This window comes from Roseovarius confluentis, assembly GCF_002917925.1.
In the GTDB taxonomy this organism is placed as follows: Bacteria; Pseudomonadota; Alphaproteobacteria; order Rhodobacterales; family Rhodobacteraceae; genus Roseovarius; species Roseovarius confluentis.
The window spans coordinates 113728-169197 of the sequence record NZ_PPFE01000002.1; the positions used below are offsets into that span (position 1 = coordinate 113728).

General features: G+C 63.8%; 56 protein-coding genes, 1 tRNA gene and 2 riboswitches (2 of these 59 cut by a window edge). Of the genes, 32 read left to right on the forward strand and 25 right to left on the reverse strand.

Annotated features, from left to right (window positions below):
- Nucleotides 1–270, reverse strand: partial view of a cobalamin biosynthesis protein CobW gene (gene cobW / locus C2I35_RS05380; RefSeq protein ID WP_103762023.1) — the 5' portion only. 783 nt of this gene lie to the left of the window's left edge; only the first 270 of its 1053 coding nucleotides appear in the window; it begins with the start codon at nt 268–270; its stop codon lies beyond the left edge, outside the window.
- The gene (locus C2I35_RS05385; protein ID WP_103762024.1) at nt 267–644 is read right to left on the reverse strand and encodes a DUF1636 family protein; all 378 of its coding nucleotides are present in this window, start codon (nt 642–644) and stop codon (nt 267–269) included. Before C2I35_RS05385 ends, cobW begins: the two co-directional genes overlap by 4 nt.
- 77 nt (nt 645–721) lie before the next feature.
- Nucleotides 722–921: riboswitch (cobalamin riboswitch) on the reverse strand.
- Nucleotides 922–954: 33 nt separating this feature from the next.
- Here C2I35_RS05385 and cobO point away from each other — a divergent pair.
- Nucleotides 955–1578 (forward strand): cob(I)yrinic acid a,c-diamide adenosyltransferase, encoded by a 624-nt coding sequence (gene cobO / locus C2I35_RS05390; protein WP_103762025.1) that lies wholly within the window; start codon nt 955–957, stop codon nt 1576–1578.
- A gap of 64 nt (nt 1579–1642) precedes the next feature.
- The gene (locus tag C2I35_RS05395; RefSeq protein WP_103762026.1) at nt 1643–3088 is read left to right on the forward strand and encodes a cobyric acid synthase; all 1446 of its coding nucleotides are present in this window, start codon (nt 1643–1645) and stop codon (nt 3086–3088) included.
- A 2-nt stretch (nt 3089–3090) separates the two neighbouring features.
- Here C2I35_RS05395 and cobD read toward each other — a convergent pair whose 3' ends face one another.
- From cobD to C2I35_RS05415, 4 genes are read right to left on the reverse strand one after another with little or no spacing between them, the layout of a single operon-like run.
- Nucleotides 3091–4065, reverse strand: coding sequence for a threonine-phosphate decarboxylase CobD (gene cobD, locus C2I35_RS05400; RefSeq protein WP_103762027.1), 975 nt, complete (start codon nt 4063–4065; stop codon nt 3091–3093).
- A gap of 7 nt (nt 4066–4072) precedes the next feature.
- A complete protein-coding gene (gene cbiB, locus C2I35_RS05405; RefSeq protein ID WP_103762028.1) occupies nt 4073–5008 on the reverse strand; it encodes an adenosylcobinamide-phosphate synthase CbiB in 936 nt (311 codons plus the stop codon).
- The gene (locus C2I35_RS05410; protein ID WP_103762029.1) at nt 5005–5778 is read right to left on the reverse strand and encodes a hypothetical protein; all 774 of its coding nucleotides are present in this window, start codon (nt 5776–5778) and stop codon (nt 5005–5007) included. The genes cbiB and C2I35_RS05410 overlap by 4 nt, the downstream gene beginning before the upstream one ends.
- Nucleotides 5775–6353, reverse strand: a complete 579-nt coding sequence (locus C2I35_RS05415) for a histidine phosphatase family protein (RefSeq protein ID WP_103762475.1) — start codon at nt 6351–6353, stop codon at nt 5775–5777. The genes C2I35_RS05410 and C2I35_RS05415 overlap by 4 nt, the downstream gene beginning before the upstream one ends.
- 53 nt (nt 6354–6406) lie before the next feature.
- Between C2I35_RS05415 and cobU the strand changes: the two genes are divergently transcribed.
- Genes cobU through C2I35_RS05430 form a run of 3 tightly spaced genes read left to right on the forward strand, consistent with a single transcriptional unit; the run spans nt 6407 to nt 8659 of the window.
- Nucleotides 6407–6937, forward strand: a complete 531-nt coding sequence (gene cobU / locus C2I35_RS05420) for a bifunctional adenosylcobinamide kinase/adenosylcobinamide-phosphate guanylyltransferase (protein ID WP_103762030.1) — start codon at nt 6407–6409, stop codon at nt 6935–6937.
- Nucleotides 6921–7937, forward strand: coding sequence for a nicotinate-nucleotide--dimethylbenzimidazole phosphoribosyltransferase (gene cobT / locus C2I35_RS05425; RefSeq protein ID WP_103762031.1), 1017 nt, complete (start codon nt 6921–6923; stop codon nt 7935–7937). The genes cobU and cobT overlap by 17 nt, the downstream gene beginning before the upstream one ends.
- Nucleotides 7934–8659, forward strand: coding sequence for an adenosylcobinamide-GDP ribazoletransferase (locus C2I35_RS05430; RefSeq protein ID WP_245890411.1), 726 nt, complete (start codon nt 7934–7936; stop codon nt 8657–8659). The genes cobT and C2I35_RS05430 overlap by 4 nt, the downstream gene beginning before the upstream one ends.
- Nucleotides 8660–8678: 19 nt before the next feature.
- Here C2I35_RS05430 and bluB read toward each other — a convergent pair whose 3' ends face one another.
- Nucleotides 8679–9353: a 5,6-dimethylbenzimidazole synthase gene (bluB, locus tag C2I35_RS05435; protein WP_103762032.1), complete on the reverse strand. Its 675-nt coding sequence runs from the start codon at nt 9351–9353 to the stop codon at nt 8679–8681.
- Nucleotides 9354–9616: 263 nt separating this feature from the next.
- A riboswitch (cobalamin riboswitch) is annotated at nt 9617–9822 on the forward strand.
- 36 nt (nt 9823–9858) lie between these two features.
- Between bluB and C2I35_RS05440 the strand changes: the two genes are divergently transcribed.
- From C2I35_RS05440 to C2I35_RS05450, 3 genes are all read left to right on the forward strand, one after another.
- On the forward strand, nt 9859–10035 hold the full coding sequence (locus tag C2I35_RS05440) for a CbtB domain-containing protein (RefSeq protein ID WP_103762033.1): 177 nt from the start codon (nt 9859–9861) through the stop codon (nt 10033–10035).
- 4 nt (nt 10036–10039) lie between these two features.
- On the forward strand, nt 10040–10741 hold the full coding sequence (locus C2I35_RS05445) for a CbtA family protein (protein ID WP_103762034.1): 702 nt from the start codon (nt 10040–10042) through the stop codon (nt 10739–10741).
- Nucleotides 10742–10815: 74 nt separating this feature from the next.
- Entirely contained in the window at nt 10816–11313 is a 498-nt protein-coding gene (locus C2I35_RS05450) for a hypothetical protein (RefSeq protein ID WP_103762477.1), read from the forward strand.
- Here the strand turns inward: C2I35_RS05450 and C2I35_RS05455 are convergent.
- Nucleotides 11303–11596, reverse strand: a complete 294-nt coding sequence (locus tag C2I35_RS05455) for a DUF1636 family protein (RefSeq protein ID WP_245890412.1) — start codon at nt 11594–11596, stop codon at nt 11303–11305. The genes C2I35_RS05450 and C2I35_RS05455 overlap by 11 nt on opposite strands.
- Nucleotides 11597–12547: 951 nt before the next feature.
- On the opposite strand from C2I35_RS05455, the gene C2I35_RS05460 reads away from it, so the two are divergent.
- Entirely contained in the window at nt 12548–12901 is a 354-nt protein-coding gene (locus tag C2I35_RS05460) for a hypothetical protein (RefSeq protein ID WP_146049973.1), read from the forward strand.
- Nucleotides 12902–12912: 11 nt separating this feature from the next.
- Here C2I35_RS05460 and C2I35_RS05465 read toward each other — a convergent pair whose 3' ends face one another.
- From C2I35_RS05465 to C2I35_RS05500, 8 genes are all read right to left on the reverse strand, one after another.
- Nucleotides 12913–13935: an META domain-containing protein gene (locus tag C2I35_RS05465; RefSeq protein WP_170067128.1), complete on the reverse strand. Its 1023-nt coding sequence runs from the start codon at nt 13933–13935 to the stop codon at nt 12913–12915.
- Between the two features lie 96 nt (nt 13936–14031).
- Entirely contained in the window at nt 14032–14790 is a 759-nt protein-coding gene (locus C2I35_RS05470; RefSeq protein WP_245890413.1) for a hypothetical protein, read from the reverse strand.
- Nucleotides 14790–16163, reverse strand: a complete 1374-nt coding sequence (locus C2I35_RS05475) for a metal-dependent hydrolase family protein (protein WP_245890414.1) — start codon at nt 16161–16163, stop codon at nt 14790–14792. Before C2I35_RS05475 ends, C2I35_RS05470 begins: the two co-directional genes overlap by 1 nt.
- A 290-nt stretch (nt 16164–16453) precedes the next feature.
- Nucleotides 16454–18130 (reverse strand): alpha/beta hydrolase, encoded by a 1677-nt coding sequence (locus C2I35_RS05480; protein WP_103762038.1) that lies wholly within the window; start codon nt 18128–18130, stop codon nt 16454–16456.
- A gap of 61 nt (nt 18131–18191) precedes the next feature.
- On the reverse strand, nt 18192–18965 hold the full coding sequence (locus C2I35_RS05485; protein ID WP_170067129.1) for a GntR family transcriptional regulator: 774 nt from the start codon (nt 18963–18965) through the stop codon (nt 18192–18194).
- 11 nt (nt 18966–18976) lie between these two features.
- Nucleotides 18977–20452, reverse strand: a complete 1476-nt coding sequence (locus C2I35_RS05490) for a tripartite tricarboxylate transporter permease (protein ID WP_103762040.1) — start codon at nt 20450–20452, stop codon at nt 18977–18979.
- Nucleotides 20453–20471: 19 nt separating this feature from the next.
- A complete protein-coding gene (locus tag C2I35_RS05495; RefSeq protein WP_103762041.1) occupies nt 20472–20897 on the reverse strand; it encodes a tripartite tricarboxylate transporter TctB family protein in 426 nt (141 codons plus the stop codon).
- Between the two features lie 44 nt (nt 20898–20941).
- Nucleotides 20942–21883, reverse strand: coding sequence for a Bug family tripartite tricarboxylate transporter substrate binding protein (locus C2I35_RS05500; RefSeq protein ID WP_103762042.1), 942 nt, complete (start codon nt 21881–21883; stop codon nt 20942–20944).
- Between the two features lie 113 nt (nt 21884–21996).
- On the opposite strand from C2I35_RS05500, the gene C2I35_RS05505 reads away from it, so the two are divergent.
- Nucleotides 21997–24297: a DUF3604 domain-containing protein gene (locus tag C2I35_RS05505; protein ID WP_146049974.1), complete on the forward strand. Its 2301-nt coding sequence runs from the start codon at nt 21997–21999 to the stop codon at nt 24295–24297.
- Nucleotides 24298–24788: 491 nt separating this feature from the next.
- On the opposite strand, the gene C2I35_RS05510 is transcribed toward C2I35_RS05505, so the two are convergent.
- The 3 genes from C2I35_RS05510 to C2I35_RS05520 all read right to left on the reverse strand — a co-directional run bounded on the left by C2I35_RS05510 (nt 24789) and on the right by C2I35_RS05520 (nt 29625).
- Nucleotides 24789–25841 carry a 2,3-butanediol dehydrogenase gene (locus tag C2I35_RS05510; RefSeq protein ID WP_103762044.1) on the reverse strand — a complete coding sequence of 351 codons (1053 nt, stop codon included), beginning with the start codon at nt 25839–25841 and terminating at the stop codon, nt 24789–24791.
- A 95-nt stretch (nt 25842–25936) separates the two neighbouring features.
- Nucleotides 25937–27736 carry an NAD(P)/FAD-dependent oxidoreductase gene (locus tag C2I35_RS05515; RefSeq protein ID WP_103762045.1) on the reverse strand — a complete coding sequence of 600 codons (1800 nt, stop codon included), beginning with the start codon at nt 27734–27736 and terminating at the stop codon, nt 25937–25939.
- Between the two features lie 140 nt (nt 27737–27876).
- A complete protein-coding gene (locus C2I35_RS05520) occupies nt 27877–29625 on the reverse strand; it encodes a sigma-54-dependent Fis family transcriptional regulator (RefSeq protein WP_103762046.1) in 1749 nt (582 codons plus the stop codon).
- 229 nt (nt 29626–29854) lie between these two features.
- On the opposite strand from C2I35_RS05520, the gene C2I35_RS05525 reads away from it, so the two are divergent.
- The 5 genes from C2I35_RS05525 (at nt 29855) to C2I35_RS05545 (ending at nt 34327) form a co-directional block, all read left to right on the forward strand.
- Nucleotides 29855–29928: transfer RNA gene (locus C2I35_RS05525), tRNA-Gly, on the forward strand.
- Between the two features lie 154 nt (nt 29929–30082).
- Complete coding sequence (locus tag C2I35_RS05530) at nt 30083–31849, forward strand: ABC transporter transmembrane domain-containing protein (protein ID WP_425442879.1); 1767 nt, start codon at nt 30083–30085, stop codon at nt 31847–31849.
- A gap of 141 nt (nt 31850–31990) precedes the next feature.
- Complete coding sequence (locus C2I35_RS05535) at nt 31991–32977, forward strand: NAD(P)H-binding protein (protein ID WP_103762048.1); 987 nt, start codon at nt 31991–31993, stop codon at nt 32975–32977.
- A gap of 59 nt (nt 32978–33036) precedes the next feature.
- Complete coding sequence (era, locus tag C2I35_RS05540; protein WP_103762049.1) at nt 33037–33945, forward strand: GTPase Era; 909 nt, start codon at nt 33037–33039, stop codon at nt 33943–33945.
- A 49-nt stretch (nt 33946–33994) separates the two neighbouring features.
- Nucleotides 33995–34327, forward strand: a complete 333-nt coding sequence (locus tag C2I35_RS05545; protein ID WP_103762050.1) for a DUF1491 family protein — start codon at nt 33995–33997, stop codon at nt 34325–34327.
- 286 nt (nt 34328–34613) lie between these two features.
- Here the strand turns inward: C2I35_RS05545 and C2I35_RS05550 are convergent, their stop codons facing one another.
- Entirely contained in the window at nt 34614–37673 is a 3060-nt protein-coding gene (locus tag C2I35_RS05550; RefSeq protein ID WP_170067130.1) for a VWA domain-containing protein, read from the reverse strand.
- 153 nt (nt 37674–37826) lie between these two features.
- On the opposite strand from C2I35_RS05550, the gene recO reads away from it, so the two are divergent.
- Nucleotides 37827–38561 carry a DNA repair protein RecO gene (gene recO, locus C2I35_RS05555; RefSeq protein WP_103762052.1) on the forward strand — a complete coding sequence of 245 codons (735 nt, stop codon included), beginning with the start codon at nt 37827–37829 and terminating at the stop codon, nt 38559–38561.
- Nucleotides 38562–38685: 124 nt separating this feature from the next.
- Here the strand turns inward: recO and C2I35_RS05560 are convergent, their stop codons facing one another.
- Nucleotides 38686–39684: an LLM class flavin-dependent oxidoreductase gene (locus C2I35_RS05560; RefSeq protein ID WP_103762480.1), complete on the reverse strand. Its 999-nt coding sequence runs from the start codon at nt 39682–39684 to the stop codon at nt 38686–38688.
- Nucleotides 39685–39816: 132 nt separating this feature from the next.
- On the opposite strand from C2I35_RS05560, the gene C2I35_RS05565 reads away from it, so the two are divergent.
- Together C2I35_RS05565 and C2I35_RS05570 are read left to right on the forward strand one after the other, a co-directional pair.
- Nucleotides 39817–40110: a DUF1330 domain-containing protein gene (locus C2I35_RS05565; RefSeq protein ID WP_103762053.1), complete on the forward strand. Its 294-nt coding sequence runs from the start codon at nt 39817–39819 to the stop codon at nt 40108–40110.
- 254 nt (nt 40111–40364) lie between these two features.
- Nucleotides 40365–41591 carry a PQQ-dependent sugar dehydrogenase gene (locus C2I35_RS05570; RefSeq protein WP_211286113.1) on the forward strand — a complete coding sequence of 409 codons (1227 nt, stop codon included), beginning with the start codon at nt 40365–40367 and terminating at the stop codon, nt 41589–41591.
- Nucleotides 41592–41651: 60 nt separating this feature from the next.
- Here the strand turns inward: C2I35_RS05570 and C2I35_RS05575 are convergent, their stop codons facing one another.
- Both C2I35_RS05575 and C2I35_RS05580 read right to left on the reverse strand, forming a co-directional pair.
- Entirely contained in the window at nt 41652–42044 is a 393-nt protein-coding gene (locus C2I35_RS05575) for an META domain-containing protein (protein ID WP_103762055.1), read from the reverse strand.
- Nucleotides 42044–42580, reverse strand: a complete 537-nt coding sequence (locus C2I35_RS05580) for a TetR/AcrR family transcriptional regulator (RefSeq protein ID WP_103762481.1) — start codon at nt 42578–42580, stop codon at nt 42044–42046. Before C2I35_RS05580 ends, C2I35_RS05575 begins: the two co-directional genes overlap by 1 nt.
- A gap of 168 nt (nt 42581–42748) precedes the next feature.
- Here C2I35_RS05580 and phnC point away from each other — a divergent pair, with 168 nt between their 5' ends.
- The 5 genes from phnC to C2I35_RS05605 all read left to right on the forward strand — a co-directional run bounded on the left by phnC (nt 42749) and on the right by C2I35_RS05605 (nt 47432).
- Nucleotides 42749–43543, forward strand: a complete 795-nt coding sequence (phnC, locus tag C2I35_RS05585) for a phosphonate ABC transporter ATP-binding protein (RefSeq protein WP_103762482.1) — start codon at nt 42749–42751, stop codon at nt 43541–43543.
- Between the two features lie 72 nt (nt 43544–43615).
- Complete coding sequence (gene phnD / locus C2I35_RS05590) at nt 43616–44521, forward strand: phosphonate ABC transporter substrate-binding protein (protein ID WP_103762056.1); 906 nt, start codon at nt 43616–43618, stop codon at nt 44519–44521.
- Nucleotides 44522–44589: 68 nt separating this feature from the next.
- A complete protein-coding gene (gene phnE / locus C2I35_RS05595; protein ID WP_103762057.1) occupies nt 44590–45477 on the forward strand; it encodes a phosphonate ABC transporter, permease protein PhnE in 888 nt (295 codons plus the stop codon).
- A gap of 11 nt (nt 45478–45488) precedes the next feature.
- Nucleotides 45489–46808, forward strand: a complete 1320-nt coding sequence (phnE, locus tag C2I35_RS05600) for a phosphonate ABC transporter, permease protein PhnE (RefSeq protein WP_103762483.1) — start codon at nt 45489–45491, stop codon at nt 46806–46808.
- 6 nt (nt 46809–46814) lie between these two features.
- A complete protein-coding gene (locus tag C2I35_RS05605) occupies nt 46815–47432 on the forward strand; it encodes an LbetaH domain-containing protein (RefSeq protein ID WP_103762058.1) in 618 nt (205 codons plus the stop codon).
- A 305-nt stretch (nt 47433–47737) separates the two neighbouring features.
- Here C2I35_RS05605 and C2I35_RS05610 read toward each other — a convergent pair whose 3' ends face one another.
- Nucleotides 47738–48919 (reverse strand): alpha-D-ribose 1-methylphosphonate 5-triphosphate diphosphatase, encoded by a 1182-nt coding sequence (locus tag C2I35_RS05610; protein WP_103762059.1) that lies wholly within the window; start codon nt 48917–48919, stop codon nt 47738–47740.
- Nucleotides 48920–48983: 64 nt separating this feature from the next.
- Entirely contained in the window at nt 48984–49745 is a 762-nt protein-coding gene (phnF, locus tag C2I35_RS05615) for a phosphonate metabolism transcriptional regulator PhnF (RefSeq protein WP_103762060.1), read from the reverse strand.
- 102 nt (nt 49746–49847) lie between these two features.
- On the opposite strand from phnF, the gene phnG reads away from it, so the two are divergent.
- The 9 genes from phnG to phnN all read left to right on the forward strand — a co-directional run.
- A complete protein-coding gene (gene phnG / locus C2I35_RS05620) occupies nt 49848–50291 on the forward strand; it encodes a phosphonate C-P lyase system protein PhnG (protein WP_103762061.1) in 444 nt (147 codons plus the stop codon).
- Nucleotides 50291–50863, forward strand: a complete 573-nt coding sequence (gene phnH, locus C2I35_RS05625) for a phosphonate C-P lyase system protein PhnH (protein ID WP_103762062.1) — start codon at nt 50291–50293, stop codon at nt 50861–50863. Before phnG ends, phnH begins: the two co-directional genes overlap by 1 nt.
- Nucleotides 50864–50866: 3 nt before the next feature.
- Nucleotides 50867–51955 carry a carbon-phosphorus lyase complex subunit gene (locus tag C2I35_RS05630; protein WP_103762063.1) on the forward strand — a complete coding sequence of 363 codons (1089 nt, stop codon included), beginning with the start codon at nt 50867–50869 and terminating at the stop codon, nt 51953–51955.
- On the forward strand, nt 51952–52371 hold the full coding sequence (fosX, locus tag C2I35_RS05635) for a FosX/FosE/FosI family fosfomycin resistance hydrolase (RefSeq protein ID WP_103762064.1): 420 nt from the start codon (nt 51952–51954) through the stop codon (nt 52369–52371). The genes C2I35_RS05630 and fosX overlap by 4 nt, the downstream gene beginning before the upstream one ends.
- Nucleotides 52368–52958 (forward strand): HAD family hydrolase, encoded by a 591-nt coding sequence (locus tag C2I35_RS05640; protein ID WP_103762065.1) that lies wholly within the window; start codon nt 52368–52370, stop codon nt 52956–52958. The genes fosX and C2I35_RS05640 overlap by 4 nt, the downstream gene beginning before the upstream one ends.
- Nucleotides 52955–53824 carry an alpha-D-ribose 1-methylphosphonate 5-phosphate C-P-lyase PhnJ gene (locus C2I35_RS05645; protein ID WP_103762066.1) on the forward strand — a complete coding sequence of 290 codons (870 nt, stop codon included), beginning with the start codon at nt 52955–52957 and terminating at the stop codon, nt 53822–53824. The genes C2I35_RS05640 and C2I35_RS05645 overlap by 4 nt, the downstream gene beginning before the upstream one ends.
- Nucleotides 53825–53900: 76 nt before the next feature.
- Nucleotides 53901–54671: a phosphonate C-P lyase system protein PhnK gene (gene phnK / locus C2I35_RS05650; protein ID WP_103762067.1), complete on the forward strand. Its 771-nt coding sequence runs from the start codon at nt 53901–53903 to the stop codon at nt 54669–54671.
- A 43-nt stretch (nt 54672–54714) separates the two neighbouring features.
- Complete coding sequence (gene phnL, locus C2I35_RS05655; protein ID WP_103762068.1) at nt 54715–55395, forward strand: phosphonate C-P lyase system protein PhnL; 681 nt, start codon at nt 54715–54717, stop codon at nt 55393–55395.
- Nucleotides 55396–55421: 26 nt separating this feature from the next.
- On the forward strand, nt 55422–55470 hold the 5' end (the start) of the coding sequence (gene phnN, locus C2I35_RS05660; RefSeq protein WP_342749717.1) for a phosphonate metabolism protein/1,5-bisphosphokinase (PRPP-forming) PhnN. It continues 491 nt past the right edge of the window; the window shows 49 of its 540 coding nt (coding positions 1–49); the start codon lies at nt 55422–55424; the stop codon falls past the right edge of the window.

Here is a 55470-nt window from a genome sequence, read left to right on the forward strand (position 1 = left end):
CATCAGCGCCTCGATCGTCGGGATGAAATCGTCGGCCACGGTGCAGCAGATGCACCCATTGGCCAGTTCCATGATATTTTCCGCCGGGCAATCGGGAATGGCGCAGCTTTTCAAAATGTCTCCGTCGACGCCTACATCGCCGAACTCGTTGACGACCACGGCCAGACGGCGGCCGCCGGGGTTCTGCATCAGGTGGCGCACCAGGGTTGTCTTGCCGGAGCCCAGAAAGCCCGTAATGACGGTGACGGGAAGTTTTGCAAGATCGGTCATTGGTCAGCCTTTGCAGTCAGGGGTGGGATGCGCGCAACGCAGTTGCGCTTGAAATGTTCGGGGCGTTGGCGCCACGGGATCAGCCCGTCCTCGGTCTGCTGATAGAGGACCGCGCCCTCCAGCAGCATGTCGGGATGCGACGTTTCATCGAGATTTCCGTACAGATACGTCCAGCGTTCGTCGCCGCGCATGGCGGCGGTGCAGCCAGCGTCGCAGTTTTGCAGGCATTCGACGGGGGTCACGGTGACGCCGTCGGGCAGCGCACGCGCCGTAACCTCGTCATAGAGGCGCTGGCCGGGGCGGCGCTCGTCCTCGGGAGTTTCCTGCCCCTTGCGGCACTTGATGCAGATCAGCAGTTCTATGCGCGCGCTCATGTGTCCTCCACTGTCGGGGGTGCGCGCGGGGGTGGCGGGTGGCCACCCATCCGAGCCCGGCACACCCCGTCCGGTCCGTCTGTTCCTTCTTGTTGGCAGGTCTCCCGGCTTGCGGTTTCGGGCCCTTCGGCCCACGGTTTCCGGCCTTCCCGGCATTGCGCCAGTGGCGGTGGAAACCTTCCCGGTTCACGGTCGCGGGGGCGGCTGTGCCTGGCGCAATGCGCTGCACATTCCCTTTTCACCTGTTTACACAGGCACCAACACGGTGCGACATGCTGCGAAAACCCACCTTGTGTCAAGGAGACGTCCCATGTCCGACCCGTCCGAAGCGGAAAAGACTGCCCGCCACAACGAGAAGATGAAGAAGATAAAGGCCGCGCGGGACCGGATGATGGCGGACAAGACCGAGGAGAAAGGCTTGGTCATGGTCCATACCGGACCGGGCAAGGGCAAGTCGTCTTCGGGATTCGGGATGATTCTGCGCTGCATCGCGCATGGGATGCCCTGCGCGGTGGTGCAGTTCATCAAGGGCAACTGGGTGACCGGAGAGGCCGAGATGCTGCGCAACCGCTTTTCGGACGAATGCCGGTTCTTCATTTCGGGCGAAGGGTTCACCTGGGAGACGCAGGACCGGGAACGCGATATCGCCGCCGCGCAGAACGGCTGGACCATCGCCAAGGAGCAGATTCGCGATCCCGAGATGAAGTTCGTGCTGCTGGACGAGATCAACATCGCGTTGCGCTATGACTATATCGACATCGACGAGGTCGTGGACTTTTTGCTGCACGAGAAACCGGCGATGACGCATGTCTGCCTGACGGGGCGCAATGCCAAGCCCGAACTGATCGAGGCGGCCGACTTGGTGACCGAGATGAGCCTGGTGAAGCATCCGTTCCGGGATGGGATCAAAGCCCAGAAGGGTGTCGAGTTCTGATGCGTCCTATCGTGGTCCTCGGGGATAGTCGCCAGAGGCCAATACCTGGTATCGAGGTCCGCCCATGCCTGCAATAATGATTCAGGGCACGGGGTCCAATGTCGGCAAGTCGATGCTGGTGGCCGGCCTGTGCCGGGCCGCGCGGCATCGAGGCTTGAGTGTGGCGCCGTTCAAGCCGCAGAACATGTCGAACAACGCCGCAGTGACGGCGGACGGTGGCGAGATCGGCCGTGCGCAGGCGTTGCAGGCGATGGCCTGTGGGGTGACGTTGCACACCGATATGAATCCGGTTCTGCTGAAGCCTGAAACGGATGTCGGGGCGCAGGTGATCGTGCAAGGCAAGCGTCTGACCACGGCAAAGGCGCTGGAGTATTCCAAGTTGAAACCGACGCTGATGTCGGCCGTTCAGGACAGTTTTGCCAGACTGAGGGCACAGCATGATCTTGTGATTGTCGAGGGGGCAGGCTCGCCCGCCGAGATCAACCTGCGGAAGGGCGACATTGCGAATATGGGCTTTGCCGAGGCGGCGGATGTGCCCGTGGTCCTGTGTGGCGATATCGATCGCGGCGGTGTCATTGCGCAGATCGTCGGCACGCAGGCGGTTCTGCCGAAGGCGGATGCCGCGCGTATCGGTGGCTTTCTGGTCAACAAGTTCCGCGGCGATCCGACGCTTTTCGAGGATGGATACCGGGAAATCGAAGCGCGCACCGGCTGGCGCGGCTATGGCGTGGCGCAGTGGTTTCCCGAGGCGTGGCGGTTGCCGGCGGAGGACGCGCTGGATATCGCCGACAGCCCGGTTCAGGGCGCGTTTCACATCGTCTGCCTGCAATTGTCACGGATCGCGAATTTCGACGACCTGGACCCGCTGACGCAGGAGCCGGGCGTGCGCGTGACCATGTTGGAACCGGGGCAGGTGTTGCCGCTTGATTCGGATCTGGTGATCATTCCGGGCTCGAAATCGACACGCGGTGATCTGGACTTCCTCCGCCGGCAGGGGTGGGACGTCGACCTTTTGGCGCATCACCGGCGGGGCGGCAGGGTGCTGGGCATCTGCGGCGGTTACCAGATGCTTGGCCGTAACGTCTCGGATCCGGAAGGAATCGAGGGGCCGCCGGGGGACTCGCCGGGACTCGGATTGCTGGATATCGAGACGGTCATGGGGGGCGACAAGAGCGTGACCCAGGTTGACGCGCACCACGTGGGGCTGGATCTTCCATTTGCCGGGTACGAGATTCATATCGGCCGCAGTGACGGGTCGGACCGCGCGAGACCGTTCGCCAGGGTGGATGGCGTGGCCGAGGGGGCGGTGTCTGCCGATGGTCGCGTGGCGGGCAGCTATCTGCACGGGATGTTCGGCGATGACAGGTTCCGAGCGACTTGGCTTAACTCGAACGGGGCCGATGCCTCGGATCTGGGATATCAAGCCATGGTGGAGCGCACGCTGGATGAACTGGCGGCGCATCTTGAGACGCATCTGGATGTTGCGGGTCTTTTGGCGCTTGCAAGATGAGGTCAGGCGGCGCCGATTGCCTCGTCCAACTGCTGCCAGCGGGTTTGCGGTGGCAGTCCGAGGCGTAGCCAACGGTCTGAATAGGGGAAGATGCGCGACCACACTCTGTGCATTGCGAGGGTCTCTTGTACCTTATGCGCATCGGGCACTTCGTAGGTGCGAAAGAGCGGGGTACCTCCGACCAGCGTCCAGTTGGCGCGGGAGGCGAAGGAATCCAGCCGCGCGGCGTCTTGGGTCAGCCTTTCGACCGTGCGCGCCTGCCACCCGGTGTCGGCCAGCGCCGCGCAGGCTATTTCGATGGCGGGACCCGAGACGGGCCATGGGCCTGCCAGATCGCGAAGACGGTCGGCGACCGCCCCCGAGGCGAGGGCGAAACCGAGCCGCAGGCCCGCGAGACCGTAGAACTTTCCGAAGGACCGCAGGACGACGCAATTGACAGGACAGTCTATGGAGCCGATGGAAAGGTGCGGCTCTGGATCTGCAAAGCTTTCGTCGACAATAAGCAGCCCCACATCGGAGGCGAGGTCGAGTAATGCCTCGGGCGCGGTGCGACGGCCGTCGGGATTGTTGGGGTTGACCACCACCGCAAGGTCCGAGCCACGCAGGGCGTTTACCGACGCGACCTCTTCGACCTGCCAGCCGCAGGCCCTGAGGGCGGCGGCGTGTTCGTTGTAGGTGGGTGCCAGGACGGTGGCGCGGCCTGGCTTGGCCAGCCACGGCACCAGTTGGATGACGCCCTGTGCGCCGTTCATCGGGATGACGCGCAGGGACGTGGCGTAGGCGCTGGCCGCCGCGTCGCGCAACCGCGCCAGGTCGGATTTGCGCGGCAGAACTGCCCAGGCGTCGCCGGAGATCGGCGGCACAGGGTAGGGTTCGGGATTGATGCCCGTCGACAAATCGAGCCAGTCGGCGGGGGCACCGCCCAGCCTTGCAATGGCGGCGTCCAAGTTGCCGCCGTGATCTCGGACTTCCGTCATGATGCCCTTAGAGCAGCGCAAGACCGGCCAGCGCAAGGGCGCAAAGTGTCATCGCGCGCCGGTAGAGCGACAAGGCGCGCAACAGATCTTCGGGGGTCGGATCGGGGGCGGCGCCGTTCAACCAGGGCTCGTCGTTGGCGCGCCCGTCATAGATGCGGGGGCCGGACAGCCGGACGTTCAGGGCACCGGCCATCGCGGACTCGGGCCAGCCCGCATTCGGGGACCGGTGCCCGGGCGCGTCCTGCTGCATCACGTGAAGCGTGTGAAAGAACGCCCCCGAGACCAGTGCGAAGAAGATGCCGGTCAGGCGGGCGGGGAGCCAGTTGACGCAATCATCCAGCCGGGCGGCGGCTTTGCCGAAGGCCTCGAACCGGTCGTTGCGGTGGCCGATCATGGAATCCATGGTGTTGATGGCCTTGTAGGCGGCGATGCCGGGCAGGCCCAGGATCACGCCCCAGAAGACAGGAGCGATGATGCCGTCGGAGGTATTCTCGGCAAGGCTTTCGGTGGCTGCCCGCGCGATGGCCGGCGGATCAAGTTGGCACGGGTCGCGCCCGACGATCATGCTGACGGCGTGACGGGCAACTGGCGTATCCCCGGCGGCCAGCGGGCGCGCCACGGCGGCAACATGTGCGTGCATGGAACGCATGGCGACCAGCGGCCAGGCCAGCCCTGCGCCGATCATTGCGCCGACCCAACCGTGGGGCAGGACAGCCTGAACGAGCAGAGCGGGCAGGCCAGCGAGAAGGGTGATGCCCGTGACCGTCACTGCGCCGGCGATCAGACACCGGCGGCGGGAGCCGGTGTTTAGCCGGCGCTCGGCCATGTTAATGGCCTGGCCAAGCCAGGTGACGGGGTGGCCGATACGGGCGTAGAGCCTGTCGGGCCAGCCAAAGGCGAGGTCCAGCGCCAGAGCGCCCAGCATCATCAGTGCGAAACTCATGCGCGGCCCGTCTCGAAGTTGAAAACGGATGTGAGGCCCGCTTCTTGCAACGCGGCTGCGCCTTCTGGCGGGATGGTTCCCGGTGCAAAGATCAACCCGCGAGCGGATCCAGTATGGGCGCGCACTGTGCCCAATGCGCCGAGATCCCTTGCGAGATCGGCCATCGGATCGCACGGGCCACGACGCGCTGTGCAGCGACGCGCGGACTCCGAGGCGATGGCAGCAACACGGGGAAGGTCGCGTGCCAAGGTCGCATCGGCCCATTCATCGGCTAGGTCCGACACGTCGTCGAATGCATCGTCCTGTGCGTCGGTACAGAGGGGCGCGCCCCACAGACCGCCAAGGATCGTGGCACTGGGCGGGGCGGGCATCGCTCTGATCACCTCACCCGACCGCGACGCCCAGAGGTGCTGATCGGGCGCGTAGAACATTAGCGGGTCGGTGGCGCCCTCGATGGCGATGCAAGCCTTGGCCAACTGTTCGGGTGTGCCGCCATACCCTGCTGCTCTGGCGGCCGCCACCAGCGTTGCCGTCGATCCGCCTGCCCCGATGCCAAGCGCGAAATTGCGGCTTGCGCCGGGAAGGGCACCCAGCCCCAGGTCGCTTGCAAAGCGGGCGAGTTGATCCGCGTTGAAAGGCAAGGCCTCCTCGGACGGGGCCGTGACGCGCATCGCGGAACAGGCCAGGGTGATCAGGGCGACGGGCCCCGAAGGCCCGAGCCGGCCCTGAATCCATTCACCGAAATGACCGCAGACCGTGGCATGCGTCATGTGCGGTTGACCTCGATCACCGAAAACGGGCCGTCGGGGCCACACCGCAGCCGCGTTACCGACAGGTGCGCCACCTCGAATGCCAGCCCGCCGGGGCCGTGTCCGGTCACGAAGCCGAGCGCGGCGCGGATCACGCCGGCATGAACGACCAGCGCCACCGGGCCGTGCGCCGCGGCGTGGCGCCCATACTCGATCAGGGTGGGGGACACGCGCGCGCAGAGGTCGTCGAAACTTTCGCCGCCGGGTGATCGGTGGGCTGCCAGGGTCGCGCTGTCCAAAACGCCGATGTCGGGTAGCGCGTCAAGCGCCATGCCGTCATGCGTGCCGAAGTCCTGCTCCCAAAGCCGTGTATCCTGTTCGTATGTGCCGAAAATCGCGTCGGCTGTCTGGAGGCAGCGTCGTGCCGGACTGCTGATGACCCGCGAGATGGAGGTCAGCCGATCTTTGAGTTGGGCGACCGCCTTGGTGTCGAGGGCAGCCTCGACATCGGTGCGGCCATAGAGGCGTCCCGGAACGGCCACTTGGGCGTGACGGATCAGGACAAGCTCTGGCCGGATGGGCGCAACGGGTTCCAAGACGTCGCCTTTCAGCTTTCTTTTTTCCTCGAAAAGTGCTTTCCCACGCTGCAATGAAAAAGTCGATACTCATCACCGGGGGGGCACGTTCCGGCAAGTCCGCACTGGCAGAACGGATGGCTTTGCAGCCCGCCGGCCGGGCGATCTATATCGCCACGGCGCGTCTGCACGCTGGCGATGACGAGATGGCCGAGCGCGTGGCGAAACACAAGGCGCGGCGCGGTGCGGCGTGGCAGGATGTTCATGCGCCGACCGACCTGGCCGGAGCATTGCAAGACACCGATGGTACACTGCCTCGGCTCGTCGATTGCCTGACGCTGTGGTTGACCAACCTCATCCTGGAAGACAGCGATTGGTGGGGCGAGACCGGCAGGTTGGTCAAGACGCTGGAGCGCCAGGCCGCGCCGGTCGTTTTTGTTACCAACGAGGTGGGGCAGGGGATCGTCCCGGAGAACAAGCTGGCCCGGCTGTTCCGCGATGCCGCGGGGCAGGTGAACCAATCCGTGGCGCAGGCCTGTGAAGAGGTTTGGCTGACCGTGGCGGGCTACCCGATGAAGGTGAAGCCGAATGACCATTCTTTCTGACGTCTCGTCGCTGGACGAGGTTGCGGGCCTCGCCGGTAGTTTGCCCCTATCCGACGATAAGGCGGCCGAGGCGGCGCTGGCGCGACAGAACAGCCTGACCAAGCCGCCGGGCGCGCTGGGGCGGCTGGAGGAACTGGCTATCTTCATGGCGGGTTGGCAAGGCAGGGAACGGCCCGCCATCGCCAGCGCGCAGTCCCTGGTCTTTGCGGGCAATCACGGTGTCTGCGCGCAGGGGGTCAATCCGTTTCCACAGGATGTGACGGCGCAGATGGTGGCGAATTTCGAGAACGGCGGCGCCGCGATCAATCAATTGTGCCGCGCGAACGAGGCCAATCTGTCGGTGATTGCGCTGGAGCTGGACCGGCCGACTGCGGATATCACCGCCGCGCCGGCCATGTCGGACGCTGATACACTGGACGCCCTGCGCCGCGGGGCCGCGGCCGTCGATCCCGCCGTCAGCGTCTTGATCCTCGGCGAGATGGGTATCGGCAATTCGACCATCGCCGCCGCGATGGCCAAGGGCGCATTCGGCGGAGACGCGGCGCTTTGGGTCGGGAAGGGAACGGGGTCAGATGACGCAGGGGTCGCGCGCAAGATCGACGTGGTGTCACGCGCCTGCACGCTTCACGCGGATGCCGTTGGGCTGGACATTCTTGCCCGGCTCGGCGGGAGGGAGCAGGCGGCGATCTGCGGCGCCGTGCTGGAGGCGCGGGCGCGGCGTATTCCGGTCATCCTCGACGGGTTCATCTGCACGGCCGCGACCGTGCCGCTTTTTGCTGCCGACCGGCAGTTTCTCGACCATTGCCTTGTCGGTCATGTCAGCCGTGAGCCGGGCCATGCGCGGCTTTTGTCGGAACTGGGGATGCGGCCGATCCTGTCGCTGGACATGGCGCTGGGCGAAGGGTCGGGCGCGGCGATTGCGCTGGGCGTGTTGCGCGCGGCGCTGGCCTGCCACAACGGGATGGCGACATTTGCCGAGGCGGGGGTGTCGGGTCAATGAACCTGCAAGCGCGCGTTGCCGAGTTTCAATTGGCGGTGATGCTGCTGACCCGGCTTCCGGCGGGTCGGATCGGTGACGACCCGCCGACGATGCTGGCCGCAAGGTGGGCGTTCGTGCCGGTGGGGTCCGTTGTCGGCGCTCTGACGTGGATGATTTTCAGTCTGGCGGAGGCGATTGGCGCGCCGGATCAAATTTCGGCTCTCCTGGCGTTGGGCGCAATGGCGCTGGTCACTGGAGCGCTGCATTTCGATGGGCTTGCGGATTTTGCCGACGGCCATGGTGGCGGACGTGACAAGGCGCACGCGCTGGAGATCATGCGCGACAGCCGCATCGGCAGCTACGGCGTGGTTGCGGTGGGGGTGGTCGCGGCGCTGTGGGCGGTGTCCGTGGCCGCCGCCGATCCCGGCTTTTGGGCGTTCGTCGGCGCAGCGATGCTGAGCCGGGGGGGCATGGTCGCGGTCCAGGAGAGTCTTACCCCGGCCCGCGCGGATGGTCTGGGGAAAAGCGCGGCGGGCCGCAGCAGGGCCGCGCGGGGCGTTCTCGCGGCTTTGGCGGCTGTGGCGCTGGTGATTTCGCCTTGGACGCTGCTGGCCTGCGCGATGGTGACAGTTGCCATCGGCTGGCTGGCATGGCGAAAAATCGGCGGACAGACCGGCGATGTTCTGGGGGCCGTGCAAATGGTCTCGGAAACCGCGATCTGGGTCACGCTGGCGTGCCTTTGACGGCCTTTTTGCCGGGCTGTCAGTCCTGCCAGCCCTCGTACATGATAAGGTCATCGAGCGATATCCGCTGCCGCCACCCCTTGGCTGCCAGTTCGGGCTGGTCGTAGAGCTGATCGACATATCCCACGCAGAGATAGGCCACCAGCTCGACATGTTCGGGGATGCCGAGCAGAGCGGCGATTTCGCGGTGATCGAAGATGCTGACCCATCCCACGCCGATCCCCTCGGCGCGGGCGGCGAGCCATAGGTTCTGCACCGCGCAGACTGTCGAATAAAGGTCCATGTCACGGTTGTGCGTGCGCCCGAGGATCACCTTTCCGCCGCGGGTACGATCGCAGGTGACCACGATATTGAGCGGCGCTTTGGTGATCCCTTCGAGCTTCAACGACCTGTAGGCGGACTGACGATCTTCGGGGAACATGGCGGCGGCTTCTTCGTTGGCGCGGTTGAAGATGCTGTGCACCTGGGTTCTGAGTTCGGCGTCACGCAACAGAATGAAGTTCCACGGCTGCATGAAGCCGACGGAGGGCGCGGCGTGGGCCGCTTCGAGGATTCGGCGCAGCGCGTCTTGGTCGATCGGGTCTGGTAGGAACTCGTTCCGCACGTCGCGGCGCGCCTCGATGATGTCGTAGAGACATTGCCTTTCGTGCGAGGAAAAGACACGCGCCGGACTTGGCTTGAGTTGATCCGCCATGGAGGGGCTCCGGGATGGATGCTGCGAATTTCAGGCGACCCTATCGGAGGGCGATGTCGTGTGAAAAGCGTCGGCAAGCGGCATTGCTTTGATGTCCGGCGCGGCGGTTGTCGTGTCTATGTCAGAGTGGGGCGGGACTTTGCAAGCCTGACACAGAGTACGTTTCCAAGCCGGCCAGGGACGTTCGCTTTGCGGTTCAGTCGCTGGGTTCGAGATTCGCCTATCGTTTTGCGTTGTATTGTTGACAGGTCGCGGTGCTTGCTAGACTAACGACAGTGATCAGTTCCATTTCCGCAAGAAATGGAGAACAGGGAACGCGGTGCGCCTGAAAACATTCGGCAATTCCGTGGCTGTCCCCGCAACTGTAGGCGGCGAATCAGGCTGAATACGTCACTGGAGCAATCCGGGAAGGCCAGCCAGACGATGAAGACCCGCAAGCCAGGAGACCTGCTGATCGCGACTGAAACCACAAGGCCTTCGGGTGTGAAGGCAAAGAGGTACTACTATGATTGTAAAGACTGCATCCACCGCACAGGCAACATCGGCCTCCGGGCTGGTTTCGGTGATCGCCATCGCCGCGCTGGGCCTTGGCGTGATCTTCGTGGCAGGCCACGTTCAGGCCGCGGCGCTGCACGACGCGGCGCATGACGTGCGTCACGCCACCGGCTTCCCCTGCCACTGAACCGATGTTCACGCGTCTGCTGACCAGCGCCTTGTTCGCTGGCGCTGCCGCAGGGTTGATTATCGCCCTGGTGCAGCTTTTTTTCGTTCAACCGGTCCTTCTTCATGCCGAGCTTTATGAAGGTGGCGACCTGGTGCATTTCGGGACCGAATCGACCGCTTCAGCCACGCCAGAGCTGCCGGGCTTCGATGCCGTGCGGGATGGTTTGAGTATCATTTTCACGATGCTGATCTATTCCGGTTACGCGATGATCCTGGTGGCGCTGATGTCGCTGGCTGAAAGCCGTGGTGCGGCAATCGACGCTCGCACGGGCCTGATCTGGGGCGTTGCCGGGTTTGTCGCGGTACACCTTGCACCGGGCTTTACCCTCGCGCCGGAAGTTCCGGGCGTGGCTGCGGCGGATGTCTACGAGCGCCAGATCTGGTGGTTTGCAACCGTGCTGACGGCCGCGATCGCCATGTGGCTGATCGCGTTCAGCCGGAACTGGGCCGGATGGGGTGCAGCCGTTGTGCTCTTACTGGCGCCGCATGTCATCGGTGCGCCCGAGCCTGAAGTCTTTACCGGACCGGTTCCGACCGAGATCGGCGCCTTGTTCGCGTCGCGCGCTCTTGGAACCGGACTGGCCGCCTGGGTCATGCTGGGGGCCTTCGCGGGCTTCTTTTGGTCGCGCGAAAGTGAAACGACCGGCCAGGCTCAGACCGTCTGACACTGGCACATCATTGCTCGGGCGCGTGCCTTGCGCGCCCGTTCTCTTTATCGAACATGACGTTGGATTCGCCCATGGACCGTTCCATTCCAATGCTTCTTATCGGCCTCGTTTTCGGCGGGGGACTTGGATTCACGGTGGCTGCGGCGAACGGCGTCACCTTTGACGGGCATGATCATGGCGATCCGGCTCCTCATGGCGGTCCTGAGCAGCACGCCGGCGCGGCCATGCACGATCATGGCGCCATGTTGTCGGTCCCGGCGGGCGCCGATGCGCCGAAGCTGGAGATCGAGGTGACGCCTGATCCGTCCGCCGGCTGGAACCTGCATATCATGACCGAGAACTTTCGGCTCTCGCCGGAGAATGCCAGCCGCGCCCATGTTCCGGGCGAAGGACATGCCCATGTCTATGCCAACGGCGTCAAGCTGGCTCGCGTCTATGGCCCCTGGATGCATCTGGAGACCCTGCCCGAAGGCGAGGTGGAACTTGAGGTGGTATTGAACAGTAACGATCACCGGCCACTGGCCGTGGGCGGTGCTCCGGTTGCGCAGAGCGTCATGCTCAGCAACTGAGCGCCGGGACGCGGCCGACCAGACAAAACCGAAGTCTACCGCATGGCTGCGCGTCCTCGATCCAGCCGTCGGGGGCGGCAAGATAGGCGTGCAAGGTTGCGACGATATCTTCTGCATCCGCCGCCGGATCTACCCCGTTGAAGAAATATATGGCCCGGCCCGGCCCCTGCATAGCCATGGAAACCGGACTGGCACAGCCATTCATGCACCCGCGTTCGACGATACTCACCGCGTCTGCCAGCCCTGTGGCCGTCAATTCCTCGCGCAGAGGTCCAAAGTCCAAAGGACCGCAGTTCTGACAGAAATGGACAGTGGCGGAGGGGTTCATTCGGTGTCTCGCGTTGCGTCGTCACGTTGAGGCATACAGATCCTGCGCCTCTGGTCAATTCGGGCAGGATTTTGAGGCGTGGCCCGGACCGCTCAGCGTCTCGGGCTTTCCAGTTGGGCATCTGCCTCCCTGCGGTCAAACGCAACCGCACAGGCGTTCAGCAGGGCGCTGTCGCTGTGCCAAGGGCGATTGGCGGATCGCGTATCGATGACCGTCACCGTTTGAAGTCAGCGCCAAGGGGACGGTTTAAGCTGGTTTGATAAGGGAACGTTTCGAGAACCTGAGTTGAGGCAACGTGTCGGCATGCTAGCTGAAACGCTGCATCGGGCTTTCCAGCCAACCCGATCTCTCTCGGGATTGCCCTTCTAGGCATGTTGTATCCTGATGATGCAAATAGATGGAGCGGCAAAAGAACCGATGAAGGGGTGTGTAGATGGGGTATCTGGCTGCTGACCCGTGGCATCGGGCGGCATGGCCGTGGCACCACCGCCCGATCACTTGATACACGCAGGAAATAGACAAAACGCGGTGCATCCAAATTTGTCGCTCGGCCTTTCGTCGATACCGATTCAGAGAATTTCCTGCCGATAATCCGATCGTTGGGTGTCGAAGCTATCATGTTCGTCGCCTCGTCAGCGAAGGTCTGATCCGCACTGTGGACGTTGTCGAGTCGACTAATAAAAGCCCGATAAGACGAAAGTGCTGAAGCGCCTAGGGCGCATTATGTACATGTCTAGATGGGCGTATTGCCGACCTTCGCTGCACGATGGCGGAACGTCTGCTTATTGGATCCAAAGAAGGTTGATGTCTTTTTTCTCCGCAAGGGAAAATCTGCATTTCCGGGTTTGAAAGGCGTTTGAACAAATGGCACCGTATCCATTATCTCCCTCAACAGGACACACACCCGTGCGACACACCATTCTTCGAATTGCTATTACAGGCTTTATTGTGCTTGCGGCGCACCCGTCTTCTGCGAATTCTCTATTGCGACAGATCGATCGAACAGGGCTGACGCAGCAGGATCTCAACATCATGGTCCGAACCGGTGGAGAGCTTTATGCCAGCCGGAAAGCGCTGCCAGGGGACGATACGATCTGGTCGAACCCTGAGACGGGAGCTTATGGATCGGTTGAAATCGCGTCTGTCTCCGGCAATTGTGTCGGACTGAACTACAAGTTCAGGACGCGCCGGCAGGCCCGCATCCATACAGTGCAGACGCAACGGTGTCTGACCGATGGCCGCTGGATCCTTGCGCCTTAATACAGCAGGTTTCAAGGCAGATAGACGGCTTCCAGTTCCGCGAGGCTCCTGCCCTCATCATCCATGAGGCGTAGGCTGCCCCCGCCGATCAAATGCGTGGTTGCCGCTTCCAGAACAGCGCCCAGCCGTGCTTCCCACATGGCAAGGTCGTCAGGGCAGGCCATCATCGTGCTGGCCGGTTGACCGAAGGATAGTGTGCTTTCGGAGACGGAGACGCTGCCGCGCATCATGTTGCAGCCGACCGACGCATTGAACGTCTTCTCGTCCGGGCGGATCACGAGAAAGGGCTCGCGCTCTGGCGGCGACCAATCCAGACTTTCGCCTTCCAGAGAAGCAATCCGCCAGACTGTACCATCCAGGGTCGGAGATTTCGTTGCTCGGGCGCAAGTTTCACCCGGCCACGTTGCTCCAAGCTCCGTCACTGTAACAGTCGGGCGCGGGGGCCCTTCCATCTGCTTGCGTGTGTTTATGGTCCCATCGACCGTCACGAAAAGAGGTTCCGCCGGGGCGGGCCTGTCCCGCAGGTAGGCCTCTTCAAGGGCAAGATAACCGGCCTCCTGCGCAACGGGATACTGCCGGCCCGTGGCGCAGTGGACGAATGTCGGCGCATCGGCAAAATACGTGAACATCCCGGACATGGGCATTGCGATCCCGGTCGGATCAAGCTGGCCTGTCGTTACAAGGTCACCGGATGCATCTTCGGGTGCCCCTGGAGGTCGCAAACGTTCCGCGTTGCGCACCTCCAGGATGATGTCGCTGCCATCAGTGCCCAGCACCAACGTGCCGGATTCGCCGTTCGCGTGCCACCGTCCGGCGTGATCCTCTGTGGCACCGTCCGGGGAGGTGCGCCGCAGGTGAAAGGCCTGATCTGGCCAGATATCAAGGTGCCAGGCGCCGGTTTCGGTCTTTCCGGTATAGGTTGCGGGCGTCAGGGCGCCGTGGGCGCCGACAAATGGCTCGGGCGATTGGGCCATTCCAGGAGTGGCGGCCTGCGCCAATAGCGCCGCGAACGCGGCTGTGCGAAGAGCGTGCATGGTGAATCTCTTTTGCGTCATGTTCAGTTCTCAAATGGAAAAGGCCCGCGACTATTCCCTCTGTAGACAGCGACAAGCCTGGGTTCGAAAAAAGGCTCAGAAGCGGTAGGTCGCGCCAATGATCGGGCCGCTCATGCTGCCCTCGAAGTTGGCACCGTTGTCGTTGTAATCAACAAAGAGGTGCCGCCATCCGCCGGACAGGTAGAAGTGGTCGCTGACCTTGTAGTTCGCGGTCACCGCCGCTTGCCACGTCGCGTCCGACCCGACGCCGAACCCGCCTGCGTCCACGTAGGCCAGCAGGGACCAGCGGGGAGACAGTTGCGTGTTCGTCCGCAGCGCGACGATCGGATCCGTGAAGTTGGCCTCTGGCGCCACGCTGACACCGGCCAGTGGCACGGACACCGAGCCATCAATACTCCAGAACCGGGCGCCGCCGAGCAGGTCGAGCGTCGTTCGTGGGTCGGCCTGGAAGCGTTTGCCCGCCGCCAGGGTGGCCGACCGCATCGTCAGCTTGCCGGAGGCCGGGATGCCGGGCGGCACCCGACCGCTTCGCGACGACGAAGAGTAGGTAAGGTCGCCAAAAAAGACGAGTTCACCCCGGCGCGCCAGGGCCGTCATGAAAAAGGCACCGTCCGAGTCCTTGAGGACATCCGAGAAAGACCGGTCGAAGGAGAGCTGCGGCGCGCCCGGAAACGGTCTGAAATCGCCAGACACGCTCGCGCCCCAACCGTAGAGCGTGACCTGGCCGGCCCAGTCAGACGACCCCGCTTGCACCGCGCCGGGAGTCAGCGCCGCACTGGCAAGACAGGCCGCGGCGGCAAGGGGGCGCAAATTTTTGAACAGATTGAAGAACATCACAGCGTCTCCTTGAAGACACGCCCGCCCTTCATGACAAGGCGCAGGTTGTTTTCGGGATCGTCGAGGAAATCGAGAGCGGTTTCGGGATCGCCATCCCAAACGAGTATGTCGGCCAGCGCCCCTTCGGCGATAACCCCGAGCGCACCAGTGTAGGGTGAGCGCTCACCCGACAGGGCGAGCAGTTCCCCTGCCGCGCCCGTGGCCATATGGAGGGCCTCGAGAGGCGACATGAACCTTGCCAGCTTGGCAAGCTGACGCCCTTGCGAGGCCGCGCCCCCCGGATTGAGAAGCACATCGGTACCGAACGCCATGTTGACGCCTTCGGCGCGGCCCGCCTCGAATGCCCTGACCGTTCCCTGTGCGACCTCCTGCTGCTTGGCCTGGGCTGCCGGATCGGAGTATTGGTTCGCGTCCTCGTCGGCGAGGAATGGTTGAATGCTCCACCAGGCGCCGGCGTCGGCCATGGCGCGGATCGCCGCATCATCCGCCAGTTGGCCGTGTTCGATCGAGCGCACACCAGCTTCGAGGCAGCGCTGGATGGCCTTTGGCGTATAGACGTGAGCGCAGACATAGGTGCCCCAGTCCGCCGCCGCCTCGACCGCCGCTTTCATTTCGTCGAGCGTATATTGTGTCGTATCCAGCGGATCGTATGGCGACGCCACGCCGCCGCCCGCCATTATCTTGATCTGGCTGGCACCCTGCATCAGTTGTTCGCGGGTCTTCCTCAGAACTTCGGTACGACCGTCTGCGATGGCGGCGACGCCTGCGCTTTCGGTGTAGTCGAGCGTATCGCCGCTCGTCTTGGGCAGAGTATTCAGCAAGCGGAAGTCGCCGTGGCCCGAGGTCTGCGAAAGCATCGCGCCGGAGGGGAAGATGCGCGGGCCGGTCACGGCGCCTTGGTCGATCGCCATTTTCAGGCCGAAGACCGGCCCGCCGGTGTCGCGTATCGTGGTAAACCCGCGCATCAGCGTCGCCCCGGCCTCTCGCCCGGCCATCAGGTGAACCCACCCGATATCCTGCGTCAGCGCCGCCAGCTTGCTGATGCCGACAAGGGTGGCGTGCCAGTGACAATCTATCAGGCCCGGCGTGACGGCGCGTCCGCCACAGTCGATCACGGTCGCGTCCTCCGGGCCCGCCCCGGTGGCTGGCAAGCCGGTGATACGCCCGCCCTCGACAAGAATGTCCCGGCCTGTCTGCATCTGAAGGGTGGTCCCATCAAAGAACCGCAAGTTGGTCAGCAGCGTCGGTCGGCCGGGTGTCTGCGCGCGCAGGTCGGTTGGCGTAAGGCCGAACCCCGCGAACATGCCGACAACCGCCGCGATGCCGCCCAACAGCCTCCGGCGTTTCAGGTCGGCTTCGATCCGATCCATGGCCGCCTGTGTTTCAGGGGCCCCGCACAGGCACGGGTTGATCGGCTCAATTCCACTTTCGATGCTTTCGCAGCATGACATACACATTTCAAAGAACTCCTTGTGAAGAAATGAAGAAGGATTCTTGCTGACCATGCAACAACCATAGGATGTTTTTGCGCAATGATAAGCAAGAGGGGGCGGGGGCGCCTAAACCTGATTTCCGGGCGCGGCGCTTATTTGTTCCGCGCCGCTGGCCCGATGGTCCGGGAATGCGGTGCGGCGTGCCGAAGTGTGGGCAGGCGTGCGGCTCAACGAATTGCATTGGAACACCCTGCCTGAAAGCCGTTGTCGCAATGCGCCTCAAGCCGCTTGGTGTCGGCCTGCGTCCACCCTTGAGGAGCGGTTACCTCGACCCAGGGCGCGATGTAGTCTTGCGCATAATAGGCGTGGCCATGCCCGGGCGGGGACCCGAAGGACAAGGCCATGTCCAGCGCCAGCTGGAACTGCGTCACCACCGGCACGAAGACGAAATGTTCCGACATGTCTTCGGCAGGCGGGTCGCGCATCCAGGGCGGCGCACGCCAGAGCGAATAAGGATCGTAGAACACGACCGGATCGCTGGAATATTGCAGAAAGACGATGCGCATCCGCCCCCAACCGGCCTCGGTCCTCGATGCATCCGCCGTGTGCGAGGCGTAGCGCACCAGCGACCCGTCCCCGATTTTTGGCAGAACCCAGGGGCTGCCCGGCTCTCGTTGCCGCTGCACGTAATTCCAGAATGCCGAGGGAAACGGCGGGCCTGCCCAGAAGGCGCCGTCAATCGGGTCGTCCATCAGTCGGAAGAGGTTGGTCGCATGCATCGACGACCAGGCCCCGAGACTGAGGCCGTGCACGTAAAGGCGCGGGCGCGCATCGGCAGGCAGCGTCTTCCAGTAGCCGTGGACCACATCCTGCAACGCCGTCGCCTGTTCCAATCCGGTATCGGTCTCAAGTATTAGGGCCAGCGGTGACTGCAGGTAGGAATACTGCGCGGCGACCGTCGCGATGTCGCCGTCATGCATATACTCCACCGGGTCGTGTGAACCGGGATCCATCCAACCGGTCCCTGTCGGACTGGCCACGACCAGCACAGCGCGATCAAAGGCCCCTTGGCGCTTGAGTTCCGCGAGCGCCAGTTCAGCCCGGGCGCGCGGCGTCTCGCCGTTTGCCCGACCCACGTAAACGCGGATCGGATCCTTTGCCGGTCGTCCCATGAAGGCCGAGATGGCGGCGGCATCGGGGCCCGAGGTGATGAAGTTGCGGCCGGGCTCGCCAATGGCGGCCCAATCTATCAGCGAGCCGGCGCTTCCGGTCATCCGTGGGTCGGAGGGTGGTGGCGGGGCATTGTCAAAGAGCGCCTGCGCCGCCTCGTAGCTTTCATCGAGGCCGGAAACGACATGGTCGAAAATTCCGTCGCGCGTGACGAAGAAGAGAAGCGCAAAGACAGCTATCAGCCCAATAACATTGGCTCGACGCGGCGGCATCACCCGGTAGAACCTTGCGCGGATCAGTCGGAACAAAGACGCCACCAGACGCCCCAATGTGAAGGCGGCGGCGAAAACGGCAATCGCGATGAAAAGTATCTGCCAAAGATGGAGCGCGTCCGCCGGCTCCACGCCCATTTTCTCACGTAGCGCGTTCTGCCATGTCAGGCTTGACCCCAGAACCCACACGAAAATTGCCAAAGTGCAGAAAGATGCAATCCATTTGAGGTTTCGGGCGGCGCGTCCCGTCAGGCGAGGCATGTCCGCTGCGTGCCACAAGAACCCGACGATCTGGCCGGTAAAGTACCCGATCGCCGTAACGAGGCCGCCGAGGATGCCTTGAACCATTGGGCCGCGCGGTATCAGGGAAGGCGTCAGGGACGCGGCAAAGAAAAGCAAACCGATCAGCAGGCAGGGGACCGAGAAGCGCCCGACGGCGTCGGAGATGGCCCGGGCGATCATCTGCGCCGCTCCTTGAGATCCGGTGTGCAGCCCTTGGCTCGCGGTCGTTCTGCCCACCTGCTCATCCGATCAACTTTCCGAATGTCAGTTTGCACGCCGTGACCGGCGCGTAGACTTTCTGGAAATAGACCGGCATCGCATCCGGGCTCTGAGTTCTTGCGGTGATCTCGTACCATCCGACCGCTTTGAACTCGGGCGCCACATCGAAGGGTATGTCGCTTGCATCGACGACCAGTACGTCGTGCTTCACACTCGTGGTATTGACGCCGAACTCCTCCTTCAGGAAGGCGCGAATATTCACCACGGTTAGGCTTCCAGAGGTTCGTTCCAGCAGGCCGGGCGCTGTCTTTGGATGCACATACATCCGCGCATAGGACGACAGGCCCTCGCTCAACTGTAGTTCCCGGTCTATGCGGAGGTACGTGTCACTACGACCCAGAAACTCGGACCATTCGCCCTGATCCGATGTTTCCTGTATCTGCACATTGGCCGCCAGAACCTTCAGGCTTTCTTGGGTGCTGACGGATTGGAACCTGAAATGCCAGACCTGATCGCCGATCGACTGGTTGTTCTTTACCGAGGTACCGGACCCTCGCTTTCGTTCGATCAGGTCCATTTGAGTGAGTTGCTGCAGGGCGGCCTGCACCGTGCCGAGACTGACGCCGCACAGATCCACAAGCTCGCGCTCCGTCGGGAGGGGGTCGCCGGGCTGCGCAACGCCGGAGCGGATTGCCTCGATGATTGCCAGCCGCACTGCCGACCGCTTCTTGCAGGAAGGGTCGTCGAGGTGTTTCCGGGCAAAGTCGCTGATCAGCTGTTTTGCGTCCTGTTGCATGCCAGTATCTTTCATTTTCGCACTACAGCCCGGCCCAGTATGAATACTGCAAGACCGAAAAAGCCAATCGCGATCGGGCTGCGGAATACAGCGCCCGGGGTTGAACTGTAGAGTAGCATAGCCTGCCGCAGTGACGTTTCGAACATGTCGCCAAGCAGGAAACCAATGACCAGACAGACGATCGGAAAGCCGGTCCGGCGCATCGCCAGACCTACGACGGCAAAGACAAGCATGACGGCCACGTCGAAACCCGACTGCCCCGGCAAATACACACCCGCGATGCAAAGCGTCAGAATGGGCGGAAGCACAGCCCATTTCGGCAGACGTGCAACATGGCCCCAGACCGAAATGCCCATGCGTCCGAGACCCAGATGAACGAAATTGGCAATGATCATGGACGCGAAAAGTGCGTAGATCACGTCACCGTGCATGGTCAGCATGAACGGTCCGGGCACGATCCCGTGGATGATGAAGGCGCCGATCAGAAGCGCCGCCGCGATGTTTCCCGGAATTCCCAGCGCAATCGTCGGAACAAGATTCGAACCTACCACCGCACTGTTGGCGGCTTCGGTCGCGACAATGCCCTCGGGGTTTCCGGTTCCGAAACTGTCCGGCTTCTTCGAAGCGCGCTTTGCTTGTCCATAGCTGAGAAATGCCGCAAGCGTCACTCCGAGACCGGGCAGCATCCCAACGAGGGAACCGATCATCGACGAGCGCAGAATCGTTTTCCAATAGGTAAGGAACTCGCGAACCGGGAGCGCCCTGTTCTCGCGGGCGCCCTGGTTGATATAGCCGCTGTCGACGCCCTCTCGGCGCATATCGAAAATCTGTTCGACGACCGACGCGAGTGCAAGCGACCCGATCGCCAAGGCCGTCAGTGGAAGGCCGTCGTAGAGATTGATGTTGCCGAAGGTCATTCTGGGGGAACTGTCGATCGGGTCCAGGCCGATGGTGGACAGGAAGATCCCCGCGAAGATCGCGATCAGGGCTTTCAAAGGATTGTCACCGGAAACACCGGACAGCAGCGCGAACGCAAAAAGCAGGACAGCCGTGTATTCCAGCGGGCCGAACTGGAGTGCGATGGCCGCGAAAGGCACCACCAGTACGATCAGCAGGACATCGGAAATCATGTCGCCGGTGACGGAAGAGTACAGAGCGAACTTCATGGCGCGAACCGGCTCTCCGCGCCGTGCCATCGGGTTGCCGTCAAGCGCGGTGGCAGCCGCTTCCGGCGTTCCCGGAGAATTCAGGAGTATGGCCGGAACCGCGCCGCCGGACGTGCCGCCCTTGTTGATGCCCACGAGGAAGGCAATCGCGGAAATCGGCGACATGTAGTATGTCAGGGGAATGAGAACCGCGAGCGCCGTGACACTGCCAAGGCCGGGCAAGGCACCGATCACGATGCCCAGCAGGATCCCCGCCGCGATGAACAGCAGGTTGGTCAGCGTGAAGGCCGCTGCGAAGCCGGTGACGAGGTTCTCGATCATCAAAAGCCTCCTGGTCGCCTCAGGGCAGGTAGACGCCGAAAATGAAGCGCGCCCCAAGCCAGACCATCAAAGGGAAAAGGACCGAAACGAGCGCGACCACGAGCCGATTGCGACCGCCGGAAAAGACCATGGTGACGGCCGTCAACGGAATGGCCAATGCGAGGAAACCCGCCGTGTAGAATGCCAGAAGGATCACCCCCGTGGCCGCCGAAGCAAACAGAACGTCGGACAGCACGCTTTTCGATGGCACTGGCAGCTCTTCCCCGGTGTCGCGAACAAGCGTCTGCAGGATCAGACCGACAGCCAGCAGAAACACCACACCCGCCGACAGGTAGGGGATCACGGTCGGCGGCAGATCCCCGGGCGTTGTCTCGGAAGAGACCTGGCCCGGGATAAGCCAGAGAATGCAGGCCAGTGACGTGGCGGCGAGCAGAATTCCCGCCACTACATTGATGCGTCTGGTCTCCGCACCCTTATGGAGTGCCGTCTTCACTGGGTTGCCGCCACGACAGCTTGCAGGCCGGCTGCCGTTTCGTCGATTTCGGCCGTGATGGCCTCGGCGCCGAGATAAGCGACCGGGAACATCAGCTTGTTGGTCACCATGTCGACCAGTTCGTCATTCTTTGTTGCCGCCTCTATAGCCGTTTCGAGCGTGGCGATGACATCCGCCGGTATACCTGTCGGTGCGACGATAACCGCCTGCGAAGGCATTGAAACGCCGAAAGTCTCACCGATCGAGGTAATATCAGGGCTGGCCAGCAACCGTTGGGCGTTCATGGAAAGCAATACCTTGATCTTGTCGCCGTAGCGGTTGTGAACGCCACCACTCCACGCGAAATCGACCTTGCCGCCAAGCAGGAAGGGGACCATCTCGCCACCGCCTTTGGTGGGGATCCCCGTAAACTCCACGCCCCGTTCCTTGGCGATATAGTTGATATAGGCGCGGGACATGGGGCTTTGATCCGCGAAGTTGAGCTTCTGGTCGCTCGCTTCGGTGATCAGCTCATCCAGTGTTTCGTATGGCGCATCGGCCCTGGTCACGATGGCCTGCTGATACTCTGTGACCTTGGCGACATACTGGAAGCTGTCGAGGTCGAATTCGACATCCTGCGTCAACGGCGGCCAAAGCAGTGAGGACGAGGCGGCGAACATGATCGTGTAACCGTCAGGGTCCGAAGCCGCGACTTCGGTCGCGCCGACGGCACCGCCCGCCCCGGGCCGCGTCTTGACGACGACCTTGGTCCCCAGCTCCGCGCCAAGCGCATCGGCGAATATGCGGCCCATTGTTTCAGTGCTTCCACCGGCCCGGTACGGGATCACCATCGTGATCGGCTTCGACGGATAGTCGGCAGCGGCTACCGCCGTGCCCGTCGCGAGTCCGGCTGTCATTGCGAGAGCAAGGATCGCTCCGCGGCGTGAGAATAGTTTCATGGGGCCTCCGTGTTGACTTGCTTGATTGCTTGAATGTGCTCTGTAGTTTAATATAAAATTGCTATAAAGCAATATGGATAGATCGATCAGTTCTACTTCAAGGAGCAAATCTCATGACCTTGCCTAAGAAAGCAGCACCCGTTCCGACGCGTTTCGTCGGTGCGAACGGCCCTTCGGTTTGGCCGGGCGACGACTCGTCAATCTATGGCTCGGCCGTCTTAGAAGCCCCTGAAATCGTTGAGGTTCGCACTTTTCAGACGTATCATATCCACTATACGGTCGGGCGCCTTGGCCTTGACGATACCGGCGCCGTCCGAGTGGCCTTTCGCATGATCACGGATGCTGGAAAGCCACAGGCCACCGACCCGACCGCGGAAAACTACGTATCGGCGGAATTTAGCGGCAACGGTGAAATCAGCCTGCGAATCGGCCCCGAAGGTGCACGCCCCTGGATCCTGACCGTCACCGCGCAGCTTAACGGCGGATATCTCAGCGAAGGCGACCAGATCACGCTGACGTTCGGAGACACCTCGAAGGGGTCTCCCGGGATGCTCATGCAGACATTCGTCGAAGAGGGTTACGAACTGAGGGTAATGACCGATGTTCAGGCCACCGGGAATTTCCTCCCCTTGCCGGACCAGTTTGCCATCGGCGTTCATCCGGGGCCGGGCAGCAACTGGCGGGCCGTATTGCCGTCGCTGCGACAGGTCGGTGAGGGGTTTCGCTTTGGACTGAAGTGCGAAGACAAATGGGGGAATCCCACGGATCAGGCTTCGGGCAGGGTTAGGATCGAAACCAGCATTCCGGTCGACGGCCTGCCCGAGAGCTTCGACTATGTGCCATCCGACCGGTCCATGATTTTCGACGACCTGACGGTCAACGAAACGGGGACGCTTCGACTGAGGATCTTTGTCGACGACATGTTGGCCTGCGAAGCCGGGCCCATGGTGGTGAGTGACGCGGGCCTTTCGGGCTACTGGGGCGACCTGCACGGCCAGACCGGCGAAACCGTCGGTGTGAATTCGATCGAAAGCTATTTCGACTTCGCCCGCAACAAGGCGTTCCTGGACGTTTGCGCCCATCAGGCCAATGACTTCCAGATCAACCAAACGTTCTGGCACAAGCTGAACGACCTGACGGCCAAGGTGAACGAGCCCGGCAGATTTACGGTGTTTCCCGGCTACGAGTGGTCCGGCAACACCGCGGTCGGGGGCGACCACAACGTGTTCTACGCCACCGAAGGCCGGCCGATCTATCGCTGCTCGCATGCGCTACTCGAAGACCGGTCCGAAATGTCCGATGATGCGAACACGCTGACGGACCTCTTTGCCAAACTGAAGGACGAAGACGCGACGGTCTATGCCCATGTTGGCGGCCGGTTTTGCAACATCCATTACGATCATGACCCACGGATCGAAACGGCGGTCGAAATGCATTCCGCCTGGGGCACGTTCGAATGGGTGCTCACCGACGGTTTCCGGATGCGCCGCCGGGTCGGAGTCGTCTGCAACAGTGACGGTCACAAGGGACGGCCGGGCGCGAGCTATCCGGGGGCATCTCGATTTGGTGCCTATGGCGGCCTGACCTGTTTCCTGACGGACCGGAACGACCGCGGGTCAATCATGGAGGCCCAGAGACGCCGCCATCATTACGGTACGACAGGATGCCGGATGCACTTGGCCGTATCCGCTCGCTTTGAGAACGATGCAGCATTGTTCCGGCGAAATCCGTTGTCATCGCCGGACGTCGTGCCGGACAACGTCCGCAATGCAATGATGGGCGACATCGTGCGTGTCACGGACGAGACCGTTGACATAGATATTCGAGTCGAGGCGCATGCCGGCATCCTGGAAGTCGAGTTGCGCGACGCTGACGAAGTCATTGAAAGACTGCAAACCTACAGTCCAGATGACCTTGGAGAGCGCATTCGTGTAACGTGGTCAGGGGCGGAGTACAGGGGGCGTGGCCGAGACGTCCGATGGACCGGACGAGCTCAGTTCGACCAGGCCCGCATCCGTGACCTGACCACGATAAACACTTGGAACCCGGAAACGATTCTGGACCAGCGCGGCAGCCAGAGCGTGGTATGGAACGGCGTTACGACTGGCAATTTCATGGGGTTCGACGCGTATTTGGCAGACAGCCGGACAGGCAGGCTGAATATTTCCACAAACCAGCGAATGCTCGATGTCGCCCTGAAAGAAGTCGGCTTCGCACCTTCGGTGTTTGACGCCGGTGGTCTTGGGAAGAAGATCACGATCCAACGGCTTCCTGACGCGCCACTCGAACGTAGCGTGATAGCAACCAAATCCGTAAAAATCAGCGAGACCGGCGACACGCCTGTCTGGGTGCGGGTGACGACCGAGGATGGCTTCCAAGCGTGGAGCTCACCCATCTATCTGTATCGGAAATAGGTGCGCCACAGCATTCTAAAGTGGACTGGAGGCAATTACCGACGTCAGACAGGAACAATGCGCCTGCCTTCTTGGTGAAGCTTGGCCGCAAGGGCGCCCGATTTCGGAGCGTCCGTCAGACCGAGATCTTATTTGGTTATATCTGGACTACAAAAATCTACTTTGCAGACACCATCATGGACTGAAGGGAATGACTGCTTAGGGCCGTTTATGCCACTCACGCGGGAATAGTGAAACGCTGACCTCCGCTGTTTTGGTGACGACAGGCAGCACTGCGCGGCAGTGTACCTTAGGCGAAAGGGCGCGGTCTCGCAGGACGGCGCATGAACTCGTACTTTCGCCTACGGTACGGGTCGAGTGTGGAAATCCGGGTTTCCTCGCATTTCGTAAGGGTGTACCCCAGAAGCGCTTGGATCCTTCATGCTGCGCCTATAAGGGGCTCCGGCCGCGGCGTGTTATCGGGGCGGCCGGATTTCCGATGCAGCGGGACGTCAGTCGGGTGCTTCGACCAGGATTTTCACATGAGACTTTTCCGCCGCAAGCGCTTCGAAGCCTTCTGCGACGATCTCGTCCAAAGGGATCCGCTTGGTTACCAGTTGATCGGCGCTGAAGTGCCCTTGCGTCATAAGCGCCATGACCGCCGGGTAGACATTGCGATAGGCGATGGTGCCCTTCAACTGTCTCTCCTTGAGCACGACAGTGTTGGGCTGGAAGGACGCCTCCTGTTCCCAGATCGACACGACAAGAACCTGTCCCTCGTGGCGGGTCGCGTCGATGCATTGCGGCAGAACCTGAGGCACGCCGGTTACCTCGAAGGCAACGTGAACCCCACCCGTAGCCTCTCGAACCTCCGCGACAGCGTCCATCGCGGTTGGATCGATCGCCGACGTCGCGCCGAGATCCAGCGCCTTTTGCCGCCGCACCTCGGAGGGCTCCACGACGTGAATCTCCGACGCGCCTGCAACGCGCAGCGACTCCACAACCAGAAGTCCGATTGGACCCGCTCCGAAGACCGCGGCCTTATCGCCCGCCTTGATCTTTGAAAGGCGCACGGCGTGCAGGGCGACGGCAGCAGGCTCGACGAGCGCACCTTGTTCCATGGAAAGCCCCTGAGGCATCTTGTGCACCATGCGGGCGGGGACAACGCTGTAGGTTGCAAAACCACCGTGCCCGCCGGACAGGCCGACAAAACCGAGGCTGTCACACAAGTTGTACTTGCCTTCCAGGCAAGCGGCGCACTCTCCGCAGGCAAAGATCGGTTCGATGGCGACGCGCTCGCCCACCGCAAGGTCGGTGACGCCGTCGCCCAGCTCCGCCACGGTACCACAATATTCGTGTCCCATGGTTATCGGCGCCTTGTCGTGGCTCAGGGGGTGGTCTTCATCCACGGGCACGAATATTGGCCCGGCGAGATACTCGTGCAGGTCGCTACCGCAGATCCCGGTCCATGCGACCTTTACCTTCACTTCGCCCTTGCCCGGTTTTGGTTCGGGGGTGTCTTCGACGCGAATATCCTTCACGCCATGCCAACGCGCTGCTTTCATGTCTTTTCTCCAATGTCAGTCAGGGGGGGGCGCCCGGCGGGAGGTAGATGCCGGGCGCCTGGGTGCGCATCCTCGGGCGCTGCCCGTTCTCGGTATCACGACAGGTGATGCACCTCTTGCAGGCCGTAGACAGGGGTGGCGATGCCTTCCATCCGCGCCTTCAGTTGCAACGCAAGGTACAAGGAATAATGGCGAGACTGGTGCAGATTGCCGCCATGGAACCAAAGGTTTTCCTGCTGGGTCGGCTTCCACATGTTGCGCTGCTCGCCTTCCCACGGGCCGGGGTCCTTGGTGGTGTCGGAGCCGAGCCCCCAAACCTTGCCAACCTTGTCTGCAACGTCCTGGCTGATCAGGTCCGCGGCCCAGCCGTTCATCGAGCCATATCCTGTCGCCATGACCACCAGGTCGGCGTCCAGATGCGTGCCATCCGACAGCACGACACCGGTCGCGTCAAAGCGTTCCACCTGGCCTTTCACCAGCTTTACGTCGCCATCAATGATCAACTGGCTGGCGCCCACATCGATGTAGTATCCCGAGCCGCGGCGCAGGTATTTCATGAACAGGCCGGACCCGTCATCGCCCCAATCGAGATCAAATCCGGCTTTCTCGAGCCCGGCATAGAACTCGGCATCCCGCTCGCGCATCTGGTCATAGAGCGGGATCTGGAATTCATGCATGATCCGGTATGGCAGGGAGGCAAAGATCATGTCGGCCTTCTCGGTCGTCACGCCGTTGGCCACCGCCTCCTCGGAGTAGAGCGCGCCGAGGCCGATATCCATCAAGGTATCGGAGCGCACGATATGAGTAGACGAGCGCTGGACCATCGTGACATCGGCATCTGCTTCCCAGAGCGCGGCACAGATGTCGTGCGCCGAGTTGTTCGACCCGACGACGACCACTTTCTTGCCACTCCAGGCATCCGGGCCTTCGTGCTGCGAACTATGCTGGATCGTGCCCGTGAAGCTGTCCATGCCGGGAAAGTTCGGCATGTTGGGCTTGCCGGACATGCCCGTGGCCAGCACCAGCTGGGTCGGATGCAAGGTGATTTCTTCGCCGTCGCGGTTGACGGTGACGGTCCAGGTGCCGGCGGCCTCGTTATAGCTGGCCTTTTGCACCTCGGAGCGGGTCCAATAGTTCAGCTCCATGACCTTGGTGTACATCTCCAGCCAGTCGCCCACCTTGTCCTTGGGCGTGAAGACCGGCCAGTTTTCGGGGAACTTGATGTAAGGCAAGTGATCGTACCAGACCGGGTCATGCAGGCAGAGCGACTTGTAGCGTGACCGCCACTGGTCGCCGGGCCGGTCGTGCTTGTCGAGAACGATGGCCGGTACGCCGAGTTGGCGCAGGCGTGCGCCAAGGGCGATGCCGCCCTGCCCACCACCGACAATCACGGTATATGGCTGCTCGGAATATCCAAGCTCGGCAGCTTCGGCTTCGCGCTTTTCCTTCCACGACTTGCGGTTCTTGGCTGCGCCGTGTTCCGCGCCCATAGGGCGGCGCTTGCCGCTGTTTTCCTCGAAGCCTTTCAATTCCTGCAGCGCGGTCAACAGTGTCCAGATTCGCCCATCCTTCAGGCGCATCAGGCCCCAACCGCGGCCCACGGCGGTTTCAAAAGTGATCCATGCGGTGACGACACCGCCATCCTCGCCGGGAGCTTCGCTTTCCTGAATAGCGAAAGCGTGCGGCTTGGTGTGTTTCAATTGCGCCGTCAGCATGTCCTGCACGCCAGACGGCCCTTCTACCGTCTTGAGGTTCCAGGTCACGGCGACCAGGTCGCGCCAGTAACTGTCGGTGGCAAACAGAGCGCTTGCTGCCTGCACGTCGCCTTCCTCCAAGGCAGCGTTCAGGCTGTCGAGCACCTCTTGCACCTGTAAGGTGACTGTCGAATCGAGCATTGCGGTTCCTCCTCATCAGCAATGTGATGAGGGCAGAGTGGCGAAAGCACCTGCGGCCATTCCACGGAAATCCGGCACATGTCGCCCTATATGTGATCGCCGCGCTCCAGCATGTTGCACACGCAACAAGGCGCAACATCTCAGTCGGGCGCGCGCAACCCTTCTTTTCGGATGCGGCGCAGAACCGTTGACCGGTTCACCCCCAATCGACGTGCGGCACGGGCCATGTTCCAGTTACAGGCGTCCAGAACCGCCTCCAGATCCTGCTCGTGAGCGCGAGACTGCGGGGCCGGAGGTAGGTCGGGCAGATCGATCACGTTGGTTTCCGCCATTGCGCAGGCCACATCCAGTACATTGCCAAGTTCGCGCAGGTTGCCTGGCCAGGTGCGCGCAGTCAGTTCGGCCCGCGCCGAAGGCGTCAGGCGCATTTCTCCGCCGCGGCGCCGCCCAAGCAGGCGGTCAATCAACCAGCCAAGGTCCTGCCTTTCGCGCAGAGGCGGCAGTTCCAGCGCGGCGCCGGACAGGCGGAAATAAAGAGCAGATGGCATGATCTCCTGCGTCATCAGGTCAGACGGCGAGAATGCGGTGGTCGAAATCGGGCGCAAATCCGAATGCGCATCCAAAAGGCCCGCCAGAGCCCTTGCGGTGTCTGGCTGCAAATCCTCAATTCGGCGCAGCAGCAACGTGCCCGGTCCCGACTGTCCAGCAAGCGCGTCACGCATCTCTTCGGGGTGCGTTCCGGCACAATCAATGGCAACGAAACGACCGCGTCGAGATGCCATGTGAATGGCACGGGCCAGCTTGGTCTTGCCACTGCCGCTTTCGCCGCAGATGAGCAACGGCACCTGCGTCGGCGCGAGCCGGTCCGCCTGCGACAAAAGCCGGATCAAGGTTGGATCGCTTCCAGCCAGAGTTGCATGGAAACCGCTTAGCGCACGTTTTTCCGAAGCCTCCGCTCCCATGTGCGCCCTGCGCGGAGCCTGTGGCGATATAGCATGGCCGAACACGGCGCCTCCGTCTCCCAAAGCCACGACTCTTTCTTCAGTGGGGCGATCTCGCATCAGGTCAGGCAGGTCATCGACGTTCAATCCAAGAAGACTGTCGATCCTTTCACCGATAAGGCTCTTGCCACGCGACAGCATCCGTGTTGCGGCGCGCGTGGCCCCGATCACCCGACCTGACCCATCGAGTGATACGGCCGCTTCCGGGTCGACGTCGAGGAATTCGGGGCTGGAGGAAAACCTCAGCACCCACTCGCGACGGCTGGCTGCCATGAGATTCGCCATTTCGACCCGCCTGGCGGCCGCCGTAACCAGGGACATGGCAAGGTTCTGGCTACTTTTCGGGGCCGGAGAGCGCAGCAGAGAGATATCCAGCACTGCCGCGAGTTGCCCGAGGCTGTCGTAGATCGGCGCTGCGGTACATGACAGCCCCGTGTGCGCGTTTCCAAAGTGATCGTCCTGATGCACGGTCACCGGCTCTCCGGTGAAGATGCAAGCGCCGACACCGCAGGTGCCAGCAATATCTTCGGACCAGTTCGAGCCGAGGTAAAGACCTGCGTTGCGCAACTCGTCGACAAACAGATCGTCGCCGAAAAAATCGACACAGACGCCTTGTGCATCAGTCAACAACAGAACGTAGTTCTGTCCTGTGACCTGACGAAACAGGCTTTGCAGGCTGGAGCGCGCCGCGCCGATCATCCAATCAGCCTGATCGCGGTGAATGCGAAACTCCGTGTCCGTTACAATATGGGCTGGATCACTGCGAGTTGGGTCCATTCCATAGAGCTCGACGCAACGACGCCAGGAGGCATCCACGTAACCGTCTCGACCAGACGCGTGACCGTCCAGAACCTGCGCAATTTCCTCGACATGATGACGCTCAACCATGAGACCCTCCTGACGAACACGATAGCACGATCAAGAGATGTCCGCACAAAGGAAGACCGTTAATCAGGTTCTGGTACATAGAACCGAACGTGTTTGCATGGCGACGTCCTTTAGGAGATGGACGGAAAGCAGTCAAACTTCGCCGGTATGCCGAACGGCAGGTCTGGGCCGTTCGCTGACGTTGCGCTTGACCCGGCCCAGTGCATGAAATACTCCTCTGAATTGTTGAGCGGGCGTTGTGTAATGGTAAGACCTCAGCCTTCCAAGCTGATGATACGGGTTCGATTCCCGTCGCCCGCTCCAGTTTTCCGACGCCTGACTGCCTTTCGATAGCCGTGCCCGATTGTCCGCGTGGGGGTTACACCCTTGACCCCGGCGACGTGCCCGGCCATGACAAGGGCCGGACGAAAAATACGCGCGGGGATCCATGGTAAGACGGGCCGAAAACGGCGCAGACATGATCGAGCGGGAGGGGTCGAAGCGCATGGGGGTGCTGTCGGAACTCTGGCCGTTTTTGCAACCTTACCGACGATTGCTGGCATTGGCGGTACTGGCACTTGTGATGACGGCCTGTGTTTCGCTGGTGCTGCCCTTGGCAGTGCGGCGCGTGGTCGATAATTTCTCGGTCGAGGACGGGGCAATCCTGGACAGATATTTCCTGGCCGCGGTCGGTATTGCGGGGCTGCTCGCCATCGGAACGGGGCTGCGCTATGCGTTGGTGACGCGGCTCGGCGAACGGGTGGTGGCGGACATGCGCAAGGCGGTGTTCGACAAGGTGATCGGGCTGAGCCCGGCCTTTTACGAGCGTACCATGACGGGCGAGATCCTGAGCCGCGTGACCACGGATACGACGCTGATCCTTTCGGTGATCGGATCGTCGATTTCGATCGCGCTTCGCAACTTGCTGATCTTTGCGGGCGGGCTGGCGCTGATGCTGTTCACCTCGGCCAAGCTGACCGGGATGGTGCTGCTCTTGGTGCCGCTGATCATCGTGCCGATCCTGACGCTGGGGCGGAGGCTGCGCAAATTGAGCCGAGAGAACCAGGACTGGATCGCGGCCAGTTCAGGCAATGCCTCCGAGGCGCTCTTGAACGTGCAGACGGTGCAGGCTTTCACCCACGAAGGGGCCAGCCGGGCGGCGTTCTCGGACGTGACGGAGCGGAGCTTTGACGTGGCCCGGCGGCGTATCTGGGTGCGGGCGCTGATGACGGTTATCGTTATTTTCCTTGTGTTTACGGGCATTGTCTGCGTGCTCTGGATCGGGGCACGGGACGTTCGCGCCGGCGAGATGACGGCGGGCACACTTGTGCAGTTCGTCATCTACTCGGTCATGGTGGCCGGTGGCGTGGCGGCCCTGTCGGAGATCTGGGGGGAGTTGCAGCGGGCGGCCGGGGCGACGGAACGGCTGGTGGAGCTGTTGCAGGCCGAGGACGAGGTACAGGATCCGGTCCGGCCCGAGACGCTGCCGCGTCCGGTCAAGGGGCGCGTCGCCTTCGAGAATGTCAGCTTCACCTATCCCACGAGGCCGGATGCCCCGGCGCTGCATGAATTGAACCTGGTAATCGAACCCGGGGAGACGGTGGCGCTTGTGGGGCCGTCCGGGGCGGGCAAGACCACGATCATCCAGATGATCCAGCGTTTTTATGACCCGCAATCGGGGCAGGTGACGCTCGACGGTGTATCGCTCGATCAGATGGCGCGACCGGACTTCCGGGCGGAACTGTCGCTGGTGCCGCAGGAACCGGTGATCTTTGCCGCCTCGGCGCGTGACAACATCCGGTTCGGGCGGATCGACGCAGAGGATTCCGAAGTCGAGGCCGCGGCAAGGGCTGCCGCGGCACACGAGTTCATCATGGCGTTGCCGGAGGGGTATGACACGTACCTGGGCGAGCGCGGTGTGATGCTGTCGGGCGGGCAGAAACAAAGGGTGGCGATTGCCCGCGCGATCCTGCGGGATGCACCCGTGCTGTTGCTGGACGAGGCGACCTCGGCGCTGGATGCCGAGAGCGAACGGGCGGTGCAGCAGGCGGTCGACGGGCTGGCCAAGGATCGTACGACGGTGATCGTGGCGCACCGGCTGGCCACGGTGAAGAAGGCCGACCGGATCATCGTGATGGAGCAGGGGCGCATCGTGGCGGAAGGCACGCATGACAGCCTGGTGGCCGAGGACGGGCTGTATGCCCGGCTGGCGCGGTTGCAGTTCACGGACGGGGCGGCGGCGTAAGGCGGGGCCAAAAGCTTTGTGAAAGCTTTTGGCAAATCCTTTTTGAAAGGATTTCAGCGGTGCGCCGACCGTGAGTGCTCCTCGTTTGGTTTGCAACCGTGGCTTGGTGTAGTCTTGGCAAGCCATGACCGGGTTTCATTGATGCAAGACGATCCAGCCTACCTTTCAAAGCCCTCGGGCGCGTCGGTGCGTGTTGTGCTTTTGGGCGCGAGCGGCACGATCGGGCGGGCGGTTCTTGAGGCGTTGCTGGCGGATGCGCATGATGTGATCTGCCCGCTGCGTCGCGCGGACCCGGCGGTATCCGAACGCGTTCGGTGCGTCGTCGGGGACGTGTCGGCGCCGGATCTTTTGGCCGAGGCGATGCACGGGGCCGATGTGGTGATCAGTTGCCTGGCGTCGCGGTCGGGCGCGCCCGGCGATGCGTGGGCAGTGGATCATGGGCTGAACGCGGCGGCCTTGCGAGCGGCGAAGGCACGGGAGGTGCGCCGTTTCGTGTTGTTGTCGGCGATCTGCGTGCAGAAGCCGGTGCTGGCGTTCCAGAAGGCCAAGCTGGCCTTCGAGGCGGAATTGCAGGCCTCGGACCTGTGCCACGTGATCGTGCGTCCGACGGCATTTTTCAAATCGCTGTCCGGGCAGGTGGACAGGATGCGCGCAGGCAAGCCGTACCTTGCATTCGGTGACGGCCGGTTGACTGCCTGCAAGCCGATAAGCGACGCCGATTTGGCGCAATTCTTGGTGAACGCGCTGACGAATCCGGCCTGTGACAACCGCATCCTGCCGGTGGGCGGGCCCGGTCCGGCGCTGACGCCCGAAGAACAGGGCCGGTTGCTGGCCGATTCGCTGGGCGTGCCGTTCCGGATGAAGCGGGTGCCCGTGGGTTTGCTTGACGCTATCATTGCCACACTGAGTGTTACCGGAAGGTTAAACAGGCGCGCCCGGGCCAAGACGGAGCTGGCGCGGATCGGGCGGTACTACGCGACCGAGTCTATGCTGGTCTGGGATGACACCCGGCAATGCTATGATGCTGACGCCACGCCGGAATTCGGGCAGGACCGTTTGGGGGACTTCTATGCAAGGCTCGCGGCGGGTGAGATCGTGCTGGAGCGGGGCGACCATGCGGTGTTCTGAACTGGTCAAGCGCATGCGGATCGGGTAGGGGAAGCCCTTATGACAAAAGGCTTCGCATCATGACCCAACGCGCCGGTTTCATCGCCCTCATCGGGGAGCCCAATGCGGGCAAGTCCACGCTGCTCAACCGCATGGTGGGCGCGAAGGTCAGCATCGTGACGCACAAGGTGCAGACCACCCGCGCGCGTATCAGGGGGGTTGCGATCGAAGGCGACGCGCAGCTTGTCTTCGTCGATACGCCGGGGCTGTTCGCGCCGCGCCGCAGGCTGGATCGGGCGATGGTCGCCGCGGCCTGGAGCGGCGCGGCGGATGCGGACGTGGTCGTCCTGCTGGTCGAGGCGCATCGGGGCGTGACCGAAGGGGTCGAGAAGATCCTGGACGGGCTGGATGAATTGCCCAAGGGGCGGCGCGTGGCGCTGGCGATCAACAAGATCGACCGGGTGCAGTCCGAGGTGCTGTTGGGGCTGACCAAGGAACTGAATGAACGGCATGATTTCGTGGAGACTTTCATGATTTCCGCCGAGAAGGGGCATGGTGTCGAGGACCTGCGCAAGTGGTTGGCGAAGGAGATGCCCGAGGGGCCTTGGCTTTATCCAGAGGACCAGATTGCGGACCTGCCGATGCGGATGATCGCTGCCGAGATGACGCGCGAAAAGCTGACCCTGCGGCTGCACCAGGAACTGCCCTATCAGTTGACGGTGGAGACCGAGAACTGGGAAGAGCGCGAGGACGGGTCGGCACGGATCGACCAGGTGATCTATGTCATGCGGGACGGTCACAAGGGTATCGTGCTGGGCAAAAAAGGCGAGACAATCAAGGCGGTTAGCCAGGCGGCGCGCACCGAGTTGGAAGAGTTCCTGGGGCGGCGGGTTCACCTGTTCACGCAAGTCAAAGTGCGGCCCAACTGGTTGGACGAGGCCGAGCGGTATTCCGAGATGGGCCTTGATTTCAAGGACGGGAACGGGTGATCGGCCTTGACGCAGATGCCCCGGATCGAAGTCCGGGGCGGGAGGCGCCATGAGCCGACTGACGGCGGAGTTCTGGGTGCACGCCTACCTGGCACGGCTGCGGTTGATGGATATCCCGGCCTTCGTGGTGGCGCATGGCGATGACACCGGCGGGGCGGTGCTGGTGAAGCTGAACACGCTGGATGGGCAAGCGGCTGTTTTTCAACGCTCTTTCGACCTGATGAGCGGCGCGCGGACTTGGGTTACGCTGGCCGAGGGGGACGAGCGGGACGTCGATCAGGCCGTGGCGAAACAGCGGTCTTTCGATCCCGATCTTTGGGTGGTCGAGGTGGAGGACCGTCAGGGGCGGCACCTGTTGGACGAACCGGGATTGAAGGATTAGCGCCCCCGGGGCGCGTGGGTTGTCACCCACCCTACAAAGGTTAATGGGATCGGTTTGGGCGGAAACGGAACGTCGGTATCGCGTCGGTATCCGGGTGGTATGGCGACGGTGCGTTTTTCACGGTTTTGGCGGGTTAACGGGGCGCGCGCGGTAAAGCGGCAGTTAATGCGACGTGCGCAGCGGGTGGCCGCGAAGCAGGGAGGTCCCGGGTCAAGCCCGGGACGGGCGGGGATATTGGCAAGGGACCGCCAGACCGCTCGGACGGTCTGGCTCTCACGCGGCGTGGTTACTCTACTGTTATGACCTTGCGGGCCAGAACCTCTTGCCCCGCGACGTCGAGGAAGCGCAGTTCGTAGACGCCGGGCTCGGATGGCAGGTCGATCTGCGCGGTGGTGGCGCCGTCGGTGATCTTGACCGCCTGGAGCCAGGTGAAGATCGCCTGGTTGCCGCGCGCCAGCGTGATGCGCTGGTCGGCGCTGTTGCTGTCCACCTGCCAGCCGACGTCGATGGTGCTGCCGGGGGCCGCGCTGTCGGGGGCGGTGAGGGCGGCGCCGGTGTTGAGGGCGGCGTCCTCGGCCAGCACCTCGACCGTGTGGCGGGCCAGGACGCGGGTGCCTTCGCGCAGGACGTAACGCACCTCGTAGAGGCCGGTCTCGGCCGGGGCCTTGAGGGTGGCGGACGTGGCTTCGCGCACCGAGATGTACGTGCCGAATTTGTCGTCCGCCGCGCCCATCGGGACGAGGTTGATGTAGTCGTTGGTGGCGACCGTGCCGGTCCAGTCCACGGTGATATCGTCGCCTGCGCGGATCTGTTCGGGGCCGGTGACCGTGACCTCGGGCGGGGTCAGTTCGATCATGGCGGTGGCCAGCACCTTGGGGCCTTCGCGCATCAGGTAGCGCAACTCGTACATGCCCGGATCGGCGGGCATGGTGAGCGCCACCTTTGAGGCGTCGCGTACCACCTGGTAGTTGCCGAATTCGTTTTCCGGCGCACCGGCGGGGACGACGACGACGTAGTCCTGCGGGTTCACGGTGCCGGTCCATTCCACGGTGACCGACGCGCCCGTGGCGGCGCTGTCAGGGCCGGAGATTGTGACCTGCGGTTCGGTGACCTCGATCATGGCGGTGGCCATGACCTTGGGGCCTTCGCGCAGAAGGTAGCGCAGCTCGTACATGCCGGTGTCCGAGGGCGCGGTCAGCGTGGTCTCGGTGTTGTCGCGGACGACCTGGTAGTTGCCGAACTCGTTCTCCGCGGCGCCGACGGGGACGATGGTGACATAGTCCTTTGGGTTGACCGCGCCTGTCCAGCGGGCGGTGAACTGCGCGCCCGTGCTGACGGTTTCGGGACCGGAGACGGTAACCTGCGGCTCGGTGACCTCGATCATGGCGGTGGCCATGACCTTGGGGCCTTCGCGCAGGAGATAGCGCAATTCGTACATGCCGGTATCCGACGGGGCGACCAGGCGCGTCTCGCTGTCGTCGCGGACGGGCTGGTAGCTGCCGAAGGTGTCGGGGTCGGCCCCCACGGGGACGATGGTGACGTAATCCTTGGGGTTGACCGTGCCGGTCCAGGAGACGGTGAACTGTGCGCCGGTGGCGACGGTTTCAGGGCCGGAGACAGTGACCTCGGGGTTGGTCACCTCGATCGGGGCGGATGCCAGCACGCGCGGGCCTTCGCGCAGGACGTAGCGCAGTTCGTACATGCCGGTGTCGGAGGGCATGGTGAGCGTCACGGTGTCGTCGTCGCGCACCGGCTGATAGCTGCCATAGGTTCCGGCATCGGCGCCCACCGGCGCGATGGTGATGTAGTCCTTGGCGTTCACGGTGCCGGTCCAGCTGACCGGGACTTGCGCGCCGGTGACGGCGGTGGCCGGGCCGCTGAGCGTGACCTCGGGCGTCAGCAGTTCGATGGTGGCGCTGGCGAGCGTCTTGGTGCCTTCGCGCTGGATGTAGCGGATCTCGTGCATGCCGGGGTCGGCAGTGGCCAGAAGGCGACCGGAGCTGTCGTCGCGGACGGGGAAGTAGTTGGTGTAGGTGCCTTCGTCCGCGCCCATGGGGACGATGGTGATATAGTCCTTGGCGTTGACCGTGCCGGACCAGCTGACCGGGATTTCGGCGCCGGTGAGGGCGGTTTCGGGGGTCTGGAGCGTGACCTGCGGGTCGGCCACCTCGATAGGCCGGCTGGCGACGGTGCGGCTGTCGACGTTGAGGATGTAGCGGATCTCGTACATTCCGGGGTCGGCGGGGGAGGTGAGGTCGAAGCTCTCGTGCTTGTTGATGGCGCGGTAATTGGCCAGCGTGCCGGCATCGGCGCCGACAGGGACGATGGCGATATAGTCGCGCGGGTTTATGGTGGGCGACCAGCTGACGGTGACCGGGCTGCCGGTCTGGACGGTGTCGGCGGCTTGCAGGGTGACCTGGGCTGGCGTGATCTCGACCGGGTCGGTGCCGAGGACGGTTTTGGTCTCGGTACTGTAATAGCGGGCCTCGTAGGCGCCCGGCTCGCCGGGCATGGCGATGGTGACTTCGGTGTTCTTGCCGATGCGGGTGTATTGGCCAAGTTCCGTTTCGGGGGAGCCAGCGGGGGCGACGGCGATGTAATCGGCCTCGCTCACCGTGGGGTCCCAGGTGATGGTGGTGGGGCTGCCGGCGACGGCGGTGTCGGGCGCGTCGACGGTCACCTCGGGCGCCTGCGGTTCGGGCTCGGGCTCCGGTTCGGCGACGGCGGTGGCGACGGCGGAGAGGGCCGCGCCCAGTTCGTCGGCGTTGGAGGCCTGGATGTATTGCCCGCCGGTTTCCTCGGCGATGCAAGAGAGAGACGCGGTATCTTCGTCCGCGCCGAGGCCGAAGCCCACCACGTGGGCGGTAAAGCCGACGCCGCCTTTTTCCAGCGCGCGGGCCAGCTCGCACGGGTCCCGCTCGCAGCTTTCCAGACCGTCGGAGATGAGGACCACGGTGGCGGGGCGGTCGGTGTACGAAAGCTGTGTAGCCGCCTGTTCCACGGCGTCGGTCAGGGGGGTCTTGCCCGTGGGGGTGATGGACTTGATGCGATCCAGGATTTCGCTGCGCTGGGCCGCGCCGGGCTCGACGATGACCTCGATATCGGTGCAGTCGCCGCGGCTGCGGTGGCCGTAGGCCATGAGGCCGACGCTGCGGTCGTCGGCCCAGTCGCCCAGGAGGTTGTCGATGACATCGCGGGCGATCTCGATCTTGGCGGTGCCGTCGATCTGGCCCCACATGGAATTGGAGCCGTCGAACACGACCATGACATTGTCATTGGCCAGCGCCGCCGGGGCGGCCAGAAGCGTGGTGGTCAGCGCCAGGGCGCGGGTGGTGGAAAATGGCATCCAGAACCCCCTTTTCGTAAAATCAATTCGGGGGCAGATAAGCATACCTTTGGCCCCCGGTCATGTCCGGATTTCCAGACCGTGGGTCGGGGTGGGCCTTGGCAGGGTTCATCTTTTGATGTCCTATGGCCGTTCGGAAGGCGGAGCAGTGTCATGGAATGGCGTGACGAAGGCATAGTGCTGGCCAGCCGCCCGCATGGTGAGGCGGCGGCGATCCTGGAGGTGTTCACCCCCCTGAAGGGCCGGCATGCGGGCGTGGTGCGCGGCGGGGCGTCGCGCAAGATGGCGCCGGTTTTGCAGCCCGGGGGGCAGGTCGACGTGACGTGGAAAGCGCGGCTGGAAGATCACCTGGGCGCGTTCACGGTGGAGCCGGTGCGGTCGCGCGCCGCAGCGTCGCTGGGGGACCGGGTGGCGCTGGCGGGGCTGAACGCGGTCACGTCCTTGCTACTGTTCTGCTTGCCGGAACGCGAAGCGCATGGGCGGCTTTACGGACAGACCGAGGCGCTGCTGGACCTGCTGGGGCAGGGGGATGTGTGGCCGCTGGCTTATCTGAAGTGGGAGATGGCGCTGCTGGACGAGATGGGGTTCGGGCTGGACCTGTCGGAATGCGCGGTGCTGGGGCGGCAGGCGAATGACCTGAGTTTCATTTCGCCGCGCACGGGTCGGGCGGTGTCACGGGCCGGGGCCGGTGAGTGGGCCGACAAGCTGTTGCCGCTGCCCGCGCCGCTGTTGGGCGAGGGGGTGTGCGGCGATGGCGAGATATTGGAGGGGCTAGGGGTGACCGGGTATTTCCTGATGAACCACCTGGCGCCGGAGATGGGGCACAAGCCGCTGCCAGAGGCGCGGGCGCGGCTGATCCGGCGGCTGGAGCAGGTGGCGGAGCGGTGAAAGAGCGGTTATTCGGCAAGTGGCCGATCGTGCACCGCGCGGACTCAAGGCCGTAGGCCGCCGCGCGATCGCCAGCCCGTCCGGGCGGTCTGGCAATCGCGCGGCTTAAAACTCTGGCCCGCTCTCAGGCGGCGTCGGCGGTGGTCATGTCGTGCAGGATCTCGGCGGCGATGCGGAACGAGTTGATCCGTGCGGCGTGGTCGTGGATCTGGCCGGTCAGGATCATCTCGTCGGGCTGGTAGCGGTCCTTTAGGGCGGCAAGCTGGGCGCGGACGGTCGCAGGCGACCCGGTCGCGGAGACGCGCAAGGCGTGGTTCACGCCGTCGGTCATCTGGGGGCCGATGGCCGCCTCGATATCCTCGACCGGGGCGGGCAGTTTGCCGGGCTGGCCGGTGCGCAGGCGGGCGAAGGCCTGTTGCATGGAGGTGCGCAGGTAGGCGCCCTCAGCGTCGCTGTCTGCGGCAAAGACGTTGGCGGCGAGCATGAAGTAGGGCCGGTCGAGCTGGGCCGAGGGCTGGAAGCGGGTGCGGTAGATCTCGAGCGCCTGATCGAGCGCGTCGGGCGCGAAATGCGAGGCGAAGGCATAAGGCAGGCCCAGATGCGCGGCCAGTTGCGCGCCGTAGAGGCTGGAGCCGAGGATCCAGACTGGCACGTGGGTGCCCTGGCCGGGATGGGCGGAGACGGGCGCGGCGGGATCGGCATCGGCGAAGTAGCCCATGAGTTCGACCACGTCATCGGGAAAGCGGTCGGCCTCGAGCCCGCGGCGCAGGGCGCGGGCGACGGACATGTCGCCGCCGGGCGCGCGCCCGAGGCCAAGGTCGATGCGGCCGGGATGGATGGTGGCGAGCGTGCCGAACTGCTCGGCGATGGTGAGCGGCGCGTGGTTGGGCAGCATGACGCCGCCCGCGCCGACGCGCATGGTGGTCGTCGCTTCGGCGATATGGCCGATCAGGACAGACGTGGCGGCGCTGGCGATGCCGGGCATGTTGTGATGCTCGGCCAGCCAGAAGCGGCGATAGCCCATCTTCTCGGCCGCGATGGCCAGATCGCGGCTGTTGGAAATCGCGGTCGCGGTGTCGTGGCCTTCGGGCACGGGGGCGAGATCGAGGACGGAATAGCGCATGGCGGGGCCTTTCATCTGTTGGATGTCATTTGGGGGTTGAGGGGCCCGAGAACAACCGTGCGGCGCGCCGGTGGCATTGCGCGTGCTGCCGCGTGCGGCCTAGGATTGGCGGATCGGACGGAGGGCAGGGCCATGGCGGCATACGTGATCGGGCAGATGGAGATTCATAGCCGGGACTGGATGGAGGCGTATTTCGCCAGGATTCCGGACGTCGTGGCGGCGCATGAGGGCCGGTTCCTGGTGCGGGGCGGTAACCCGGAGCGGTTGGAGGGCGAGGGTGCGTTGCCCGACGCGGCCTTTATCCTGGAATTTCCCGATCGCGCTCATGCGCGGGCATTCTGGCAGTCGGACGCGTTTCAGGAACTGGCAGTGCTACGCCGGTCAGGCTCGGAACTGAACGCCGTTCTGGTCGACGCGCTGGCCTGACGCGGGTGTGCCGTGCCGGTCATGCCGCCGTTTTCTACGATCCATGCCCACCGACTTTCATGCGGTACAGTTTCCGCCATAACCGAGATTTTTCTTGACGCTTAAGTTGTGTTCGTCCGAGCATCATACACTCTAAACGAAAAAAATAGACGAATGGGAGGACTACCATGGAACAACGGCTTTTATCTGCCGTCGCGGCACTCGTTGTGACGACCGCGGCACCCGCTGCATTTGCGCAGGGAAACGACGGAGCGATGGACGTACCGAAAATTACGCCATCGGCTGTCCTGGAGGAGTTGGACGCCCCCTGGGACATGGCTTTTCTGCCGGACGGCACGATGTTCTTCACCGAAAAATGCGATGGCCTTTCGGTCAGAACGCCGGATGGAACCGTGAATGCGCTCTACGGCATGAAGGATACCGAAGGCTACGCGGATACCGGCAGTGACCTTTTCTGCGAAGGGCAGGCCGGTATGCTTGGCGTGGCACCGGATAGCGATTTCGCGGAAAACCGCACGCTTTACCTCTACTCGACATCGGACAAGTATCACGGCGATGGCTGCAAGACCAACTTCGAGCGGTGTGACGGCAACATCGTGATGAAGTTCACGGTTAGCGATGACCTGACAAGCGTGTCCGACAGAACCGACATCGTTATGGATATCCAGTACAAGCCGTTCGATTCCGATCAGCCCTTTGGCGGGCCGGGCGCGCATAACGGCGGGAGGCTCCGCATTGGACCGGATGGATTTCTTTGGGTCACGGGTGGTGATCGTCACAGGGGGATCTGTCCGCAGGATGGCGAACTGCTTTGCGGTAAGGTCCTGAGGATCGACGGGGACGGCAATGCCCATCCCGACAACAATCCCCCCGAAGGTTATGATCCGCGCATCTACACCTACGGGCACAGGAACGTGCAAGGAATCGATTTCCGCCCGAGCGACGGCCGAGCTTTCACCGCAGAGCACGGGCCTTGGCATAACGACGAGATCACGGCGCTTGTGAACGGTGGCAATGCCGGATGGGATCCTGCCCAGAACACGGGTGGCCGGGGCGAGTGCCCGGATGAGTACTGTGGCTACGAGCCGAACCAGACGGAAGGCATGGACCCGGCGATCCGCGCGGCCTACACCCCGATGAGCGACACGCGGTTTGATGACCTGATGCCGCCGTCGTGGAACAACAACGGCTTTTCTCAGGGCACCGGGTCGGCCGCGTTTCTCACAGGGGAAAACTGGGGCATCTACGAGGGTCGCCTGGCCGTCGGCATCATGGGAATCGGGTTCGGTGACACGCCGATCGGGTCCAGGATCGACATGATCAGCCTCACGGATGATGGCATGGGCATCAACACCATCACGCGGATGCCGCTTGGCTTTTCAGAGAGATTCCGTGGTCTTGCCATGGGGCCCGATAACGCGCTCTATGTCGCCACGGATGAGGGCACGATCTATAAGGTGACCGCAGAAAGCATGCAGTAACCATGTAGAATGATCGCCCGCGCTCCTGTTCGGGCGCGGGCGTTTTTTATCCGGCAAGCCTCAATCGACGGCGCGGAAGATCATCTCGCGGCCCTCTGGGGTGCTGAGGATCAGCGTGGATTCGGTGACTTCCGCGAGGCTCATGGCACCGAGCGCGTCCAGAAACGCGGTCTCGCGGTCAAGTTCGGGACAGGCGCGGCGGGTGGTGCCGATCTCGGCGGCTTCGAACCACGGGTAGGGTTGCAGCTGCGCGGCGAAGTAGCGGTTGCAGGGCGCCTCACCGACGATCTTGCCTTCCTCGGGGAAGGTGATGGTGGCAGTCGCGTCGAAGGCGGTGCCGTCGATTTCCGTGAGCTGCCACGTCTTGTCCGCCGCGCCGTGGCCCGAGAGGGTTTCATCGCCGCTGCAATTCACCAGGGACACCACCAAGGGCACCGTCAGCAGGCCGCGCATCACCGCAGGGCCAGCACCAGGTCGACGAGCGAGCCTATGGCGCTGATATGATCCGCCGGGCTGGCATTGCCCAGCGACGTCATGCCGATGGCCGAGGCATAGAGGATGCGGGCCATCTCTGGGTTGTCGATGCCGACCTCGGAGAGCAGGTTCTGCAGCGCGGCGAGGCGGGCGTCGTCGACATCGTTGACCGCGGCCCGGGCGATGTCGTCGGAATTGGCCCAGGCGCGCAGGGCGGGTTCGGTGGCGTCGGGGGCCGCAAACGCCTGGGCGAGGTTGCGCAGGCGGGCCACCTCGGTGCCGCCGTCATTCATCAGGTCGGGCAGGCGGGCGATGCTGTCGTCGCGCCACGCGGCCAGCAGGGCGTCGTGATAGGCTGGCACGTCGCGGAAATGCCAGTAGAACGAGCCCTTCGAGACGCCCAGGCGCACCGCCAGCGGTTCGGCCTTGAGCGCGGTCGGGCCGAGTTCGGATAGCGCATCGAGCCCGGCGGAGAGCCAGTCGCTGGACTTCAGACGTGTGGATGCGCGTGCCATGATTTCGGGATACGCCCGCGCAGGGCGCAATGCAAGCGTTCCGCCGCGATGCAGCATGGGCGCGCAAAGTGTCGCGGACCGGCGCGCGTTACAAAAGTTTTACCGCAGCGTCACAGAAGCTTCTGAAACCCTGCGTAGGTGTGCGCCGAACGACCGGGGGACATGAGCGTGCTTGAGATTACCAAGCTGACGAAGGTTTTTGGCCAGCACAAGGCCGTGGACAACATCACGTTCAGCGTGGAGAGACCCGCCATGATCGGCATTATCGGCCGGTCGGGGGCAGGCAAGTCGACCTTGCTGCGGATGCTGAACCGGCTGACCGATGCCAGCAATGGCAGCATCGTGTTCGAGGGCCGGAACGTGACCGCCCTGCGAGGTGCCGAGAAGCGTGCGTGGCAGTCGGATTGCGCGATGATCTTCCAGCAATTCAACCTGGTGCCGCGCATGGACGTGGTGAGCAACGTGCTGCACGGCACGCTCAATCGCCGGTCCACCTTTGCGACGATGTTCAACCTGTACCCGCAGGCCGATATCTACCGCGCCATCGCCATCCTCGACCGGCTGGGCATTGCCGAGCACGCGCCGAAGCGGGCGGAAGCCCTTTCCGGCGGCCAGCAGCAGCGCGTCGCCATCGCGCGGGCGCTGATGCAGGAGCCCAAGATTGTGCTGGCCGACGAGCCGATTGCCAGCCTCGACCCGATGAACGCGCAGCTGGTCATGGACGACCTGCGGCGCATCCACGAGGAAGACGGCCGTACCGTGGTGGCGAACCTGCACACGCTGGATACGGCCCGCAAGTACTGTGACCGGGTGATCGGCATGCGCGACGGGCGGATGGTGTTCGACGGCACGCCCGAACAGCTGACCACCGGCGTGGCGCGCGACATCTATGGCGCCGACGCAGGCTTTTCCGAGGCCGCGACCTCGACCGCGATCGAAACGCCGGAGCGCGAGATTGCCTGACCCTACGACCCTGAAATTCATCTGCACGCCGGTCACGGGGGCCGGTGGCAACAACCCGACTGGAGGACCAAGATGAAGAAACTGATTGCTGCCCTTGCGGCCACCACTGCCATGACCGCGCCTGTCATGGCCCAGGAAATCGAAGAGTTCCGCATCGGTATTCTTGGCGGCGAAAACGCCCAGGACCGGCTGAGCTCGCACGAGTGCCTGAAGAACTACACCGAGGAAGCGCTGGGCGTGGAAACCAAGCTGTTTGCCCCGGCCGACTATGCCGGTGTGATCCAGGGCCTTGTCGGCGGCACGCTGGACATGGCGTGGCTGGGCGCGTCGGGCTATGCCGCGACCTATCTGCAGGACCCCGAGGCGGTCGAGCCGGTGCTGGTCAAGATCAACCTCGACGGCTCTTACGGTTATCATTCGATCGGTTTTGCCCGCAAGGACAGCGGCATCACCTCGCTGGAAGATATGCAGGGCAAGGTTTTCGGCTTCGGTGACCCGAACTCGACCTCGGGCTATTTGATCCCGTCGATCGAGATCCCGCAAAGCTCGGACGAGATCACGATGGAATCCGGCGACTATTTCGGTGAAGTGAAGTTCACCGGCGGTCACGAGCAGACCATCGTTGCGGTCAACAACGGCGACATCGACGCCGGCGTGACCTGGGCCGACGGCCAGGGCAACTGGGAAGACGGCTATAACTCCGGCGCGCTGCGCAAGGCCGTGGATGCGGGTCTTGTCGACATGAACGACCTGGTGGAAATCTGGAAGTCCAAGGCGATCCCGGAAGGCCCGATCGTGCTGCGCAAGTCGCTGCCCGCGGACGTGAAAGAGACGATGGTCGCCCTGGTCGACGGCATGTACGAGACCGACAAGGACTGCACCTACTCGATCTCGGCCGGCGAAAGCCTGGGCTTCGATCCGATCGACCACGACGCGTACCTGTCGATCATCGAGGCGCGCAAGTCCAAGTCGCAATAAACGCGACACATCATAGATGGCGGGCCCCGCGAGCGGGCCCGCCATTTGCATATTTCCCGAGAGGCTTCATGGCAGATGTGACCCAATCCGGCGGCGCGCGGCCGCTGAGCGACATGCAGGCGACCTACATGGCGCAGGTGTCGAGGCGGCGGCTTTATTCGGGGATCACGTTGCTGGTCTTCATCCTGTTGATGGTGTCGGGGTTTCGCCTCGCCGAAGAGCGCAATGGCGGGTCCTTCATCGGGGGGCTGGACAATTTCTTTGATTATCCCGGCGAGGTGGTGGCCGAGGCTGTGGAGAAGATCGGGCAGCTTCCGGCGCATTTCGTGACGTTTTTCCCAGCGCTGCTGGAGACGGTGAACATCGCCGCGGTCAGTACGCTGGTGGGTGCATTGGCGGCGGTCGTGCTTTCGCTCTTGTCCACCCGCGGGCTGGCGCGGTTCCCGAGGCTGGTGCCGGTGTTCCGGCGGATCATGGACATCACCCGCGCGGTGCCCGAGATCGTGATCGCGCTGATCCTGATTTTCGTGCTGGGCGGCGGGCCGGTGCCGGCGATGATCGCGATTGCGTTCCACACGTCGGGGGCGCTGGGCAAGCTGTTCTCGGAAGTGAACGAGAACGCGTCGCTGAAGCCGCTGGACGGGCTGGAATCGGTGGGTGCGACGTGGAGCCAGCGGATGATGCTGGGGGTGGTGCCGCAGGTGGCGCCGAACTGGCTGAGCTATGCGCTGATGCGGTTCGAGATCAATATCCGTGCCTCGGCGATCCTTGGCTTCGTGGGCGCAGGGGGCCTTGGCTACGAGCTGAAGAACGCGATCAGCTGGGGGCAGGGGCGCTATGACGAGGCGGCGGCGATGTTCCTGATGCTGTTCGCCACGATCATCCTGTTCGACCAGCTGTCGAGCCATTTCCGGGACCGGCTGGTTCACGGACGCAAGGTGGAGATGCACCGATGAGCGCGACGTCGATGAACACCAAGGTGACCGATACCGATGCGCTGATGGCGCAGACGGCCACGCTGTTTCAGCGCAAGCGGATGGTGGCCTTTGGCGTGCCGGCGCTGATCCTGGCCTATTTCGTCTATGTGTTTTTCGCCTTCGACGTGCCGGGGCTGATGCAGAGGGCGAGCGCCGAGAACGCGCGGGCGCTGGTGGCGGATACCTATAGCTACAAGGTGCACGTGACGCGGGACAACCGCGATGCCAGCGTCGAGGTGGCCATCGAGGGTGAGCGGAAAGGCGAATATCCCGAGGGCGAGGCGCCTGAGTGGGTGGAACTGGGACGTGACACGGTGATCGACCTTGGGGACGGTCACATGGTGGTCTTTGGCCCCGAGACGATCAGCTATGACGTGCCGGGATACGGAGTGATCCGGGCGACGCCCAGCCGCAGCCAGGGCGTGGTGCAGGAGTTTCCGGACGGCGAATTGCCGGAGTGGATCAACAGTTCCAAGAACCGGCTGGCGATCACGACCGAGGCGGGGCGCTTGTCGGTCACGCGCAACCGGGCGGAGGTGTTTCGGTACTTCACCGGCTGGGAGCTGTTTTTCTTCACGCTGGACAGCCCCTATCACGGGATGAGTTTCGGACAGGTGATTGGCCGCGCGTTCAGTGGCGAGGCGGGCGAGATCTGGGACGATTTCTGGTATAACGAGATGTGGCGGCATTCGGACGTGATGTGGGCCATTTTCGAGACCATCCTGATGGCGTTCCTGGGCACGATGGGGGCGGCCATAGTGGCGCTGCCCGTCGCGTTCATAGCGGCCAAGAACTTTGCCCCGCTGAAGACGGTACGCTTCGCGTTCCGGCGTCTGTTCGACTTCCTGCGCGGGGTCGATGCGCTGATCTGGACCATCGTGCTGACGCGGGCGTTCGGGCTGGGGCCGTTGACGGGCGCGCTGGCGATATTGCTGACGGACACAGGCTCGTTCGGGAAGCTGTTTTCCGAGGCGCTGGAGAACGTGGACGAGAAGCAGATCGAGGGTGTGCAGTCGACGGGCGCCAAGCCGGTGCAGCGGTATCGGTTCGGTGTCATTCCGCAGGTGACGCCGGTCCTGCTGAGCCAGGTGCTGTATTACCTGGAGAGCAACACGCGGTCGGCCACCATCATCGGCGCGATCACCGGGGGTGGGATTGGCCTGTTGCTGACGCAGGCGATCATCACCCAGAAGGATTGGGAAGAGGTGACCTATTACATCGTCCTGGTCGTGCTGATGGTGATCTTCATGGACTGGGTGTCGGGGATGCTGCGGCGGCGGCTGATCCAGTCGGATGACGCGGGGCACTAGGGCAGGATGCCGAAGCTGAGTGCCGACGCGCCGCTGATCCATCCGGAGTGCGCGATTTCCGACAGTTCCTTTGGTGCCTTTTGCGAGGTGGGCCGGGGAAGCCGCGTGGCGCAGTCGGTTTTCGGGGATTATTCCTATTGCGACCGGATGTGCGATATCGCCAACGCGCAGGTGGGCAAGTTTTCCAATATCGCGAGCTTCGTGCGGGTGGGCGCCACGGATCATCCGCTGGACCGGGCGAGCCTGCATCATTTCATGTACCGGTCGGCCAGTTACTGGGACGACGCGGAGGATGACGCGGAGTGGTTCGGTCGGCGCAAGGCGCGGCGCGCAGTGATCGGACATGACACCTGGCTGGGGCACAATGCGCAGGTGAAGCCGGAGGTCACCGTGGGGCACGGGGCCGTGGTGGCGTCGGGCGCGGTGGTGACGCGGGACGTGGCGCCTTACACGATTGTCGCCGGAGTTCCGGCGGTGCCGGTCAGGGCAAGGCTTGCGCCGGAGGTGGCGGAGCGGGTTATGGGCCTGGGCTGGTGGGATTGGTCGCATGACCGGCTGCGTGCGGCGTTGGAGGATTTCCGGGAGCTGCCGGCGGAGGCGTTTTTGGAGAAATACGAAGGGTGAGGCGCGCGGTGGGTTTGAAACCCACCCTACGGATTGGCGTGATGCAGTGCCCTTTCCATATTAAAAGGACGGCCCGAAGGCCGCCCGGTTTGGTCATGAAAAATGCTTGGTGTTCGGGGACAAGTGAACGAGGTCTGTATGGCCGAGTCGTGCAACAGGGATGTGTCGGCTCGGTGAAAGCTGGGTGACAGGCCGAAGCGTTTCACCTTTAACCTGCGCCATCAGCTGAAGGCGAAACGCGTGCAACGATCGAGTGTTGCGCGGCGTATCACGATAAGCTGTGACACAGTTCATCGAGAAACGCCTTACTCTGCGGCCATGGCAAGTTCGGTGCCCGCGCCGAAGAAGCGGGTGGCGGCCTCGCCTGCGAGATGCGTGATGCGGCCGGCGCAGAGGGTGGCCTCGATCTGGCGGGTGGCTTCGTTCACCACCACGAGGTCGGCGCGGCGGCCATAGTCGATCTCGCCCCGGTCGGGCAGGCGCATGATGTGCGCGGGGGTGCTGCTGATGAGCGCCCAGGCGGAGGGAAGCGTGCGCAGGCCCTTGTCCACGAGCGCGAAGGCGGCGCGGGCCAGCGACGGGTAGTGGTAGTCGGACACCAGCGCGTCGCAATGGCCGGCCTCGATCAGGTCCTCGGCGGCGGCGTTGCCGGCCTGCGAGCCGCCGCGCACCACGTTGGGGGCGCCCATCAGGACCGGGTCGCCCACCGCCGTGGCCAGCCGGGCGGCGGCGCGCGTCACCGGGAATTCGCAGATCTTGGCGCCGATCATCGAATAGGTCTCGCGCGTTTCGGCGTCGGGGTCGTCATGGCTGCCGTAAAGGACGCCGCGGCGGTCGAAGCCCTCGGCAAGGCGACACAGGAAACGGGGCACGAAGGTGGCGTTCTTCTTGGCGGCGCGCAGCGCGGCGAGGTGTTGCTGCGGCGAGCGGCGGGCCTCTTCGGCCCAACGGGCCAGCGTGGCGGGCCGGGTCTGGGCGGCGTCGAGCGCGTCATCGAGGTGGTTGTTGAAGACGACGTAGTCGATGTCATGCGTGTCGATCAGCGCAAGCAGGCGCTCGGCGCTGTCGGTGAGATGCGTTTCGCAGCGGATCTGAAGGCGCAGGTCGGTCTGCATCCGGGGGCGGTAGGCGGCGAGCGCCTGGGCCAGCGCCTCGGCCTGGTCGGGCGCGCGGTGGCCACCTTCCCAGGACCAGCTTTGCGCCAGCCAGGCGGTGGTGATGCCGTTCGAGGCGGCGTCGCGGTCGGTGGCGGCCAGACCGTCGAGAAGCGGAAACGGCGCGGAGGGGCGCGGCGCGATGTGGCGCTCGAACGCGTCGCCATGCAGGTCGATGATACCGGGCAGGACGAGATAGCCCGAAAGGTCGACCTCGGGCAGCGGGCCCTTGCCGATGACGCCCTGCCGGACAACGACGGAGCGGCGTTGCAACTCGCCGTCGCGCAGGACGCGCGCGCCTGTCAGGCGCATGTCGCAGGGTTTCGGGGCCATCACACTGCTCTCGCTCGTTTCGTGTCAAGGTAGCGTGGGTTTGTATCGTGGGAGTGACAAATGGTTAATTCTGCGTGTCTTTTTCTGGTGCATTTTCGGGCAGGGCGTCGCCGAGGGTCAGCGTGACCTTATCGCCGGAAAACCACGTGCGGCCGTATTCCAGCGGATGGCCGTTCGGGTCGAGATTGAGCGAGACGGTGCGCAGGAGAGGCGCGCCTTCGCGGATCTGAAGGTGGCCCGCCTGGGTGGGGGAGGCCAACCGCGCGGCGACGCGCGTCCAGGCGCGGGTATAGTCGGGGATGCCGACGGCGCGGAGGCTTTCGGTGATGGAATTGTGCCGGCGCAGGGCATCCGGCAGGTCAGGCAGGCGGGCAGCCGGAAAGGCGGAGCGGAAAAGGGCAAGCGGCTGGTCATCGGCGAGCGAGAGGCCATCGTAGGAATGCACGAGGTCGCCGGGGGCGAGGGCCAGCGCTTCGGCCTCGGTGGCGTCGGCGGCGCGGGTTTCGATCAAGTGGGCGCGGCGCGAGGGCAGGCGACCGGCGGCGCGCAGGTTGGTCTGGAACCGCACGCGCTCGCCCAAAGGGTAATCGGTTGGCTTTTGAGCGACGAAAACTCCCGCGCCGCGGCGGGGAAAGACGGTGCCGGCCTCGGCCATGTCCGCGAGCGCCCGGCGAACGGTGTGGCGGTTGACGCCGAAGCGGCGGGCCAGTTCGGCCTCGGTAGGAAGCTTGTCGCCGGGGGCGTAGCGGCCCGCCGCGATGTCGTCGGTGAGCGTGGCGAGAATGGATTTCCAGACAGGCGTTCTTGGGGCGGTATTGGGCGGCATGTCATGAAACTTTCACGGGGTGGGGGCTTGGCGACTCGGGGGCGATGCGCTATAGATTTGTCTAGTTGTATAGTAAGTTAGACAACTTCGCAAGGTGTCTAGATGACCGAAAATTCCGAGAGACAGGCGTGGATGAGCACGCTGGCCAAGGCCCCCGCCGCCGACCTGGCGCGGCTGTGGGAGGGGCTTGGCCTGAAACCGGAGCACGAGATGCTGCGTGCGCCGGAGGTTGGGGCGGTGATGGTGCGCGGCCGGACCGGGGCGACGGGAGCGCCGTTCAACTTGGGCGAAATGACGGTGACGCGCTGTTCGCTGCGGTTGGGCTGTGGCGCGGTTGGGCATGGCTACGTGCAGGGGCGCAACAAGGGTCATGCGACGAACGCCGCGTTGGTGGATGCGCTGATGCAGACCGAGGATGCGGGCCGGGTGCGCGAGGGGATCGTGGGGCCGCTGACCGAGGCGTTGGTGGCGGCAAAGGCGAAGCGCCGGGCCAAGGCGGCGGCGACCAAGGTGGAGTTCTTTACCATGCAGCGGGGAGAGGATTGATGCACACCGAGGCACTGACAGGCGGGTTCGGCGATGCGCCGGTGGATGCGGCACGGGCGTTTCGCGGGGCGATGAACGCGATGGCGCGGCCCGGGCGGATCGAGGACCTGGCAGGGGCCGTGCCGCCTGCGCCGTTGTCGGTGGCCGCCGGGGTGCTGGTGCTGACGCTGTGCGATGCGGAGACGCCTGTGTACCTGGCCGGAGACTTTGATGCGCCCGCCGTGCGGGAGTGGATCACGTTTCACACAGGCGCGCCTTTCGCGGGGCCGGGGCCGGAGGGGGCGATGTTCGCGCTGGGGACGTGGGAGGCACTGGGCCCGCTGGAGGCGTATCCGGTGGGGACGCCGGAATACCCCGACCGGTCGACGACATTGATCGTCGAAATGTCGGAACTGGTGGCGGAAGGCGCGGTGCTGCGCGGGCCGGGCATCAGGGAGACGGCGCGATTGAGCCTGCCCGAGGTGGCGGCGTTCCAGCGCAATGCGTCGGCGTTTCCGCTGGGCCTGGATTTCTTTTTCACCTGTGGCGACCGCGTGGCGGCGTTGCCACGAACCACGAAAGTGGAGGGCTGAGCCATGTATGTTGCGGTGAAAGGCGGCGAGCGGGCCATTGAAAACGCCCATGCGTGGCTGGCCGAGGAACGGCGGGGCGATACCGGCATTGCGGAACTGTCGGTGGCGCAGATCCGGGAGCAATTGAGCCTTGCCGTCAATCGGGTGATGGCGGAAGGCTCGCTATACGATCCGGACCTGGCCGCGCTGGCGATCAAGCAGGCGCGGGGGGATCTGATCGAGGCGATTTTCCTGATCCGGGCCTATCGCACGACGCTGCCGCGGTTCGGTGCGTCCGAGCCGGTGGAGACGGACGAGATGGTGTGTGACCGCCGGATCTCGGCCACGTTCAAGGATGCGCCGGGCGGGCAGGTTCTGGGGCCGACCTTCGACTACACGCACCGTCTGCTGGATTTCAAACTGGCGGCCGAAGGGGACCTCCCGGACGCGCCGGAGGCGGCGGCATTGGAGGCGGCGGTGCCGCATATCACCGGGTTTCTGAACCGCGAGGGGCTGATCCAGACCGAGGACGAAAGTGACGCCACGCCGCCGGACCTGACGCGCGAGCCGATGGAGTTGCCGGCGAGCCGGGCGCTGCGGCTGCAATCGCTGACGCGGGGCGACGAGGGGTTCGTGCTGGGCATGGCGTACTCGACCCAGCGGGGATACGCGCGCAACCACGCCTTCGTGGGGGAGCTGCGCATCGGCACGGTGGAGGTCGAGATGGAGGTGCCCGAGCTGGGGTTCGCCATCGGGATCGGCGAGATCACCCTGACCGAATGCGAGACGGTGAACCAGTTCAAGGGGTCCAAGACAGAGCCGCCGCAGTTCACGCGGGGCTATGGGCTGGTCTTTGGGCAGACCGAGCGCAAGGCGATTTCCATGGCGTTGGTGGACCGGGCGCTGCGCTGGAAGGAATTGGGCGAGGATGACGTGGGCGCGCCGGCGCAGGACGAGGAGTTCGTCCTGATGCATGCCGACAACATCCAGGCGACCGGGTTCCTGGAGCACATCAAGCTGCCGCATTACGTGGATTTCCAGAGCGAGCTGGAGCTGGTGCGGAAATTACGGCGCGAGGCGGAAGGCCAAGAGGCGCGGGAGGCGGCGGAATGAGTGCGGGGCTGTCGCATATCACCTTTGTCTGTGCCGATCTGGACCGGATGCAGCGGGTGCTGGAGGAGGTTCTGGAGGCGCGCTGTGTCTATGCCAGCGGGCCCGAGCAATTCTCGCTGTCCGAGGAGCGGTTTTTCATGGTGGGCGACGTGTGGGTCGCGATCATGAAGGGCGCGCCGCTGGCAGAGCGGACCTATAACCACGTCGCGTTCAAGGTGGACGAGGCCGATTTCGAGGCGCGCGTGGCGCGGATCGAGGCGCTGGGGCTGGAGATGCGTCCGCCGCGGGCAAGGGTCGAGGGCGAGGGGCGATCGGTGTATTTCCATGCGCCGGATGGGCATTTGCTGGAGTTGCACACGGGCACGCTGGAGGAACGGTTGGCGCGGTATGCGCGCGGACGGGAGGGCGTGGCGTGAATATCGTATTCGATATCGGCAACGTATTGATCGCCTGGGATCCGCATGCGGCGTTCCGGCATGCGTTCGACAGCGAAGCAGAGATCGACGCCTTCCTGATAGACGCGGATTTCTATGCCTGGAACCTCGAACAGGATCGCGGGCGCACCCGGCAAGAGGCGGTGGCGGCGGTGCCGGCGGGCCATGCTGCTTTGCTGGATGGGTATTTCGACCGGTTTCACCTGACGATCCGGGACAAGATCCGTGAGACATGGTCGCTGATGGAGCGGCTGCGCAGCAAAGGGCATGCGATTTACGGCCTGACCAATTTTGCCGCCGATACCTGGCCCGTCGCGCTGGAGGTGCATCCGCAGCTGGGCGAGGCGTTCGAGGACGTGGTGGTGTCGGGGCATGAGGGGCGGATCAAGCCCGACCGCGAGATCTATGACCTTCTTTGCCGGCGCAACAAGCTGAGTCCGGGCGACTGCCTGTTCATCGACGACAGTGCCGCGAATGCGGCAGGCGCGCGCAAGGCGGGCTGGCAGGCGCATCATTTCACCTCTCCCGACGCGCTGCGCCGGGACCTGACAGAGCGGGGGTTGCTGTGAACGAGTACAATTTCGCCTATCTGGACGAGCAGACCAAGCGGATGATCCGGCGGGCCATTCTGAAGGGGCTGGCCATTCCCGGCTACCAGGTTCCGTTCGCGTCGCGTGAAATGCCGATGCCCTATGGCTGGGGCACGGGCGGCGTGCAGGTGAGCGCGGCGACGCTGGTGCCCGAGGACCGGATGAAGGTGATCGACCAGGGGGCCGACGATACGACGAACGCGGTGTCGATCCGCAAGTTTTTCGAGCGGACGGCGGGCGTGGAGACGACCGAGGAGACGGGCCGCGCGACGCTGATCCAGACCCGGCACCGGATCCCCGAGGAGACACTGACGGAGGACCAGATCCTGGTCTACCAGGTGCCCATTCCCGAGCCGCTGCGGTTCCTGGAGCCGCGCGAGACCGAGACGCGGAAGATGCATGCGCTGGAGGAATACGGGCTGATGCATGTGAAGCTCTACGAGGATATCAGCCAGCACGGGGCGATCGCCACCGCCTATGCCTATCCTGTGAAGGTGGAGGGGCGTTACGTGATGGACCCGTCGCCCATACCGAAATTCGACAACCCGAAGATGGAGATGGCGGCCATTCAGCTGTTCGGTGCAGGGCGGGAGCAGCGGATCTATGCGCTGCCGCCGTGGTGCGAGGTGGTGAGCCTCGATTTCGAGGACCATCCGTTCGAGCCGAGCAAGGCGGAGCATGACTGTGACCTGTGCGGGGCCGGGGACAGCTACCTCGACGAGGTGATCGTGGATGATGCGGGCGGGCGGATGTTCGTCTGCTCGGACACGGATTACTGCCGGGGGCGCCGGGCCGCCGGGCATGTGGGGGCGCAGGGCGTGCCCTATGAGGAGGGTGCGGCATGAGACACGGGGCGCAAAATTTTTGGAAAAATTTTGGAGCGGATTTTTCGAAAAATCCGTGTGCGGGAGGGCTGGCGTGATGACTCCGCTTTTGCAGGTGCGCGATGTGGCGAAGTTCTATGGTCCCCGGGTTGGATGCCGGGACGTGTCCTTCGACCTTTATCCGGGCGAAGTGATGGGGATCGTCGGGGAGAGTGGATCGGGTAAATCCACGCTTCTGGGCTGCCTCGCCGGTCATCTGGCTCCTGATGCCGGCGAGGTGATATTCGACACCGCGGTGGAGGGGCCACGCGATACGCTGAGAATGTCCGAGCCCGAGCGGCGGATGCTGGGGCGGACGGACTGGGCCTTCGTGCATCAGCACGCGCGGGATGGTCTGCGCATGGGTGTGAGTGCGGGGGGCAATGTGGGCGAGCGGCTGATGGCCGTGGGTGCGCGACATTACGGGGACATCCGCAGCAGTGCGATCGACTGGCTGGGCCGGGTGGAGATCGCCGAGGACCGGGTGGATGACCGGCCCACGGCGTTTTCCGGCGGGATGCAGCAGCGGTTGCAGATCGCGCGGAACCTGGTGACGGGGCCAAGGCTGGTGTTCATGGACGAGCCCACGGGGGGCCTTGATGTCAGCGTGCAGGCGCGGCTGTTGGACCTGTTGCGCGGGCTGGTGCGCGAAATGGGGCTGAGCGCCATCATCGTGACGCATGACCTGGCGGTGGTGCGCCTGCTGGCGGACCGGCTGATGGTGATGAAGGACGGGCATGTCGTCGAGACGGGTCTGACCGACCAGGTGCTTGACGATCCTCAGCATGGGTACACGCAGTTGCTGGTTTCCAGCGTGTTGCAGGTGTGAGCCGTCGGGATTTGAGTATTTTTGGCAAGAAAAAGGCCGGGTCATGATCGAGATCGAGAACGTGTCGAAGAACTTCGTGCTGCACAATCAGGGCGGCGCGGTCATTCCGGTGATGGCGGGGGCGTCGCTGTGCGTCGCGGCAGGCGAATGTGTGGCGCTGACGGGGGCGTCGGGCGCGGGCAAGTCGACGCTGATGCGGATGATCTATGGCAACTACCTGGCCGCGTCGGGGCGGATCGTGGTGGGGGGCGTGGACGTGGCCCGGGCCGAGCCGCGCGAGATACTGGCGTTGAGGCGCGAGACGTTGGGGTACGTGAGCCAGTTCCTTCGGGTGGTGCCACGGGTGCCGACGCGGGAGGTGGTGGCCGAGCCGCTGTTATCGGTTGGAGTGGACAGGGATGCGGCCATGGCGCGGGCCGAGGAGTTGTTGGGGCGGTTGAATATTCCCGAGGGGTTGTGGGGGCTGAGCCCGACGACATTCTCGGGCGGCGAGCAGCAGCGGGTGAACATCGCGCGCGGTTTCGCGCATGGCTATCCGGCGATGCTGCTGGACGAGCCGACGGCGAGCCTGGATGCGGCCAATCGCGAGACGGTGCTGAGCCTGATCGAGGAGGCCAAGGCGCGGGGCACGGCGATTGTCGGGATTTTCCATGACGAGGCGGCGCGGGCGCGGGTGTGCGACCGGGAGATCGACGTGTCGGTCTTTACCCCGAAGGCGGCGTGATGTGTGCCTTGGGGCATAGGGGGCGGTTGATCGGCGTTGTCGGGCCGTCGGGCGTGGGCAAGGACAGCGTGATGC

Excerpts from the sequence above, each read along its gene's own strand:
- C2I35_RS05605 (WP_103762058.1), top strand. The coding sequence starts at position 46,815 with ATGCCGAAGCTGAGTGCCGACGCGCCGCTGATCCATCCGGAGTGCGCG.
- C2I35_RS05560 (WP_103762480.1), bottom strand. The coding sequence starts at position 39,684 with ATGCGCTATTCCGTCCTCGATCTCGCCCCCGTGCCCGAAGGCCACGAC.
- C2I35_RS05550 (WP_170067130.1), bottom strand. The coding sequence starts at position 37,673 with ATGCCATTTTCCACCACCCGCGCCCTGGCGCTGACCACCACGCTTCTG.
- C2I35_RS05430 (WP_245890411.1), top strand. The coding sequence starts at position 7,934 with ATGAACCTGCAAGCGCGCGTTGCCGAGTTTCAATTGGCGGTGATGCTG.
- cbiB (WP_103762028.1), bottom strand. The coding sequence starts at position 5,008 with ATGAGTTTCGCACTGATGATGCTGGGCGCTCTGGCGCTGGACCTCGCC.
- C2I35_RS05440 (WP_103762033.1), top strand. The coding sequence starts at position 9,859 with ATGATTGTAAAGACTGCATCCACCGCACAGGCAACATCGGCCTCCGGG.
- cobT (WP_103762031.1), top strand. The coding sequence starts at position 6,921 with ATGACCATTCTTTCTGACGTCTCGTCGCTGGACGAGGTTGCGGGCCTC.
- C2I35_RS05535 (WP_103762048.1), top strand. The coding sequence starts at position 31,991 with ATGCAAGACGATCCAGCCTACCTTTCAAAGCCCTCGGGCGCGTCGGTG.
- C2I35_RS05505 (WP_146049974.1), top strand. The coding sequence starts at position 21,997 with ATGACCTTGCCTAAGAAAGCAGCACCCGTTCCGACGCGTTTCGTCGGT.
- fosX (WP_103762064.1), top strand. The coding sequence starts at position 51,952 with ATGAGTGCGGGGCTGTCGCATATCACCTTTGTCTGTGCCGATCTGGAC.
- C2I35_RS05630 (WP_103762063.1), top strand. The coding sequence starts at position 50,867 with ATGTATGTTGCGGTGAAAGGCGGCGAGCGGGCCATTGAAAACGCCCAT.
- C2I35_RS05510 (WP_103762044.1), bottom strand. The coding sequence starts at position 25,841 with ATGAAAGCAGCGCGTTGGCATGGCGTGAAGGATATTCGCGTCGAAGAC.
- C2I35_RS05580 (WP_103762481.1), bottom strand. The coding sequence starts at position 42,580 with ATGGCACGCGCATCCACACGTCTGAAGTCCAGCGACTGGCTCTCCGCC.
- cobO (WP_103762025.1), top strand. The coding sequence starts at position 955 with ATGTCCGACCCGTCCGAAGCGGAAAAGACTGCCCGCCACAACGAGAAG.
- C2I35_RS05470 (WP_245890413.1), bottom strand. The coding sequence starts at position 14,790 with ATGTTCTTCAATCTGTTCAAAAATTTGCGCCCCCTTGCCGCCGCGGCC.
- recO (WP_103762052.1), top strand. The coding sequence starts at position 37,827 with ATGGAATGGCGTGACGAAGGCATAGTGCTGGCCAGCCGCCCGCATGGT.
- phnH (WP_103762062.1), top strand. The coding sequence starts at position 50,291 with ATGCACACCGAGGCACTGACAGGCGGGTTCGGCGATGCGCCGGTGGAT.
- bluB (WP_103762032.1), bottom strand. The coding sequence starts at position 9,353 with ATGGCGGATCAACTCAAGCCAAGTCCGGCGCGTGTCTTTTCCTCGCAC.
- C2I35_RS05565 (WP_103762053.1), top strand. The coding sequence starts at position 39,817 with ATGGCGGCATACGTGATCGGGCAGATGGAGATTCATAGCCGGGACTGG.
- era (WP_103762049.1), top strand. The coding sequence starts at position 33,037 with ATGACCCAACGCGCCGGTTTCATCGCCCTCATCGGGGAGCCCAATGCG.
- C2I35_RS05445 (WP_103762034.1), top strand. The coding sequence starts at position 10,040 with ATGTTCACGCGTCTGCTGACCAGCGCCTTGTTCGCTGGCGCTGCCGCA.
- C2I35_RS05475 (WP_245890414.1), bottom strand. The coding sequence starts at position 16,163 with ATGGATCGGATCGAAGCCGACCTGAAACGCCGGAGGCTGTTGGGCGGC.
- C2I35_RS05570 (WP_211286113.1), top strand. The coding sequence starts at position 40,365 with ATGGACGTACCGAAAATTACGCCATCGGCTGTCCTGGAGGAGTTGGAC.
- C2I35_RS05610 (WP_103762059.1), bottom strand. The coding sequence starts at position 48,919 with ATGGCCCCGAAACCCTGCGACATGCGCCTGACAGGCGCGCGCGTCCTG.
- C2I35_RS05410 (WP_103762029.1), bottom strand. The coding sequence starts at position 5,778 with ATGACGCATGCCACGGTCTGCGGTCATTTCGGTGAATGGATTCAGGGC.
- cobD (WP_103762027.1), bottom strand. The coding sequence starts at position 4,065 with ATGACGGAAGTCCGAGATCACGGCGGCAACTTGGACGCCGCCATTGCA.
- phnD (WP_103762056.1), top strand. The coding sequence starts at position 43,616 with ATGAAGAAACTGATTGCTGCCCTTGCGGCCACCACTGCCATGACCGCG.
- C2I35_RS05490 (WP_103762040.1), bottom strand. The coding sequence starts at position 20,452 with ATGATCGAGAACCTCGTCACCGGCTTCGCAGCGGCCTTCACGCTGACC.
- C2I35_RS05545 (WP_103762050.1), top strand. The coding sequence starts at position 33,995 with ATGAGCCGACTGACGGCGGAGTTCTGGGTGCACGCCTACCTGGCACGG.
- phnL (WP_103762068.1), top strand. The coding sequence starts at position 54,715 with ATGATCGAGATCGAGAACGTGTCGAAGAACTTCGTGCTGCACAATCAG.
- C2I35_RS05395 (WP_103762026.1), top strand. The coding sequence starts at position 1,643 with ATGCCTGCAATAATGATTCAGGGCACGGGGTCCAATGTCGGCAAGTCG.
- phnK (WP_103762067.1), top strand. The coding sequence starts at position 53,901 with ATGACTCCGCTTTTGCAGGTGCGCGATGTGGCGAAGTTCTATGGTCCC.
- phnG (WP_103762061.1), top strand. The coding sequence starts at position 49,848 with ATGACCGAAAATTCCGAGAGACAGGCGTGGATGAGCACGCTGGCCAAG.
- C2I35_RS05530 (WP_425442879.1), top strand. The coding sequence starts at position 30,083 with ATGATCGAGCGGGAGGGGTCGAAGCGCATGGGGGTGCTGTCGGAACTC.
- C2I35_RS05500 (WP_103762042.1), bottom strand. The coding sequence starts at position 21,883 with ATGAAACTATTCTCACGCCGCGGAGCGATCCTTGCTCTCGCAATGACA.
- C2I35_RS05520 (WP_103762046.1), bottom strand. The coding sequence starts at position 29,625 with ATGGTTGAGCGTCATCATGTCGAGGAAATTGCGCAGGTTCTGGACGGT.
- phnF (WP_103762060.1), bottom strand. The coding sequence starts at position 49,745 with ATGCCGCCCAATACCGCCCCAAGAACGCCTGTCTGGAAATCCATTCTC.
- phnE (WP_103762483.1), top strand. The coding sequence starts at position 45,489 with ATGAACACCAAGGTGACCGATACCGATGCGCTGATGGCGCAGACGGCC.
- phnE (WP_103762057.1), top strand. The coding sequence starts at position 44,590 with ATGGCAGATGTGACCCAATCCGGCGGCGCGCGGCCGCTGAGCGACATG.
- C2I35_RS05450 (WP_103762477.1), top strand. The coding sequence starts at position 10,816 with ATGGACCGTTCCATTCCAATGCTTCTTATCGGCCTCGTTTTCGGCGGG.
- C2I35_RS05485 (WP_170067129.1), bottom strand. The coding sequence starts at position 18,965 with ATGCAACAGGACGCAAAACAGCTGATCAGCGACTTTGCCCGGAAACAC.
- cobU (WP_103762030.1), top strand. The coding sequence starts at position 6,407 with ATGAAAAAGTCGATACTCATCACCGGGGGGGCACGTTCCGGCAAGTCC.
- C2I35_RS05465 (WP_170067128.1), bottom strand. The coding sequence starts at position 13,935 with ATGCACGCTCTTCGCACAGCCGCGTTCGCGGCGCTATTGGCGCAGGCC.
- C2I35_RS05480 (WP_103762038.1), bottom strand. The coding sequence starts at position 18,130 with ATGATCGCCCGGGCCATCTCCGACGCCGTCGGGCGCTTCTCGGTCCCC.
- C2I35_RS05575 (WP_103762055.1), bottom strand. The coding sequence starts at position 42,044 with ATGCGCGGCCTGCTGACGGTGCCCTTGGTGGTGTCCCTGGTGAATTGC.
- C2I35_RS05515 (WP_103762045.1), bottom strand. The coding sequence starts at position 27,736 with ATGCTCGATTCGACAGTCACCTTACAGGTGCAAGAGGTGCTCGACAGC.
- C2I35_RS05385 (WP_103762024.1), bottom strand. The coding sequence starts at position 644 with ATGAGCGCGCGCATAGAACTGCTGATCTGCATCAAGTGCCGCAAGGGG.